The sequence below is a fragment of the Citrobacter sp. Cpo071 genome, assembly GCF_030332765.1.
Classification (GTDB): domain Bacteria; phylum Pseudomonadota; class Gammaproteobacteria; order Enterobacterales; family Enterobacteriaceae; genus Citrobacter; species Citrobacter portucalensis.
The window spans coordinates 389,369-446,791 of record NZ_JAOWHE010000087.1; the positions used below are offsets into that span (position 1 = coordinate 389,369).

General features: G+C 52.0%; 53 protein-coding genes and 7 tRNA genes (2 of these 60 only partly in view). 14 read left to right on the plus strand and 46 right to left on the minus strand.

Annotated elements, in window-relative coordinates; genetic code table 11:
* The 4 genes in view from citF to citC are tightly spaced (at most 9 nt apart) and all read right to left on the minus strand, a layout consistent with a single transcriptional unit that may run on beyond the window.
* Positions 1-1,014: the 5' portion of a citrate lyase subunit alpha gene (citF, locus tag OGY09_RS24655; RefSeq protein ID WP_008784078.1), read on the minus strand. 519 nt of this gene lie to the left of the window's left edge; 1,014 of the gene's 1,533 nt are visible here — the first part of the coding sequence; it begins with the start codon at positions 1,012-1,014; its stop codon lies beyond the left edge, outside the window.
* A 9-nt stretch (positions 1,015-1,023) separates the two neighbouring features.
* Positions 1,024-1,932 (minus strand): aldolase/citrate lyase family protein, encoded by a 909-nt coding sequence (locus OGY09_RS24660; RefSeq protein ID WP_003831275.1) that lies wholly within the window; start codon positions 1,930-1,932, stop codon positions 1,024-1,026.
* Positions 1,929-2,225, minus strand: a complete 297-nt coding sequence (gene citD, locus OGY09_RS24665; RefSeq protein WP_003831276.1) for a citrate lyase acyl carrier protein — start codon at positions 2,223-2,225, stop codon at positions 1,929-1,931. Before citD ends, OGY09_RS24660 begins: the two co-directional genes overlap by 4 nt.
* Entirely contained in the window at positions 2,222-3,298 is a 1,077-nt protein-coding gene (gene citC / locus OGY09_RS24670) for a [citrate (pro-3S)-lyase] ligase (RefSeq protein ID WP_003831277.1), read from the minus strand. Before citC ends, citD begins: the two co-directional genes overlap by 4 nt.
* Positions 3,299-3,689: 391 nt before the next feature.
* Between citC and dpiB the strand changes: the two genes are divergently transcribed.
* Entirely contained in the window at positions 3,690-5,351 is a 1,662-nt protein-coding gene (gene dpiB, locus OGY09_RS24675; protein ID WP_032942679.1) for a sensor histidine kinase DpiB, read from the plus strand.
* Positions 5,320-6,000 (plus strand): two-component response regulator DpiA, encoded by a 681-nt coding sequence (gene dpiA / locus OGY09_RS24680; RefSeq protein ID WP_003831279.1) that lies wholly within the window; start codon positions 5,320-5,322, stop codon positions 5,998-6,000. The genes dpiB and dpiA overlap by 32 nt, the downstream gene beginning before the upstream one ends.
* Positions 6,001-6,116: 116 nt before the next feature.
* On the opposite strand, the gene dcuC is transcribed toward dpiA, so the two are convergent.
* Entirely contained in the window at positions 6,117-7,502 is a 1,386-nt protein-coding gene (gene dcuC, locus OGY09_RS24685) for an anaerobic C4-dicarboxylate transporter DcuC (RefSeq protein ID WP_003022136.1), read from the minus strand.
* A gap of 462 nt (positions 7,503-7,964) precedes the next feature.
* Here dcuC and pagP point away from each other — a divergent pair, with 462 nt between their 5' ends.
* Both pagP and cspE read left to right on the plus strand, forming a co-directional pair.
* Positions 7,965-8,528: a lipid IV(A) palmitoyltransferase PagP gene (gene pagP, locus OGY09_RS24690; protein ID WP_003831280.1), complete on the plus strand. Its 564-nt coding sequence runs from the start codon at positions 7,965-7,967 to the stop codon at positions 8,526-8,528.
* Between the two features lie 188 nt (positions 8,529-8,716).
* Complete coding sequence (gene cspE / locus OGY09_RS24695; RefSeq protein ID WP_000034825.1) at positions 8,717-8,926, plus strand: transcription antiterminator/RNA stability regulator CspE; 210 nt, start codon at positions 8,717-8,719, stop codon at positions 8,924-8,926.
* Positions 8,927-8,978: 52 nt separating this feature from the next.
* Here cspE and crcB read toward each other — a convergent pair whose 3' ends face one another.
* Entirely contained in the window at positions 8,979-9,362 is a 384-nt protein-coding gene (gene crcB, locus OGY09_RS24700) for a fluoride efflux transporter CrcB (protein WP_003831281.1), read from the minus strand.
* 90 nt (positions 9,363-9,452) lie between these two features.
* Between crcB and OGY09_RS24705 the strand changes: the two genes are divergently transcribed.
* Together OGY09_RS24705 and tatE are read left to right on the plus strand one after the other, a co-directional pair.
* The gene (locus OGY09_RS24705) at positions 9,453-10,241 is read left to right on the plus strand and encodes a deaminated glutathione amidase (protein ID WP_032942681.1); all 789 of its coding nucleotides are present in this window, start codon (positions 9,453-9,455) and stop codon (positions 10,239-10,241) included.
* Between the two features lie 128 nt (positions 10,242-10,369).
* A complete protein-coding gene (tatE, locus tag OGY09_RS24710) occupies positions 10,370-10,573 on the plus strand; it encodes a twin-arginine translocase subunit TatE (protein WP_003022699.1) in 204 nt (67 codons plus the stop codon).
* A 98-nt stretch (positions 10,574-10,671) separates the two neighbouring features.
* Here tatE and lipA read toward each other — a convergent pair whose 3' ends face one another.
* The 10 genes from lipA to OGY09_RS24760 form a co-directional block, all read right to left on the minus strand.
* Positions 10,672-11,637 (minus strand): lipoyl synthase, encoded by a 966-nt coding sequence (gene lipA / locus OGY09_RS24715; protein ID WP_003022702.1) that lies wholly within the window; start codon positions 11,635-11,637, stop codon positions 10,672-10,674.
* Between the two features lie 206 nt (positions 11,638-11,843).
* Positions 11,844-12,485, minus strand: coding sequence for a lipoyl(octanoyl) transferase LipB (gene lipB / locus OGY09_RS24720; protein WP_032942682.1), 642 nt, complete (start codon positions 12,483-12,485; stop codon positions 11,844-11,846).
* A 114-nt stretch (positions 12,486-12,599) separates the two neighbouring features.
* Entirely contained in the window at positions 12,600-12,863 is a 264-nt protein-coding gene (ybeD, locus tag OGY09_RS24725) for a DUF493 family protein YbeD (RefSeq protein WP_003022706.1), read from the minus strand.
* A gap of 106 nt (positions 12,864-12,969) precedes the next feature.
* Positions 12,970-14,181: a D-alanyl-D-alanine carboxypeptidase DacA gene (dacA, locus tag OGY09_RS24730; protein WP_003022711.1), complete on the minus strand. Its 1,212-nt coding sequence runs from the start codon at positions 14,179-14,181 to the stop codon at positions 12,970-12,972.
* A 142-nt stretch (positions 14,182-14,323) separates the two neighbouring features.
* Positions 14,324-15,433 (minus strand): endolytic peptidoglycan transglycosylase RlpA, encoded by a 1,110-nt coding sequence (rlpA, locus tag OGY09_RS24735; RefSeq protein ID WP_032942683.1) that lies wholly within the window; start codon positions 15,431-15,433, stop codon positions 14,324-14,326.
* 10 nt (positions 15,434-15,443) lie between these two features.
* Positions 15,444-16,556, minus strand: a complete 1,113-nt coding sequence (gene mrdB / locus OGY09_RS24740; protein WP_003022718.1) for a peptidoglycan glycosyltransferase MrdB — start codon at positions 16,554-16,556, stop codon at positions 15,444-15,446.
* Positions 16,557-16,558: 2 nt separating this feature from the next.
* Complete coding sequence (gene mrdA, locus OGY09_RS24745) at positions 16,559-18,460, minus strand: peptidoglycan DD-transpeptidase MrdA (protein WP_003831292.1); 1,902 nt, start codon at positions 18,458-18,460, stop codon at positions 16,559-16,561.
* Between the two features lie 30 nt (positions 18,461-18,490).
* Entirely contained in the window at positions 18,491-18,958 is a 468-nt protein-coding gene (gene rlmH, locus OGY09_RS24750) for a 23S rRNA (pseudouridine(1915)-N(3))-methyltransferase RlmH (protein WP_003022725.1), read from the minus strand.
* A gap of 3 nt (positions 18,959-18,961) precedes the next feature.
* Entirely contained in the window at positions 18,962-19,279 is a 318-nt protein-coding gene (gene rsfS, locus OGY09_RS24755; RefSeq protein WP_003022728.1) for a ribosome silencing factor, read from the minus strand.
* Between the two features lie 254 nt (positions 19,280-19,533).
* On the minus strand, positions 19,534-20,145 hold the full coding sequence (locus OGY09_RS24760) for an adenosylcobalamin/alpha-ribazole phosphatase (RefSeq protein WP_032942684.1): 612 nt from the start codon (positions 20,143-20,145) through the stop codon (positions 19,534-19,536).
* 96 nt (positions 20,146-20,241) lie between these two features.
* On the opposite strand from OGY09_RS24760, the gene cobD reads away from it, so the two are divergent.
* Positions 20,242-21,336, plus strand: coding sequence for a threonine-phosphate decarboxylase CobD (gene cobD / locus OGY09_RS24765; RefSeq protein ID WP_032944338.1), 1,095 nt, complete (start codon positions 20,242-20,244; stop codon positions 21,334-21,336).
* Here the strand turns inward: cobD and nadD are convergent.
* Genes nadD through leuS form a run of 4 tightly spaced genes read right to left on the minus strand, consistent with a single transcriptional unit; the run spans position 21,311 to position 26,178 of the window.
* Complete coding sequence (gene nadD / locus OGY09_RS24770) at positions 21,311-21,952, minus strand: nicotinate-nucleotide adenylyltransferase (RefSeq protein ID WP_100247219.1); 642 nt, start codon at positions 21,950-21,952, stop codon at positions 21,311-21,313. The two genes, cobD and nadD, sit on opposite strands and share 26 nt — an antisense overlap.
* Before the next feature lies 1 nt (position 21,953).
* Entirely contained in the window at positions 21,954-22,985 is a 1,032-nt protein-coding gene (holA, locus tag OGY09_RS24775) for a DNA polymerase III subunit delta (protein ID WP_032942687.1), read from the minus strand.
* On the minus strand, positions 22,985-23,581 hold the full coding sequence (lptE, locus tag OGY09_RS24780) for an LPS assembly lipoprotein LptE (protein WP_032942688.1): 597 nt from the start codon (positions 23,579-23,581) through the stop codon (positions 22,985-22,987). Before lptE ends, holA begins: the two co-directional genes overlap by 1 nt.
* A gap of 14 nt (positions 23,582-23,595) precedes the next feature.
* Positions 23,596-26,178 carry a leucine--tRNA ligase gene (gene leuS, locus OGY09_RS24785; RefSeq protein WP_095533124.1) on the minus strand — a complete coding sequence of 861 codons (2,583 nt, stop codon included), beginning with the start codon at positions 26,176-26,178 and terminating at the stop codon, positions 23,596-23,598.
* A gap of 235 nt (positions 26,179-26,413) precedes the next feature.
* On the opposite strand from leuS, the gene OGY09_RS24790 reads away from it, so the two are divergent.
* Entirely contained in the window at positions 26,414-26,896 is a 483-nt protein-coding gene (locus OGY09_RS24790) for a zinc ribbon-containing protein (RefSeq protein WP_003022748.1), read from the plus strand.
* 96 nt (positions 26,897-26,992) lie between these two features.
* On the opposite strand, the gene rihA is transcribed toward OGY09_RS24790, so the two are convergent.
* From rihA to miaB, 10 genes are all read right to left on the minus strand, one after another.
* Positions 26,993-27,928, minus strand: a complete 936-nt coding sequence (gene rihA / locus OGY09_RS24795) for a pyrimidine-specific ribonucleoside hydrolase RihA (protein WP_032942691.1) — start codon at positions 27,926-27,928, stop codon at positions 26,993-26,995.
* A 116-nt stretch (positions 27,929-28,044) separates the two neighbouring features.
* Positions 28,045-28,770 (minus strand): glutamate/aspartate ABC transporter ATP-binding protein GltL, encoded by a 726-nt coding sequence (gene gltL / locus OGY09_RS24800; RefSeq protein ID WP_003022754.1) that lies wholly within the window; start codon positions 28,768-28,770, stop codon positions 28,045-28,047.
* Positions 28,770-29,444 carry a glutamate/aspartate ABC transporter permease GltK gene (gltK, locus tag OGY09_RS24805; protein WP_003831315.1) on the minus strand — a complete coding sequence of 225 codons (675 nt, stop codon included), beginning with the start codon at positions 29,442-29,444 and terminating at the stop codon, positions 28,770-28,772. Before gltK ends, gltL begins: the two co-directional genes overlap by 1 nt.
* Positions 29,444-30,184: a glutamate/aspartate ABC transporter permease GltJ gene (gltJ, locus tag OGY09_RS24810; RefSeq protein WP_003831316.1), complete on the minus strand. Its 741-nt coding sequence runs from the start codon at positions 30,182-30,184 to the stop codon at positions 29,444-29,446. The genes gltK and gltJ overlap by 1 nt, the downstream gene beginning before the upstream one ends.
* A gap of 159 nt (positions 30,185-30,343) precedes the next feature.
* A complete protein-coding gene (gltI, locus tag OGY09_RS24815; protein WP_003022762.1) occupies positions 30,344-31,252 on the minus strand; it encodes a glutamate/aspartate ABC transporter substrate-binding protein GltI in 909 nt (302 codons plus the stop codon).
* Between the two features lie 411 nt (positions 31,253-31,663).
* Complete coding sequence (lnt, locus tag OGY09_RS24820; RefSeq protein ID WP_032942693.1) at positions 31,664-33,202, minus strand: apolipoprotein N-acyltransferase; 1,539 nt, start codon at positions 33,200-33,202, stop codon at positions 31,664-31,666.
* 24 nt (positions 33,203-33,226) lie between these two features.
* The gene (gene corC / locus OGY09_RS24825) at positions 33,227-34,105 is read right to left on the minus strand and encodes a CNNM family magnesium/cobalt transport protein CorC (protein ID WP_003022770.1); all 879 of its coding nucleotides are present in this window, start codon (positions 34,103-34,105) and stop codon (positions 33,227-33,229) included.
* Between the two features lie 129 nt (positions 34,106-34,234).
* Complete coding sequence (gene ybeY, locus OGY09_RS24830; RefSeq protein WP_003831323.1) at positions 34,235-34,702, minus strand: rRNA maturation RNase YbeY; 468 nt, start codon at positions 34,700-34,702, stop codon at positions 34,235-34,237.
* A complete protein-coding gene (locus tag OGY09_RS24835; protein ID WP_003022776.1) occupies positions 34,699-35,745 on the minus strand; it encodes a PhoH family protein in 1,047 nt (348 codons plus the stop codon). Before OGY09_RS24835 ends, ybeY begins: the two co-directional genes overlap by 4 nt.
* A gap of 206 nt (positions 35,746-35,951) precedes the next feature.
* Positions 35,952-37,382, minus strand: coding sequence for a tRNA (N6-isopentenyl adenosine(37)-C2)-methylthiotransferase MiaB (gene miaB, locus OGY09_RS24840; RefSeq protein ID WP_003022779.1), 1,431 nt, complete (start codon positions 37,380-37,382; stop codon positions 35,952-35,954).
* Positions 37,383-37,527: 145 nt separating this feature from the next.
* On the opposite strand from miaB, the gene ubiF reads away from it, so the two are divergent.
* Positions 37,528-38,703, plus strand: coding sequence for a 3-demethoxyubiquinol 3-hydroxylase (gene ubiF, locus OGY09_RS24845; RefSeq protein ID WP_032942695.1), 1,176 nt, complete (start codon positions 37,528-37,530; stop codon positions 38,701-38,703).
* 119 nt (positions 38,704-38,822) lie between these two features.
* Here the strand turns inward: ubiF and OGY09_RS24850 are convergent.
* From OGY09_RS24850 to nagB, 12 genes are all read right to left on the minus strand, one after another.
* Positions 38,823-38,897 (minus strand) — tRNA-Gln (locus tag OGY09_RS24850).
* Between the two features lie 36 nt (positions 38,898-38,933).
* Positions 38,934-39,008, minus strand: a tRNA-Gln gene (locus OGY09_RS24855).
* Between the two features lie 43 nt (positions 39,009-39,051).
* Positions 39,052-39,128, minus strand: a tRNA-Met gene (locus OGY09_RS24860).
* Positions 39,129-39,149: 21 nt separating this feature from the next.
* Positions 39,150-39,224: transfer RNA gene (locus OGY09_RS24865), tRNA-Gln, on the minus strand.
* A gap of 37 nt (positions 39,225-39,261) precedes the next feature.
* A tRNA-Gln gene (locus OGY09_RS24870) sits at positions 39,262-39,336 on the minus strand.
* A 23-nt stretch (positions 39,337-39,359) separates the two neighbouring features.
* Positions 39,360-39,444, minus strand: a tRNA-Leu gene (locus tag OGY09_RS24875).
* Positions 39,445-39,452: 8 nt separating this feature from the next.
* Positions 39,453-39,529, minus strand: a tRNA-Met gene (locus OGY09_RS24880).
* Positions 39,530-39,752: 223 nt separating this feature from the next.
* Positions 39,753-41,417 carry an asparagine synthase B gene (gene asnB, locus OGY09_RS24885; protein ID WP_008784099.1) on the minus strand — a complete coding sequence of 555 codons (1,665 nt, stop codon included), beginning with the start codon at positions 41,415-41,417 and terminating at the stop codon, positions 39,753-39,755.
* 251 nt (positions 41,418-41,668) lie between these two features.
* Positions 41,669-42,421, minus strand: coding sequence for a ribonucleotide monophosphatase NagD (gene nagD / locus OGY09_RS24890; RefSeq protein ID WP_003022792.1), 753 nt, complete (start codon positions 42,419-42,421; stop codon positions 41,669-41,671).
* Positions 42,422-42,587: 166 nt separating this feature from the next.
* Positions 42,588-43,808, minus strand: coding sequence for a DNA-binding transcriptional regulator NagC (nagC, locus tag OGY09_RS24895; protein ID WP_003022796.1), 1,221 nt, complete (start codon positions 43,806-43,808; stop codon positions 42,588-42,590).
* 8 nt (positions 43,809-43,816) lie between these two features.
* A complete protein-coding gene (nagA, locus tag OGY09_RS24900) occupies positions 43,817-44,965 on the minus strand; it encodes an N-acetylglucosamine-6-phosphate deacetylase (protein WP_003831339.1) in 1,149 nt (382 codons plus the stop codon).
* 61 nt (positions 44,966-45,026) lie between these two features.
* A complete protein-coding gene (gene nagB, locus OGY09_RS24905; RefSeq protein ID WP_003022803.1) occupies positions 45,027-45,827 on the minus strand; it encodes a glucosamine-6-phosphate deaminase in 801 nt (266 codons plus the stop codon).
* A gap of 342 nt (positions 45,828-46,169) precedes the next feature.
* Between nagB and nagE the strand changes: the two genes are divergently transcribed.
* The 4 genes from nagE to OGY09_RS24925 all read left to right on the plus strand — a co-directional run bounded on the left by nagE (position 46,170) and on the right by OGY09_RS24925 (position 52,199).
* Positions 46,170-48,119, plus strand: coding sequence for a PTS N-acetyl glucosamine transporter subunit IIABC (gene nagE / locus OGY09_RS24910; protein ID WP_003831342.1), 1,950 nt, complete (start codon positions 46,170-46,172; stop codon positions 48,117-48,119).
* A gap of 187 nt (positions 48,120-48,306) precedes the next feature.
* Positions 48,307-49,974: a glutamine--tRNA ligase gene (gene glnS / locus OGY09_RS24915; protein ID WP_032942697.1), complete on the plus strand. Its 1,668-nt coding sequence runs from the start codon at positions 48,307-48,309 to the stop codon at positions 49,972-49,974.
* 436 nt (positions 49,975-50,410) lie between these two features.
* Entirely contained in the window at positions 50,411-51,817 is a 1,407-nt protein-coding gene (gene chiP / locus OGY09_RS24920) for a chitoporin ChiP (protein ID WP_008784105.1), read from the plus strand.
* A 49-nt stretch (positions 51,818-51,866) separates the two neighbouring features.
* On the plus strand, positions 51,867-52,199 hold the full coding sequence (locus OGY09_RS24925) for a ChiQ/YbfN family lipoprotein (RefSeq protein ID WP_032942698.1): 333 nt from the start codon (positions 51,867-51,869) through the stop codon (positions 52,197-52,199).
* Positions 52,200-52,249: 50 nt separating this feature from the next.
* Here OGY09_RS24925 and OGY09_RS24930 read toward each other — a convergent pair whose 3' ends face one another.
* The 4 genes from OGY09_RS24930 to tcuR form a co-directional block, all read right to left on the minus strand.
* Positions 52,250-53,545 (minus strand): MFS transporter, encoded by a 1,296-nt coding sequence (locus OGY09_RS24930; protein WP_008784107.1) that lies wholly within the window; start codon positions 53,543-53,545, stop codon positions 52,250-52,252.
* A gap of 53 nt (positions 53,546-53,598) precedes the next feature.
* Positions 53,599-54,738, minus strand: coding sequence for a tricarballylate utilization 4Fe-4S protein TcuB (gene tcuB / locus OGY09_RS24935; protein ID WP_032942700.1), 1,140 nt, complete (start codon positions 54,736-54,738; stop codon positions 53,599-53,601).
* A complete protein-coding gene (gene tcuA, locus OGY09_RS24940; protein WP_032942701.1) occupies positions 54,725-56,128 on the minus strand; it encodes an FAD-dependent tricarballylate dehydrogenase TcuA in 1,404 nt (467 codons plus the stop codon). The genes tcuB and tcuA overlap by 14 nt, the downstream gene beginning before the upstream one ends.
* Before the next feature lie 97 nt (positions 56,129-56,225).
* A complete protein-coding gene (tcuR, locus tag OGY09_RS24945; protein WP_032942702.1) occupies positions 56,226-57,152 on the minus strand; it encodes a tricarballylate utilization LysR family transcriptional regulator TcuR in 927 nt (308 codons plus the stop codon).
* Positions 57,153-57,355: 203 nt separating this feature from the next.
* On the opposite strand from tcuR, the gene OGY09_RS24950 reads away from it, so the two are divergent.
* On the plus strand, positions 57,356-57,423 hold part of the coding region annotated (locus tag OGY09_RS24950; protein ID WP_286591092.1) for a DUF6531 domain-containing protein (this coding region is incomplete at its 3' end). The annotated region continues 725 nt past the right edge of the window; 68 of 793 annotated nt are visible.

The window sequence follows — 57,423 nt, forward strand, 5'->3', positions numbered from 1 at the left end:
GGCCAGCGATTCCGCGGCGTTACGGTCAAAACTCTGAACGTCCAGCAGTTTGCGAATCAGGCCTTTTTCGTGCAGGTCAACGATGGTAGCGGTAATGCCGCCCAGCGCGAAGTCGGCACGGATATCGCGGCTGCGCATTTTGTCTTCCAGGAAACGCGTAACGGCCAGAGAAGCGCCGCCGGTTCCTGTCTGCAGTGAGAAGCCTTCGTTGAAGTAGCCGGAATTAGCAATGACCTCAGCCGCGCTACGGGCGATTAACAGTTCACGCGGGTTGGTGGTCATGCGGGTCGCATCGGCACCAATTTTGTCCGCATCGCCGACCTGATCGATCTGCACGATCAGATCTACCTGATCCTGCGTAATGCTGGCCGGGTTATGCGGATAGGTCAGCAGCTGTTCAGTCAGCAGGACAACCTGTTTCGCATTTTCGGCGTCTACGCGGGCATAGCCCAGTGAGCCGCAGCACGCTTTACCGGTATAACCGTTGGCGTTGCCAAACTGGTCGCAGGACGGCACGCCGAGGAACGCCACATCAATGCTGAGCTCGCCACTTTGCACCAGGTGCACACGGCCACCGTGGGAGTGAATTTGTACCGGTTCGGCTAGCAGGCCACGTGAGATTTCTTCCGCCAGCGGGCCACGCAGACCGGAGGTATAAATGCGGCTAACCACGCCCTGACGGATGTGCTCAACCAGTGGAGCATGGCAGTCGCTCAGAGAGCTGGAGGCCAGCGTCAGATTTTTAAAGCCCATATTGGCGATGGCGTCCATCACCAGGTTAATCGTCAGATCGCCACCGCGAAAAGCGTGATGGAAAGAGATGGTCATACCATCCTGTAAACCAGAACGACGAATGGCGTCTTCCAGGTTAGCGCACAGCTTTTTGTCGCGCGGTTTTTGCGCCTGCAATTCTACTTTTGCGGTGCTCTGATAAGCGGAAAGCTCACTTTCTGCATGACGGCTCCAGGTCGCCACGCGATCCTGGCGTTGAGACTGTTCGATTTTCTGCGTCATTTTTTTGCCTTATTCTTCGCGAATGCCGGAAAGTTCTGCACGGGAGATAACCAGAAGGGCGCGCTCGATAACCGGGCTGTCGACCATTTTGCCGTTCAGGGAAACTACGCCACGACCTTCGCGAGCAGCGGCTTCAGCGGCTTCCACAACCAGACGGGCGTGAGCCAGCTCTTTGCGCGTTGGGGCGTACAGGTTGTGCAGGAGTTCGATCTGGCGCGGGTTGATGAGCGATTTGCCGTCAAAACCCAGTTGCTTGATATGTGCGGCTTCGTGCAGGAAACCCGCTTCGTTGTTGGCATCGGAATACACGGTGTCGAATGCCTGAATACCGGCAGAACGTGCAGCCTGCAAAATAGAGCAGCGGGCAAACAGCAGTTCAGTACCTTCCGGTGAGCGCTCAGTGCGCAGGTTACGTACATAGTCTTCCGCACCCAGGGCAATACCGATCAGACGTTCGGAAGCATGGGCAATTTCTACCGCGCGGGTAATGCCTAACGGCGATTCGATGGCGGCTAACAGACCGGTGCTGCCTGGCTCACGGCCACAGGCGTTTTCGATACGCAGAATTTCGCTTTCGATGTCGATGACATCCTGCGCGGTATCGGTCTTCGGTAAACGTACAATGTCAGCACCGCCACGTACCACGGCTTCAAGGTCGTTGATACCCCATTCGGAGTCGAGGGCGTTTACACGCACGATGGTTTCAACATCGTGATACAGCGGGTGCTGCAGCGCGTGGTACACCATGCGGCGAGCGGTATCTTTTTCACGCAACGCGACGGAGTCTTCCAGGTCGAACATCAGTGCATCTGCCGGGTAGATGAACGAGTTGCTGACCATGGCGGCATTGGCGCCCGGTACGAACAACATGCTGCGGCGAGTACGAGTTTTACGTTGTTGCAAAGATTCGGAAATCACTGGCAATCCTCCCATGGCAGTGCCGGAATACCGCCAGCGCGGGCCAGTAGTGCTTCCAGTCGCGCACGTAAAATGCAGTCCAGTGCGCCTTTATCATCAACATTCAATTGCACGCCGCGTACGTTGTAGCGGGACAGAACGTCCAGAATGGTGGCCCGGATGGCATCACCGAACTGCTTTTCGACGCTACTGTTAACCTGCAGGTCAATATCCTGCGAATCGAGTGGGGCGATGCGAATCATCACATCACCGGACTCGAGTGTGCCTGCGACGGCTGCCTGGTTTATTTTCATTTTTCACCTGTTGCTAATGCGGGGGTATTTTGGCGGACTGCCGCACCCGATGAGGCTCGTTCAACCATGCTTTGCAGATACTGCAGCGTGGCGTCAGGGACCAGGGATGCGATAGCCGTGAGATCTTTTTTAACCAGCAGCTTGCGCACCCAGGAGGCGGAAATCGGCATCTCCTGGAAACACAGCCGCTCAATTTCCACCAGTTCAATCGGTGGGGCGGGAAGCGTTGGGGTCTCCAGCCAGTAACGCATGTCGTTGTTATACTGGGAGGTGACGGTGCAATACGGCTCAGTACCGACGAAGCGGTGCGTGACGCCGAGAGCCGGAGCCAGATACTGGCGGAAGATTTTCAGGTCTATTTCGGTGTAGCAGTGGTTAATAACGCTCTGCTCTTTGATGAAGTAACACGGGAACGTGGCGCGGGAAATGATGTACTCCGAACCGCGATGCACGGTTAAACGTGGAATGTCTTTTGTTCCTTTAAGCACCAGATCCAGGCGGTCTTCATACGGAAAACGTGAGGTATCTTCTTTCACCAAAAACAGATGCAGCCAGTCACATTGCGCGGCCGCCTGTTGGATCAGAAAACGGTGTCCGTTGGTGAAGGGATTGGCGTTCATGACGATACAGCCAATTTTTTTCCCATCATGACGCTGTTTTGCCAGTGATTCGGCGTAGCGTTTCAGACGTGTGGTGCTGTTTTCCATCAATACCATAATGCCGGGAACGCTGGTGAGCGTAGAAAAACCGCACTGTTTAAACAGCGATTCGTACTCGGTTTTGGTATAGATGAAGAGGTGCGTACAATGACGTTCATAGGCAAGGTTGATTAACTCGGTCGCCAGCGTCAGCGCTAAACCCTCGCCGCGGACAGATTCACAGATTGCGACACACTTAATAATATTCCCAGCGATACCACCGCAGGCAATCAGACGGTCGTCACGGGTGACGGTGATAAATACTTCGACGGTCGTATCTACGCTCAAATCATTCTCTTTCAGAAATTGCGCGATAGCCGCCATTTTTTTATTTTCTGAGCGTTTAACTTGCGTGAATATATTATTACCGAACATAGTGAATAGAGCCCCGATGCTATATTTGTTACTGGGTTTCTGTTTTTGTTGCTCTGTTTAGCAACCTGATAACGTTTTGTTTGCAATTGAAGGGAATGGTTTTTTATTACGGAGTATTTCTTTTTTTCCCTGCTGCATACATCGTAAGGGGTATTTTGGAGGTAATTTTTGATTTATTTCACAATAAGTTAGAAGGTTTTAATGTGTTTTATGGTTTTAAGTTTTTTAATTAATTTAACCCTAAAATAAGGTGTGGTTTTAATTTGTTTAATTGATTTAAGGTGGGGAATCTGCAACGATCTTGTTTTATACCATAACGTGTAAATAGAACATTTTAATTACAACTACAATGAGAAATTAGTTTTAGTTAACGTCGGTGAGGAAAAATGTGATGGCAGAACAGAAAAATAAAACACGGTTTCCTATTTTCCGCAGTCTGGCGTTTCCTTTACGTATCTTTCTGCTCATTCTGGTCGTTTCTGTTTTTATCATCGCCGCCCTGGCACAATACTTCACCGCCAGCTTTGAAGATTATCTGGCAACGCATGTCCGCGATATGGCAATGAATCAGGCCAAAATCATCGCCTCTAACGACAGTATCATCACGGCGGTTAAGCATCGTGATTACAAGCGGTTGGCGACGATTGCCGACAAACTGCAGAGCGGAACTGACTTCGACTATGTGGTTATCGGGGATACCAACTCCATTCGTCTATATCATCCGAACCCGGAAAAGATTGGCTATCCGATGCAGTTCACCAAACCCGGTGCGCTGGAAAAAGGCGAGAGCTACTTTATTACCGGTAAAGGCTCCATTGGGATGGCAATGCGCGCTAAAACGCCCATCTTTGATGACGATGGCAAAATCATTGGCGTGGTCTCAATTGGTTATCTGATCAGCAAAATCGATAGCTGGCGATCGGACTTTTTACTTCCGATGGCCGGCGTGTTTATCCTGCTGTTGCTGGTACTTATGCTGCTCTCCTGGTTTTTCGCTGCCCATATTCGTCGGCAGATGTTGGGTATGGAACCGAAACAAATTGCGCGGGTGGTACGTCAGCAGGAAGCGTTGTTTAGCTCGGTATATGAAGGATTGATTGCCGTGGATCCTGATGGATATATCACCGCAATAAATCGCAGTGCGAGGAAAATGCTGGGGCTGTCTTCACCTGGGAGAAAGTGGCTTGGAAAACCGGTGAGTGAGGTGGTTCAGCCAGCGGACTTTTTCACCCAACAGATTGCGGAAAAACGACAGGACGCGATGGTCAACTTTAATGGACTGAGCGTTATCGCCAACCGTGAGGCGATTCGCTCCGGTGACGAACTGCTTGGGGCAATCATCAGTTTTCGTAGTAAAGATGAAATTGCTACTCTTAATGCGCAGTTAACGCAGATCAAACAGTATGTAGAGAGCCTGAGAACGCTGCGTCATGAGCATCTGAACTGGATGTCGACTATCAATGGTCTGCTGCAAATGAAAGAGTATGACAAGGTTCTGGCCATGGTGCAGGGAGAATCCCAGGCGCAACAGCAACTGATTGACAGCCTGCGCGGCGCGTTTGCCGATCGTCAGGTAGCCGGTCTGTTGTTTGGCAAGGTGCAGCGCGCGCGGGAACTGGGTCTCACCATGGCTATTGTTCCAGGAAGCCAACTGCATCAACTCCCCGAGGGGCTGGATAGCACAGAGTTTGCAGCAATTGTTGGCAATCTGCTTGATAATGCATTTGAAGCGAGCTTGCGCACCCAGCAAGGCAACAAGGTCGTCGAACTCTATTTAAGCGATGAAGGGGATGACGTGATCATCGAAGTTGCCGATCAGGGATGCGGTGTGCCGGAAGCATTGCGTGAAAAAATCTTTGAACAGGGTGTGAGCACCCGTACCGATGAACCAGGTGAACATGGCATCGGTTTGTATCTTATTGCAAGTTATGTGAGGCGCTGTGACGGGGTGATTACGCTTGAAGATAACTCCCCCTGCGGCACCTTATTTTCTTTATTTCTTCCGAAAGTGAAAAAAAACAATGACGGAACCATTAACGCTATTGATCGTTGAGGATGAAACGCTACTGGCGGAAATGCATGCTGAATATATCCGCCATATACCCGGCTTCAGCCAGATTTGGCTGGCGGGTAATCTTGCGCAGGCGAGGATGATGATTGAGCGTTTTAAGCCCGGTTTGATTCTGCTCGATAACTACTTGCCGGACGGCAAGGGAATTACGTTATTGCATGAGCTAACCCAGGCACGTTATCCGGGCGGTGTGGTGTTTACCACGGCGGCCAGCGACATGGAAACAGTCTCCGAAGCTGTGCGCAGCGGCGCGTTTGATTACCTGGTCAAACCCATTGCCTACGAGCGGCTGGGGCAGACCCTGACGCGTTATCAACAGCGTCGACGCATGTTGGCCGGTAATGATAGCGCCAGTCAAAAGCAGATTGATGAGATGTTTAATGCCTACGCGCGGGGCGAGCCGAAAGGGGATTTACCGACTGGGATTGATGCGTTAACACTGAATGCAGTGTTGAAATTATTTGCCGATCCGACGGTACACCATACAGCAGAAACGATCGCCCAAGCGCTCACCATCAGCCGAACGACTTCCAGACGCTACCTGGAGTACTGTGCCAGCCGTCATTTGATTATTGCGGAGATTATTCACGGTAAGGTGGGTAGGCCGCAGCGTATCTATCACGGCGGCTAAATGCTGATTTCTGACGTAGGCCGGATAAGATGCTTTAGCATCGACATCCGGCAACGTTGCAGTCGAAATGCCGGATGCGGCGTGAATGCCTCATCCGGCCTACATTTCTCTGAGTATCAGCCGCCAACGACGGCTGAAGAAGAACCTGGTACCATCACTTCAGTTGCGATAATCACAACCAACAACCCAACCAGAACCGGAACCGAGGTACGTTTCACCACTTCGAACGGAGAAATCTTCGCCATACCAGCAACAGCAACCACCACGCCGGAGACCGGGGAGATTGTGCGTCCAAGGTTTGACGCCTGCAGCATCGGGATAACAAGGTAAGCTGGGTTAATGCCGGAGGAATGCGCCAGCTTAGGGATCATCTCAACGAAGGCATAGAACGGGGCGTTACCGGAACCCGTAGTCATTGCCGCCAGCATAGTCAGGATCACCAGCACCATCATCAGAATAATGCTCGCCGAACCAAACGAGGTAGCGATAGAAATCAGACTCTGAATAAAGCCGATTGTGCTCAGGCCCTGGGCAAAAACACCCGCAGCGACTAACAACATCACCACGTTAGCAAAGGCATCCGCCATGCCACGGTAAGCGACTTCCAGACCAGAGAAAACCTTTTGGGTGTTGAACCCACGTACGAACTCCAGAATAGCCGCGATGAGCATGCACAGAACCAGAATCGTAATGATATGCAGCTGTGGACCCCATTTACCATCAAAAATCAGGACGCCAACAATCGGGGTAAACGGCAGAATGGCGTAAAATGACGGAGCAGTCGTGGTGATTTCAGCCACATCTAACATTTCATGAGAAATGTTCTCTTTTTTATCCAGAAAACGCTGCCAGAAAAAGTGGGCAATCGCCATAGCAATGATGGCGGCAATGGAAATTGGCAGCGTGGTTTTAAAGGCGAAATCGATCAGCGGCATTTCCGCAGCTTTTGCCGCCAGCACCACATCACCGGATGTTGGTGAAAGAATAATTGCAGCAGGGGAGGCACAAATGGCCGCTGCGGCACCACGGCTGATCCCAACGTTAACCATGACCGGGAACAGTGTTGCCATCAGCAATACGCCCAGACCGGTTGCTGACGAAACCGCCAGTGACATCAGGCAGGCGACAAAATAGGCGGCAATCATTAGCAGGTAAGGAGAGTTGATGTATTGCAGAGGCTTGGAGGCCAGCTTAACGACCATATCGTTCGCGCCAATGTGGGTCATATAAGCGGCAAAACCACACAGCATCATGATCATCATGCCGAGATCGCCACCACGGCTCATCAGCAAAATTTTAATATATTCAACAATGTCTGTTGCCGTATAGCCCGTCGATGCCGCGCTGGACGGCAAAACTTTATGCCCCATCAGCGCACTGATAATCAGCAAAACCAGACCGCCAACAAACAGTACGCCTGTCGCGGAATAACCTTTAATGATGTAGCGCGCTACACCCACAATAACCACAACTCCAATAAGGAGTTCAATAAATGTCAACATCGTTTCCCCTGTCGCATTGCTGCCCAGAAAGTAAAAAAACTAAAAAAAGTAAAAAGTGGTGACAGAATGTGCCTAATAAACCGATAACTCTTGCTGATTAAAATCAATAAAAATACGGATTCAAGCGATGGTTAAGCCGTTTTTTCAGCATCGTGGTTAAAAAAAGAATCTCACAATAAGAAACTGTGAAGCGCAGCGCTGATGTGTGTGTTTTGTGGCGATGATGAATATCAATTGTTAATTTATTGTGATGCTATTTAACTTTTTTCGCAGGAAAGAACAATTTATTGGCAATAAAGAGAAAATAGTTCCTATTAGATGGCTCAATAAACTCATGGATAATTATCTTAAAAATTATAGGCTGAGGATTATTCTGATTTTTTAGCTGCGCATTTTTGTTAAGCTAACATTAAGGTTGGGTTTGCTACAATTAATAATAAATCCCAGGATGGTAATTAAGTTGTGATTGTCGCTAAACGATATTTTCTCATTTTTTCATTTCTTTTTATTCAGTTAGCTTTCATTCCCCAGGGCGCTGCTGAAGATAAAGGTTGGTTCGCTACTTTTAAAGACAATGTCAGTGAAACCTGGCAGCAGCCAGAACATTATGATCTGTACGTGCCGGCTATTACCTGGCATGCTCGTTTTGCTTATGATAAAGAAAAAACGGATCGCTACAATGAACGCCCATGGGGGGCGGGCTTTGGTCAATCCCGTTGGGATGATAAAGGTAACTGGCACGGGCTTTATATAATGGCCTTTAAGGATTCCTACAATAAATGGGAACCCATTGGTGGTTATGGCTGGGAAAAAACCTGGCGACCGCTGGCAGATGAAAATTTTCATACAGGTCTCGGTTTTACCGCTGGTTTTACCGCGCGCGATAACTGGAACTACATTCCGGTTCCCGTGCTGTTACCGCTGGCATCGATAGGGTATGGTCCGGCAACGTTCCAGATGACCTACATTCCGGGAACGTACAACAACGGTAACGTCTACTTTGCATGGATGCGTTTCCAGTTTTGATGGACTACCTGTATTGTCAGGTGGATTATTAAAAAGTCTTTTAAAACAGTGTCATATTAACTTTAACTGAAAAATAACGCGACATTTATCACTTTTTGATAAAGTTCGACTGGACAAAGTCCACCACAATTGTTGTACTGATACCCGACACAGCATTTGTGTCTATTTTTCATGTAAAGGTAATTTTGATGTCTAAGATTAAAGGTAACGTTAAGTGGTTTAATGAGTCCAAAGGATTCGGTTTCATTACTCCGGAAGATGGCAGCAAAGACGTGTTCGTACACTTCTCTGCAATCCAGACCAATGGTTTTAAAACTCTGGCTGAAGGTCAGCGTGTAGAGTTCGAAATCACTAACGGTGCCAAAGGCCCTTCTGCTGCAAACGTAATCGCTCTGTAAGCATACGACAGCAAGCATTCAAAACCCGCTTAATTGCGGGTTTTTTTTCGCTTCAGTGCGCGGGAGAGGCCGAAACCAGCCAGAATGCCAGGGCGGTCATCGCAAATGATCCCAACAGATTAACCAGTACATTCACCATAGCCCAACCAAAGCGTCCTTCCTGTAGCAAAAACACCACCTCAGCTGAGAAAGTGGAAAACGTTGTTAGTCCCCCGCAAAAGCCAGTGGTAATCAGTACCTTCCACATTGGATCAATGTTAGTCATGCGATTAAACCACGCCAGACCCATACCAATGATAAATGCGCCAAGTAAGTTTGCAGCCAGCGTACCGAATGGGATGGCCTGATGTAGCGGGTTAAACCTCATGCTCAACATCCATCTTGCTACACTACCTGTACCACCACCGATAAAAACCGCTAAAAGGAGTTGTAACACTGCATAATCCTGCTATTTGATTGTATATAGGATGAGTGTAACGCTGAATAATCGTGGTTGGCGAGCCTAACAACGTTTTCTGGAGGGAATATGTTCGTTGCAGCAGGGCAATTTGCCGTGGGACCTTCATGGGAAAAAAATGCAGAAACCTGCGTCTTTTTGATGTCTCAGGCTGCAGGAGAGGGGGCGTCGCTGCTGGTATTACCGGAGGCGCTTCTGGCCCGTGACGATCTGGACCCAGACCTGTCAGTGAAATCAGCTCAACTGCTGGAGGGCGGATTTTTGACGCGCTTACTGCGAGAAAGCGCGCAAAACGAGATGACGACAATCCTGACGATTCATGTTCCTTCTGTGCCAGGCCGGGCGTTTAACATGCTGGTGGCGCTACGGGCAGGTCAGGTCGTGGCCCATTACGCTAAATTACATCTCTATGATGCCTTTTCGATTCAGGAGTCACGAAATGTGGATGCAGGGGACGCCATAGCGCCGCTGCTGGACGTAGACGGGTTAAAAGTAGGGTTAATGACCTGTTATGATCTGCGCTTTCCTGAGTTGGCGCTGGCGCACGCATTGCAGGGAGCGGAAATTCTTGTCTTACCCGCAGCCTGGGTTCGGGGATCGCTTAAAGAACATCACTGGGCTACGCTTTTGGCGGCAAGAGCGTTAGATGCGACGTGTTACTTGATTGCGGCGGGAGAGTGCGGTAACAAGAATATCGGCCAAAGCAGGGTCATCGACCCCTTTGGTGTGACCATTGCTGCTGCGGCAGAAACGCCCACGCTAATTATGGCCGAGGTTTCCGCCGAGCGGGTGAGGCAGGTTAGGGCACAACTCCCGGTGTTAAGTAACCGACGCTTTGCGCCACCGCAATTATTATGACGTTTTTTTAAACAAGGCTTGATTCACCTTGTTACAGATTGCTATTGTGTGCGCGCGTCGAAAGGCCGTTAATATTCTCAGGTTAATATGGCGCTTTATGCAGCCTGGTTTAAGTCAAGAAGGTATCTATGGGTGAGATTAGTATTACCAAACTGCTGGTGGTTGCCGCACTGGTTGTTCTGCTGTTTGGTACCAAGAAGTTACGTACACTGGGTGGAGACCTGGGAACGGCAATCAAGGGCTTCAAGAAAGCAATGAACGACGATAATGCCGATGCTAAGAAAGATGCTGATGGTAGCGTTCAGGCTGAGAAGCTTTCTCATAAAGAGTAATGTCAGGAGCATGATGCTCTTACTGCATACTCTGCATGAAAAAAAACCGGCAATTTGCCGGTTTTTTTATTGCTGATATGTAAGTGAGTATTACACGATTACTTCACTTCCAGCCCTTTGGCCTGCATGTCAGCATGGTATGAAGAGCGAACGAATGGACCGCAGGCTGCATGGGTAAAGCCCATTGCCATAGCTTCGGCTTTCATCTCATCGAACTCATCCGGGCTCACATAGCGTTGAACCGGCAGGTGATGGCGGCTTGGCTGTAAATACTGCCCCAGCGTCAACATGGTTACACCATGACTGCGCAGGTCACGCATGACCTCAATGATTTCCGCATTGGTTTCGCCCAGACCGACCATCAGACCTGATTTGGTCGGAATCTCCGGGTGCGCTTCCTTGAAACGTTCCAGAAGCTTCAGTGACCAGTTGTAGTCAGCACCTGGACGAACATTGCGATAAATACGTGGTACGTTTTCGAGGTTGTGGTTAAACACATCCGGCGGGGTGGCCGTGAGGATATCCAGCGCACGATCCATACGACCACGGAAGTCAGGCACCAGCGTTTCGATTTTAATCGACGGGCTTTTCTCACGAATAGCGGTGATGCAGTCAGCAAAGTGCTGAGCGCCGCCGTCACGCAGATCGTCGCGGTCAACGGAGGTAATGACGACATAGCGCAGCGCCATGTCAGCAATCGTCTGAGCAAGTTTTAACGGCTCGTTAGCATCAGGAGCAACCGGACGGCCATGGGCAACGTCACAGAATGGGCAACGGCGGGTACAGATTGCGCCGAGGATCATAAAGGTTGCAGTTCCGTGATTGAAACATTCAGCCAGGTTAGGGCAGGAAGCTTCTTCGCAGACAGAGTGCAGGCCATTTTTGCGCATTGCCGCTTTGATGCCCTGGATGCGAGTGGAGTCCGCTGGCAGTTTTATTTTCATCCATTCCGGTTTACGCAGCAGGGCTTCACGCTCTGTTGCCACATTTTTTACCGGGATAAGAGCCATCTTATCGGCATCGCGGTATTTAACACCGCGTTCCATCACAATGGGTTTACTCATAGCTTGCGTGTTCCAGTTGCGAATTACGAAGGAAAGCGTTTCAATTCAAGGGAATGTTGCATTTATCAACTATTTTTGAATTAGTGATACGCAGTATATCATTGAAACGGGCCAGAAAGCAGCCTGACAGGCTGGCAAAATGTAAAATAGTTGTTGTTTTGTGCCATTTGCCACAACATATGCCGTGGCAAAGTATGCGCGTATTTTCAGTCCGCAATGTACTCGTGCGGTGGGTTACCCAACAGCGCCAGAATGTTGGCCAGCAGCCGGGGGCGAACGCTCTCGGTCGTGGCGGTGCTATCCCACTGCGATACCTTCGCCATTTCCATTCCGGCATAACCACAAGGATTGATACGCAGGAAAGGCGACAAGTCCATATCCACATTGAGCGCTAAGCCGTGAAATGAACAACCTTTACGAATACGTAACCCCAAAGAGCAGATTTTCTTCTCTCCAACGTATACGCCAGGCGCATCGGCTCGCGGGTGGGCGTCAATACCGATTTCCGCAAGGGTATTCACAACGGTTTGCTCCAGCAGCGTAACCAGTTCGCGAACGCCAAGTTTACGACGCTTCAGGTTCAACAGCACATACATGACCTGCTGGCCCGGCCCGTGATAAGTCACCTGACCGCCACGATCGCTCTGGATCACCGGAATATCTCCTGGCATCAGTACGTGCTCTGCTTTACCTGCCTGACCCTGGGTAAAAACAGGATAATGCTCTACCAGCCAGATTTCGTCATAACTGTTTTCATCGCGGGTATCGGTGAATTCGTGCATGGCCAGAGAAACTGGCTCGTAAGGTTGAAGACCGAGCTGGCGGACAAGAATTTTATCCTGATACAAAACGGCATCTCCGTAGATACTCACATAGAGTAGAGAATATAAAAGAGGGGGAAAAGTATATCACAGGAGGGAGGGGTTACCCGAGCGGGGATGCAGCGGGTAACCAACAGGTTTTTACAGTACCATGCGTACGATATCGATATTGCCTAATTCTTCGTACAGCGTTTCAACCTGCTCAATGTGTGTAGCAGTAATAGTGATTGAGACCGAGTGGTAGTTGCCTTTGCTGCTCGGTTTTACCGTCGGAGAGTAATCACCTGGCGCATGGCGCTGTACCACTTCAACCACCTGATCAACCAGCTCAGGCAACGCCTGCCCCATTACTTTGTAAGTAAATGGAGTAGGGAATTCAAGCAGTTCGTTAAGTTTGGTTTTCATGTCAGCTCCGGCGTTACATCAATAAATAATAACTCCCACAGCGCGTGGGAGTTATCTGGATACCTAGTATATGGGGACGTAAATCACACTTTCAAGTGTTCAATTTTTAGCCAAACCAGTGATGGAACATTAATTTAATGTAATCAATGATTTTCCCAAAGAAGTTGCCTTCAGGGATTTCCTGCAGGACTACCAGCGGGCGCTGCTCAATGGTTTTGCCATCCAGCTGGAAGTTGATGGTGCCGACAACCTGGTTTTTCTGCAGCGGTGCGTGCAGTTCTGTGGTGTTCAGCACATAGCTTGCTTTCAGATCTTTCATGCGGCCGCGCGGAATAGTCAGGTAGACATCTTTATCTACGCCTAACGATGCACGATCGGTATTACCAAACCAGGCGGGCTCTGAAGCAAACTCTTTACCGACTTTCAGTGGGTTCACGGTTTCAAAGAAACGGAAGCCCCAGGTCAGCAATTTTTTACTTTCGGTTTCACGACCTTTATAGGTGCGGCCACCCATGACGGCGGAGATCAGACGCATCTGACCTTCGGTTGCGGATGCAACGAGGTTATAGCCAGCCTTGTCGGTATGACCGGTTTTGATACCGTCGACATTCAGGCTGTTATCCCACAGCAGGCCGTTACGGTTTAACTGACGGATGCCGTTAAAGGTGAACTCTTTTTCTTTATAGATAGAGTATTCGTTAGGCACGTCGCGAATCAGCGCCTGACCAATCATCGCCATGTCGCGAGCCGAGCTGTATTGACCGTCAGCATCGAGACCATGAACGGTCTGGAAGTGGGTGTTTTTCAGGCCCAGCGCGTTCACATAGCTGTTCATCAGACCGACGAAAGCATCCTGGCTACCGGCGGCGAAGTCCGCCATTGCCACGCACGCGTCATTCCCGGATTGCAGGTTGATACCACGGATAAGCTGAGAAACAGGAACCTGCATTCCTGGCTTCAGGAACATCAACGATGAACCTTTAAAGACCGGGTTACCTGTAGCCCAGGCGTCATTGCCGACGGTGACCAGATCGGTTTCTTTGAATTTCCCGGCTTTCATCGCCTGGCCGATGACGTAGCTGGTCATCATTTTGGTCAGACTGGCGGGGTCGCGGCGAGTGTCAGCGTTCTGTTCTGCCAGAACTTTGCCTGAATTGTAATCAATCAGGATATATGACTCCGCATCGATCTGCGGAACACCCGGGATCATGGTTTTAATATTCAGGTCATCGGCATGGGCAGCAGAGAGAGAAGCTGCGCAGAGAGCCGCGGTGAGCGCCATACGCTGCACGAAACGAGCGGAAAAAGTGGTCTTCATGGTCTGAACTACGACGTCCGTGATGAAATTAAAAAAAGTGCCCTACTATAGCAAATGCAAAACGGGCAGGCATCTGACTTTCCGCGTGACTTTGTTAATGTCATTTACAGAAACTGACAGTTCAGATACCTGATTTACGTTATTACACGCCGGTGATGAAGGACTGTAATTGCGCCTCGGCTTGAAGACGCTGCTGCAATGTGGAGGCTTCAGCTTTGCTGGCGAACGGCCCCATCTGGATACGCCAGACTGCGCCGTTTTGTACCACCCGACCTGGGACGCCAAATTGCTGGCTTAAACGTTTTTGATACTGCTGCGCACGCGACTGCTCGCTGACTGCGCCAACCTGAACCACGTAGCGTCCGTTGGCTACTGCCGCTGGCGCAGGTGCAGCGACGGCGGCTGGTGTTGCTGCTGGCGCGGTTGGCGTTACCGGTGCGGTGGTGGTCGGTTGCGGAGCCGGAGTCGGCTCGCTACCTTCCAGCACGCCTGCAGCGAGTGTGGTCGGCGCACCGAGGAATCCACTGCTGTTCACTGGCGCACCGGTTGTATCATCGCTTTTCAACGTGGAATTGCTGATCGGACGAATATCGCCTTGCGGCTGACCCGCATCCGATGGCGCAGGCATGCTGCCCATATTGCCACCGCCGCTTAAATCAGGACGCGCGGGCAGGGCATAGGTTTGTTTCGCTACCGTGGTACAAGCCATTCCCGGCCCGGACAAGGAACCATCCTGGGCGACGATGATCGGGTCGATACGTACTTTGGTATTGTTGGAGGTATTCAGACGGTCGGCTGCTGCACGTGAAAGTGAAATCACGCGATCGTTGCCATAAGGGCCGCGATCGTTAATGCGCACGACAATCATCCTGCCATTAGCCAGGTTAGTTATTCTGGCATAGCTTGGGACTGGCAGCGTCGGATGCGCTGCGGTTAACTGCATCGGGTCGAACGCTTCACCAGATGCGGTTAAGTTGCTTCCGGGTTCCGCATCATAGATAGCGGCAAGCCCTGCCTGGCTAAAGCGGGAAGGGTCCTGGACGATTTTGTAGCTCTTACCATCACGCTGATAGTCCTGATTCGCCGTCGGGTTCAGGGGTTCAAAGCGCGGATCGGCCCCGCTGATTTCAACAATCGGACCATTACACACCGCAGGCTGCGGCGCGACAGCACCCTGTTGCTGACCATCATCACTCGAACACGCCGCGAGCATTCCTGCTGCGATGCAGATACCAAGCCACTGCTTACGCATTGCGTACCCCTTACACGCTTTTCGACAACATTTTTCTATGGGTATGGATCGACATAACAATCCCGAACCCAGCCATCAGCACGATAAGTGCCGAGCCCCCGTAACTAACCAGTGGGAGAGGAACGCCAACCACGGGCAGAATACCGCTCACCATACCAATATTTACGAAGACATAAACGAATAATATCAACATTAAACCACCCGCCATGACGCGACCAAAGGTGGTTTGCGCGTGGGCAGCGATCCATAATCCGCGCATAATCAGCAAAATGTACAGCGCTAGCAGAATTAAGATCCCTACCAGACCCAGTTCTTCCGCTAATACCGCGAAGATAAAATCTGTATGACGTTCGGGTAAAAACTCAAGCTGCGACTGCGTACCGTGTAGCCAGCCTTTACCACGTAGACCGCCGGAGCCAATAGCAATTTTAGACTGAATGATGTGATAACCCGCACCCAGCGGATCGGTTTCCGGATCGAGTAACATCATGACGCGCTGACGTTGATAATCATGCATCAGGAAGAACCACAGTATTGGGATAAACGCCGCAACCAGGACCACCGCAACACCGATTAAACGCCAGCTCAAACCAGAAAGGAACAGAACAAACAGGCCGGAAAGGGCGACCAGAATTGAAGTCCCGAGGTCTGGCTGGGCGGCCACCAGCAGGGTGGGCATAAATATCAGCACCAACGCAATGGCGGTATTTTTTAGCGATGGCGGGCAAACATCACGGTTGATGAAGCGCGCGACCATCAGCGGCACGGCAATCTTGGCGATTTCGGAGGGCTGAAAACGCACAATCCCCAAATCCAGCCAGCGCTGCGCACCTTTGGAGATTGCGCCGAAGGCATCTACCGCCACCAACAAAATGATGCAAAAGATGTAGAGATAGGGAGCCCAGCCTTCATAAACTCGGGGCGGGATTTGCGCCATCACCACCATGATGACCAGGCCCATTGCGATCTGACCGACCTTGCGCTCCATCATGCCAATATCCTGGCCGCTGGCGCTCCAGATGACCAGCGAGCTGTAAACCAGCAGCGCCAGCAAAATAAGCAACATCGTGGGATCGATGTGGATTTTGTCCCAGAATGTTTTTTTGTTCGGATTATCCGTCACGATTATTGGTCCTCCGCTGCTGCAACCGCGGGGTTTTCTGCAGGCAGATTGGTGTTATTGTCGCCCAACATAATGTGGTCAAGGATCTGGCGCATAATGGTACCCACAGCCGGGCCCGCGCCACCGTTTTCAAGGATTATGGCGACAGCAACCTGGGGCTTATCATAGGGTGCGAAGGCCGTCATCAGCTTGTGGTCACGTAAGCGCTCGGCGATCTTATGTGCGTTATAGGTTTCATTGGCTTTCAGGCCAAAGACCTGTGCAGTACCGGATTTCGCCGCAATTTTGTAAGGTGCGCCAGCGAAATATTTGTGTGCAGTACCGTTAGGACGGTTGGCTACACCGTACATGCCGTCTTTTGCGATTTCCCAATAACCGGAATGAATGTCACCAACGGGTGGTTCGTGTGGCTGTATCCACGGCACTTGCTTGCCGTTTTCTGCCGTACTCATCAGCAGATGCGGGACTTTTACCAAACCGTCGTTGATAAGGATCATCAGCGCTTTACTCATCTGGATAGGGGTTGCCGTCCAGTAACCCTGACCGATGCCGACCGGAATGGTATCACCCTGGTACCATGGCTTTTTAAACCGTTTTTGCTTCCACTCGCGGGTTGGCATGTTTCCGGCGCGCTCTTCGGCAAGATCGATACCCGTATATTGGCCGTAGCCAAACTTGCTCATCCATTCTGAAAGGCGGTCTATCCCCATATCATAGGCGATTTGATAGAAAAACGTATCCGCGGACTCTTCCAGAGAACGGGTAATGTTCAGATGACCGTGTCCCCACTTTTTCCAGTCGCGGTAGCGTTTCTCAGAGCCGGGTAACTGCCACCAGCCCGGATCGAACAGACCAGTATTGCGGGTGATGACGCCTGCACTTAATGCAGAAACCGCGACGTAAGGTTTAACCGTCGAAGCAGGAGGGTAGACACCCTGAGTCGCGCGGTTAACCAACGGGGTATTCGGGTCATTGAGCAACCCGGAGTAATCTTTACTCGAGATACCATCGACAAACAGGTTCGGGTCGTAGCTCGGCATGGACACCAGTGCGAGAACGCCACCGGTACGCGGGTCGGTGACTACCACCGCGGCACGACTGCCCGCCAGCAGCGTTTCGATGTACTGCTGGAGTTTCAGGTCAAGGGTGAGATAGATATCGTGCCCGGCCTGCGGCGCCACTTCTTTCAGTTGGCGAATGACGCGGCCACGGTTGTTCACTTCAACTTCTTCATAACCCGTCTGGCCGTGAAGTACGTCTTCATAATAGCGTTCAATACCCAATTTACCGATGTCGTGCGTCGCCGCGTAGTTGGCCAGCTTGCCGTCTTTGTCCAGGCGGTCCACGTCTTTATCGTTGATCTTCGATACGTAGCCAATGACGTGGGTCAGCGCAGAGCCGTAGGGGTAATAGCGGCGTTTATAGCCTTTAACTTCGACGCCGGGAAAGCGATATTGATTAACGGCGAACCGTGCCACCTGCACTTCACTGAGGTTAGTTTTTACCGGAATGGAGGTGAAGCGGTGTGAACGGGCGCGCTCTTTTTTAAAGGCGGCAATGTCGTCGTCCGTCAGGTCTACGACGTTACGCAGCGCGTCGAGGGTATCCTGAACGTTGTCGACCTTTTCCGGCATCATTTCTATCTGATAAATGGTGCGGTTAAGGGCGAGCGGAATTCCGTTACGGTCATAAATGATGCCGCGACTGGGGGCGATAGGCACCAGTTTGATGCGGTTTTCGTTCGAGCGGGTCTGATAATCAGTAAAGCGAACGATTTGCAGATTATAAAGGTTGGCGATCAGCACGCCGGTGAGCAGCAAAATCCCCAAAAAAGCGACCAGCGCCCGGCGCACAAACAGCGCGGACTCAGCCGAATAGTCGCGAAAAGAATTCTGTAGTTTCATCCGCTGCTTAATCTACTCAAGAATCAATGATCACTCACGGTGATAAGGATGGTTGGTGGTGATGCTCCACGCCCTGTACAGACTCTCCGCGACCAGAACCCGAACAAGAGGGTGAGGAAGGGTTAACGCAGAGAGTGACCAGCTTTGTTCCGCTGCCGCTTTACAGGCAGGAGAGAGACCTTCCGGCCCGCCAATCAACAGACTGACGTCACGACCGTCCAGTTTCCAGCGTTCCAGTTCAGTCGCCAGCTGCGGCGTGTCCCAGGGTTTACCAGGGATATCAAGGGTGACGATGCGGTTTTTGCCTGCGGCAGCCAGCATCTGCTCACCCTCTTTGTCGAGAATGCGTTTAATATCCGCGTTCTTGCCGCGTTTTCCTGCCGGGATTTCGATCAGCTCAAAGGGCATATCTTTCGGAAACCGACGGAGATACTCCGTAAACCCGGTTTGCACCCAGTCAGGCATTTTCGTACCCACAGCGACAAGTTGCAGCTTCACGCATTAACTCCAGAGTTTTTCCAGTTCATACAGGCGACGGCTTTCTTCCTGCATCACGTGGACAATCACATCACCGAGGTCAACGACGATCCAGTCTGCAACGTTCTCGCCTTCTACGCCGAGCGGCAGCAGACCAGCAGTGCGGGACTCCTGAACAACGTGGTCTGCGATAGACATTACATGGCGGCTGGACGTGCCGGTGCAGATAATCATGCAATCAGTGATGCTGGATTTGCCCTGAACGTCTAAGGCGATGATGTCTTGACCTTTCAGGTCATCAATTTTGTCGATTACAAAATCCTGAAGTGCTTTACCCTGCAAGTGTTCCCCCTGGGTGAAAAGAGTTAAAAACGTCTGTTAGTATACCTGAACCAGAGGCGATATCGGGACAAATGTCTCCGAAAGCGCTTTTGAAGTGCGCTATCATCCCACCCCACGCCGCAGAATGCATCGCCATTTTTGTAAAACAATTTCTGCAAAGCTCTGAAGGGCGGGAAAAGTCAGGTTGCGGAGAATAACAGCCTGTCATGGGGTGTCAATGGGAGAGAAGCCCTTCGGCAGAAAAAACAGTGCGTTCACTCCCCGTCGTGCCATACAGCCCGGCTGTTGAGCACTTTCAGAACCGCAAAATTGTCGCAAAAATCAATTGCGCTCCAGCAACCTTGTTCGACGCGAAAATGCCACATTGCTGCAGCCGGCATGGACAGCAGACGGGCGATCAACACGCTCAGAACACCCTGATGGCTCACCACCAGCAGGTTTTGGCACGTTTTGTAATCAGCGAGCTGAGCAATAAAGCGTTCCACGCGCTGGGAAAACGCCTGAAAGCCTTCACCATTGGTTGGCGTCGCATTCTGCCAGTCGTTACACCACACGGCGTAGTTTTCGGCGTCTTCTCGCGCCAGATCGCGATGATGGCGCATTTCCCAGTCACCAAAAAACATCTCATTGAGCTCAGGCATGTTGCGCACAGGGACCTCACGATCGCCTAAGATCAACTGCGTTGTATGGCGGGCACGTTCCAACTCGCTGCACAGAACGTTGTCGACAGGCACATGGCGTAACAGCGTACCCAGTGTTTGCGCCTGAGCGATACCCCGTTCCGTTAGCGGTGTGGGGGCGTGGCCGCTGTATAAACCAGCAACATTGGCTTCAGTTTCTCCATGACGTACTAACCAGAGTCTCATTTTTTCCTCTTGAGGTTATTCGCACAAAACATGATGTTTGCCCTGATTGCGCAGAGATTTTTCACTAAAATACCTTTTTTTGCGTGGAGCGGCACGATGTCTTTATTGAAGAGCGCGCATGGTGGCAATACCCGAGAAGCCGCCGAACTGTTGGGCATCTCGCCTGAACAATTGTTGGATTTTAGCGCGAATATTAATCCGCTGGGTATGCCGGCAAGTTTAAAACGCGCGATCGTCGACAACCTGGACTGCGCGGAGCGTTACCCGGATGTTGATTACGCTAAATTGCATGCGGCGCTGGCGGAGCATCATCAGATTCCTGCCTCATGGATACTTGCCGGAAACGGCGAGACTGAGTCGATTTTCACTTTGGTGCAAGGACTTAAACCACGTCATGCGATGATCGTGACGCCCGGGTTTGCTGAATATCGTCGGGCGCTGCAATGGGGAGACTGTACGATCCATGAGTTTGCGCTGCGCGAAGACGATGGCTGGCAGCTTACCGATGTAATCCTCGATGCGTTAACCTCAGAGCTGGACTGCCTGTTTCTCTGTACGCCCAACAATCCCACTGGCTTGCTGCCCGATAACCGCCTGCTGCGCGAAATAGCCGCGCGTTGTGAGTTGCTTGGGATCAATCTGATCCTTGATGAAGCGTTTATCGATTTTATTGCCGGGGAGCAGGGGTTTATTCCGCTGCTTCGGGATAACCCGCATATTTGGGTGCTGCGCTCGCTAACCAAGTTCTATGCGATACCGGGGCTGCGGTTAGGGTATCTGGTCAACAGTAATGAACAGGCTGTGGCACAGATGCGCCGTCGACAAATGCCGTGGTCAATTAACGCATTTGCTGCACTGGCAGGCGAGATTATTTTACACGACAGCGCATATCAGCAGGCAACATGGAAGTGGCTGGAGCAAGAGGGCGCGAGGTTTGATCGGCAGTTGAAAGAACTGCCCGGCCTGACGGTGTATCCTGGCAGGGCAAATTATCGCTTATTGCGCTGCGAGCGGGCGGATTTTGATCTGCAACGCGCAATGCTGGAACAACATGTTTTGATTCGCAGTTGTGCTAATTATCCGGGGCTGGATGCGCGCTATTATCGGGTAGCCGTTCGCAGCCAGGAAGAGAATAACCGCCTGTTAGCGGCTCTACGCAAGGTGCTTAGCGGTACAACCCCTGCTGATTGATATAGTCAAGCACTGCAGCTGGCATCAGGTCGTCGCACGGCTCGCCTTTTTCCAGACGCTCACGGATGAGCGTGGCGGAGATGTTAAACCACGGCGTTTCAGCCAGATAAATTTTCCCGCAAGGCAAGTTGTGCAGGTCATCTGGCGAATGGGTCAGATGATCCTCCAGCCACTGCTGGTGCTTTTCCTGCGCCATTTCGAGCGGATAGCCCGGACGTCGGCAGACAATGAGGTGGGTGTTACCCAGAATCGTGTCGTAGTCATGCCAGGACGGAAAGGTAAGCAGTGAGTCCTGGCCAATAATAAACGCTAATGGCACGTCCGGTCCTTGCTCCTCGCGCCACTCTTTGAGCGTTTGCGCGGTGTAGGAGGCGGTATCGCGTTTCAGTTCGCGTTCATCAAGGGAGAACAGCGGCTTATCGGCAATGGCCAGTTCAACCATGCGTTGACGTTGTTCGCCGGACGCTTCGGGTTGCGCACGATGCGGCGGCACGTTATTGGGCATGATAATGACCCGGGAAAGGCCAATCAGATTCGCCAGAATTTCAACCGGTTTAAGATGACCATAATGCACCGGATCAAAGGTGCCACCGAACAGAGCCTGCAATGATTTCATATCAACCATCAATAAAAACATCGGCCAGCGATTTATGGCAGAGCAACAGGGAAAGCCCCTCAAGTTCCGCCCACACTGACTGACCATAGTCTTGTTTAAGCGTAATTTCAGTACGCGTTAACAGCGTTACAGCCTGACGCAACTGCGCAGGATTCAGCCGGTTTAGCGCGTCTCCCATCATACCCCGGCGATTTTGCCACACCCGGTGTTTATCAAACAACGTGCGCAAAGGCGTATGGGCTGACTGCCGTTTTAAGTTGACCAACAGCAGTAATTCGCGCTGTATCGTACGCAACAAAATAACTGGCTCACTGCCTTCCAGGCGTAACTGTTGCAGAATGTGCAGCGCGCGTTTGCTTTTGCCCATCAGCAGCGCATCCACCCAATGGAACGGGGTAAAGTGCGCGGCATCGTTAACGGCTTTCTCCACGCGAGGCAGCGTTAGTTTGCCATCAGGCCAAAGCAATGCTAGCCGTTCCAGCGCTTGCGCCAGCGCTAACAGATTACCTTCATAGCAATAGCACAACAGCTGATTGGCTGCGTCATCCAGTTGTAGATTGTTAAGCTTCGCTCTGGCGGCGACCCAACGAGGAAGCTGTGCTTGCTCCGGCGTCTGGCAGCTTACCTGTACCGCATTATTGGCAAGTCCGGTATACCATGCGGCGTTTTCCTGCGCTTTAGTCAGTTTGTTGCCGCGAACGATCAGCAGCAGGTCGTCATGTAGCAGTGTGACGAGTGAAGCGAGCTGTTCGTTAATGGCGGCATTGGGGCCATTTTCAGGCAACTGCAAAAGTAGGGTTTGACGGCTGGCAAACAGGCTCATTGCCTGGCAGAGTGAAAAAATCTCTCCCCAGTCGGTGCTATTGTCCAGGGTGAAAGCGTGGTGTTCTTCGAACCCTTGTGTGGCGGCAGCCTGACGGATAGCGTCCTGGCTTTCCTGCAACAAGAGAGGATCGTTACCTAAGAGCAAATACGCCGCGCGCAGCCCTTCATTGAGCTGTGCGCGGAGTTGTTCAGGGTACAACTTGAGCATCAGTTACCCAGCGTGGTGGAAACACGCGCCGGAGATGACGCAGGCTCTGCGGCTTTTGTCGCCGCTGGCTTAGCATCATCAGCATTGGATGACAGAGTATCGGCCAGATGTACGCTTGGCAGCTTACGAATTAACTGTTCAGCCGCTTTGTCATACATCTCTTTGATGATCATCTCTTGCTCGTTATCCTTCGCCAGTGCAGCCTGTGGGTTGTCAAAGAACGAACGATAAACTTTGGCGCTGATTGGATAAATATCATGACCTGGAATCAGCACAGTAGCACTTACGGACATCACCATCTGGTATTCAGCCGTTTGACCGTTCTGGAATACCGACGCCGTATCCTGCGAAATGCTGACTGCGCCAAGACGTAAGGACGTCACATCTTTACGCATTGTACCGTCTTCAAGCAGCGTAACGCCGTTCAGGCGCAGCTGATTACGAACCGCGCGGCTTAATGGGCCGTTCGGATCACCAGAGTTCAGGATCATGGTTTTCATTGAGGGTGGAACCTGCGTAGTATTACGCAGATGCCAGCCACACCCGGCGGTGACAAGCACCGCCAGAGATAACAACAATGTTGTCAGAAGTCGCACGCTTCCTCCCGCGCTTAGCCAACGACCAGATTGAGGAGTTTACCTGGTACATAAATCACTTTACGTACGGTAACGCCATCAAGATATTTTGCCACCAGGTGCTCCTGGCCAGCACGTTCACGAACCTGTTCTTCTGTCGCATTTACCGGAACGGTAATTTTGCCACGGACCTTACCGTTCACCTGAACAACAACCAGCGTCGAGTCTTCAACCATTGCGGCTTCGTCCGCCACCGGCCACGGTGCGTTGTCGATATCGCCTTCGCCTTTCAGTGCTTCCCACATCGTGAAGCAAACGTGTGGGGTGAACGGATTCAGCATGCGAACGACGGCCAGTAACGCTTCCTGCATCAGGGCTCTGTCTTGTTCGTCTTCCTGCGGTGCTTTCGCCAGCTTGTTCATCAGCTCCATAATCGCCGCAATTGCGGTGTTAAAGGTCTGACGACGACCGATATCATCGGTAACTTTAGCAATGGTTTTATGTACGTCGCGACGCAGCGCTTTTTGGTCTTCGCTCAACGCATCAACGTTCAGGGCAGCAACATCGCCTTTGGAAGTATGTTCGTAAACCAGCTTCCATACACGTTTCAGGAAGCGGTTCGCCCCTTCAACGCCGGATTCCTGCCATTCCAGCGTCATATCAGCCGGAGAAGCGAACATCATGAACAGACGTACCGTGTCAGCGCCGTAACGTTCAACCATGACCTGCGGGTCGATACCGTTATTTTTCGACTTGGACATTTTGCTCATGCCGGTATAGACCAGTTCATGGCCTTCTGCGTCCTGAGCTTTGACGATACGACCTTTTTCGTCGCGCTCAACGATGGCATCAACCGGAGAAACCCAGTTACGCTCGCCGTTTGCACCAACGTAATAGAACGCATCAGCCAACACCATACCCTGGCACAGCAGCTGTTTGGCCGGTTCGTCAGAGTTGACCATGCCCGCATCGCGCATCAGCTTGTGGAAGAAGCGGAAGTAGAGCAGGTGCATGATGGCGTGTTCAATACCACCAATGTAGATATCAACTGGCAGCCAGTAGTTTGCAGCTTCTGGATCCAGCATCCCTTCGTTGTACTGCGGGCAGGTGTAGCGCGCGTAGTACCAGGAGGATTCCATAAAGGTATCGAAGGTGTCGGTTTCGCGCAGCGCAGGCATGCCGTTAACGGTGGTTTTTGCCCACTCCGGATCGGCTTTGATTGGGCTGGTGATGCCGTCCATGACCACGTCTTCCGGCAGAATAACCGGCAGCTGATCTTCTGGCGTCGGCAGAACGGTACCGTCTTCCAACGTCACCATCGGAATTGGCGCACCCCAGTAACGCTGACGGGAAACACCCCAGTCACGCAGACGGTAGTTCACTTTACGCTCACCCACGCCTTTGGCTACCAGCTTGTCAGCAATGGCGTTGAAGGCAGCTTCGAAGTCGAGGCCGTCAAACTCGCCGGAGTTAAACAGCACGCCTTTTTCGGTCAGAGCTTGTTCGGACAGATCCGGCTCTGCGCCTTCAGCGGTCAGAATTACTGGTTTGATGGTCAGGCCATATTTTGTCGCAAACTCGTAATCGCGCTGATCGTGGCCCGGAACGGCCATGACTGCGCCCGTACCGTATTCCATCAGGACGAAGTTTGCTGCCCAAACGGGGATTTCTTCGCCAGTCAGCGGGTGAACGGCTTTAAAGCCCGTGTCGACGCCTTTCTTCTCCATGGTTGCCATTTCGGCTTCAGCAACCTTGGTATTGCGGCATTCGTCAATGAAGGCGGCCAGTTCTGGGTTATTTGCAGCAGCTTTCTGCGCCAGCGGGTGACCTGCGGCAACGGCCAGATAGGTCGCACCCATAAAGGTGTCCGGGCGGGTGGTGTAAACGGTCAGCGTGTTGTCGTAACCGTTCACATCGAAGGTGATTTCCACGCCTTCAGAACGGCCAATCCAGTTGCGCTGCATCGTTTTCACGGTGTCAGGCCAGTGATCCAGGTTATCCAGGTCACGCAGCAGTTCGTCAGCGTAAGCGGTAATTTTGATGAACCACTGTGGGATCTCTTTACGCTCGACTTTGGTATCGCAACGCCAGCAGCAGCCGTCGATAACCTGTTCGTTCGCCAGTACGGTCTGGTCGTTCGGGCACCAGTTGACCGCAGACGTTTTCTTGTACACCAGGCCTTTTTTGTACAGCTCGGTGAAGAATTTCTGTTCCCAACGGTAGTATTCCGGGGTGCAGGTCGCCAGCTCACGGCTCCAGTCGTAACCGAAACCCAGCATTTTGAGCTGGTTTTTCATGTATGCGATGTTGTCGTACGTCCACGGTGCTGGTGCGGTATTGTTTTTAACCGCAGCGCCTTCTGCAGGCAGACCGAACGCATCCCAGCCAATTGGCTGCAGTACGTTTTTGCCCAGCATGCGCTGGTAGCGGGCGATCACGTCACCGATGGTGTAGTTACGTACGTGGCCCATGTGTAGTCGACCAGAAGGATAGGGAAGCATAGACAGGCAGTAATACTTCTCTTTGCTCTCGTCTTCGGTAACTTCAAATGTGCGCTTCTCATCCCAGTGAAGCTGTACTTTGGATTCTATCTCTTCCGGGCGGTATTGCTCTTGCATGGCAGCCAGTGGTCCTGTTTTCAATACAGCTACAAACGTAGCTCTAGATGTGGTGTTTCAGATCCGCATAGCATAGCCCAAACGCCCGCGCCAAAACAGCCTTTCGCGCATTCAGCGTTGAATTCCCGCAAGGATAATTCTTGCACGAATTTACACACTCTGTGGACAGTCTTGCAAAGCGTAGCGTAAATAACGTCTATTATTATAGACAGTTAACGACCCAGGAGGCGAAGCGATGAACAAGGTTGCTCAATATTACCGTGAACTGGTGGCTTCACTGAGCGAACGTCTGCGTAATGGCGAACGCGATATTGATGCGTTGGTGGAGCAGGCGCGTCAACGAGTTATGCAGACCGGGGAGTTAACGCGAACCGAGGTAGAAGAGCTCACCCGGGCCGTCAGACGTGACCTGGAAGAGTTTGCTCTGAGCTATGAAGAAAGTCTCGATGAGGAGACAGACAGCGTCTTTATGCGGGTTATCAAGGAGAGTATCTGGCAGGAACTGGCCGATATTACAGATAAAACCCAGCTCGAATGGCGCGAGGTGTTCCAGGACCTCAGTCATCACGGGGTTTATCACAGCGGTGAGGTGGTCGGATTAGGTAATCTGGTCTGCGAGAAGTGCCACTTCCATTTAGCGGTTTACACCCCGGATGTGCTGCCGCTGTGTCCGAAATGCGGACACGATCAGTTTCAGCGGCGACCGTTTGAGCCGTGATCGCTTATTGCCGGATGGCGACGCAAAGCGTCTTATCCGGTCTACAAATTGCACGATTTTGTAGGCCGGATAAGCGTTAGCGCCATCCGGCGTGTATTAGGCGTAAAACTTCAGCCGTTCTGCCAGCAAATCGACAAACCCTTCGCGATCCACGTCTACCATTACGGTGGCGTTTGGCTTATTGCCGCTCAGGAAGTAGTAATCCACCACGGTCATTCCCTGGGTATATTTACCCTGAGTTTCCACGCCGACCCAGCGTTCAACGGTGGTAAACAGTTCAGGTTTCAGCAGCCAGGCAATGGTGCATGGATCATGCAGCGGTGCGCCGATGAATCCCCATTTTTCATCTTTGTGATATTCAAAGAAGAAGTCGAGTAGTTCTGCCACGATCGTCGAAATGGGATTGCCGATAGCGCGGAACCGTCCGGTATCTTCGCGATGTATTTGCGCTTTATGCGTGACGTCCAGACCAGCCATCACCACTGGAATGCCAGACTGGAATACGATTTCAGCGGCTTCAGGATCCACGAAAATATTGAACTCGGCGGCGGGCGTCCAGTTTCCGAGGCCCATCGCACCACCCATAATTACGATACGGGCGATTTTGGCGTGCAGCTCAGGATGGCTATTCAGGAGCAATGCGACGTTAGTTTGCGGCCCGGTGGAGACAATGGTCATCAGTTCCGGGCTTTCACGCAGGGTTTTCGCCATCAGTTCCACGGCGGTACAGTCTTGTGGCGCAAAAGCGGGTTCCGGCAGCGCCGGGCCATCCAGCCCACTCTCGCCGTGAACGTTATCGGCGATAATCAGATCGCGCATTAGTGGTTTCACTGCGCCACCAGCTACTGGTATATCCGTACGGTTGAGCAACGTTAACATGCGCAACACGTTACGCAGCGTTTTGTCTGGTGTCTGGTTACCGGCTGATGAGGTTATCGCTTTCACATCCAGTTCTGGTGAGGCGAGGGCGAGCACAATTGCGATAGCGTCGTCATGACCCGGATCGCAATCAAACAGGATAGGAAGTGCCATTGTTGCTCCTTGTAAGTGGGACTTTGTGACAAGGTTAACGCTGGGCTGTATGTGTTTCGAGAGGCGAAGGGATAAAGCGTGAGGTGGCGCGCACATGGAGGTGCGCGCCAGCAAGATTAGTGCAGTATTTTCGCGAGGAAGTCTTTGGCACGGTCCGATTTCGGATTAGCGAAAAACTCTTCTTTCGGTGAGTCTTCAACAATTTTCCCTTCATCCATGAAGATCACCCGGTTCGCCACTTTACGCGCAAAGCCCATTTCGTGGGTTACCACCATCATGGTCATCCCTTCATTGGCCAGTTCAACCATAACATCCAGTACTTCGTTGATCATTTCAGGATCAAGCGCCGACGTCGGTTCGTCAAACAGCATGGCGATAGGATCCATGCACAGCGCCCGGGCGATAGCGACACGCTGTTGCTGGCCCCCTGAGAGCTGAGCTGGAAACTTCTCCGCATGTGCTGACAGACCAACGCGTTCCAGTAACTTTTGCGCTTTGTCACGGGCCGGTTTTTTATCGCGCTTGAGCACTTTTACCTGCGCCAGAGTCAGGTTCTCAATGATCGACAGGTGAGGGAACAGTTCAAAGTGCTGGAACACCATACCAACGCGAGAGCGCAGTTTGGCCAGATCGGTTTTTTTATCATTCACCACGGTACCATCAACGGTGATGACGCCTTGTTGTACCGGCTCCAGCCCGTTCACCGTTTTGATAAGCGTTGATTTACCTGAACCTGACGGGCCGCAGACCACAACCACTTCCCCTTTTTTCACTTCCGTGGAGCAGTCGGTCAGCACCTGAAAGTGACCATACCATTTAGAAACATTTTTCAGGGTAATCATTAAACTGTCCTTTTCTTCAAATAGCTGACCAACAACGATGCGCTCAGACTGAATACAAAATAAACGGCGCCAGCAAACAGGATCATTTCAACCTGTGTGCCGTCACGCTCGCCAATGGTAGAGGCGGTACGGAAGAAGTCTGCCAGACTTAATACGTAGACCAGCGAGGTATCCTGGAAGAGTACGATGCCCTGGGTTAGCAGCAGCGGTACCATCGCGCGGAATGCCTGCGGCAGAATAATGAGCTTCATCGACTGCCAGTGGGTCATCCCCAGAGCCAGCGCGGCGCTGGATTGCCCACGAGAAATACTCTGGATACCGGCACGGATAATCTCGGAATAGTACGCGGCTTCAAACATCGAAAACGCGACCATTGCTGAGATCAGGCGAATATCGGTTTTTGGCGACAGACCCAGTACGTTTTGCAGGAAGCCGGGCACAATCAGGTAGAACCACAGCAGCACCATGACCAGCGGAATAGAACGAAATACGTTGACGTAGCCTTTCGCAAACCAGGCAATCGGCGCGAAGCTGGACAGACGCATTACTGCAAGGATGGTTCCCCAGACAATACCAATGACTACCGCCGTAACGGTGATTTTCAGCGTGATGATTAACCCATCCAGCAGATACGGCAGGGAAGGGATGATAGAACTCCAGTCAAATTCGTACATTATTTGCCTCCCAAATTGCCAGGCAGGCGGATTTTACGTTCAACAAGATTCATCACCAGCATGATGACGGCGTTAATCAGGACGTAGGCCAGAGTGATGGCGGTAAATGATTCCCATGCGTGGGCGGAGTAATCCAGCAGTTTGCCGGCCTGTGCCGCCATATCGACCAGGCCGATGGTGGAGGCGATCGCGGAGTTCTTCACCAGGTTCATCATCTCTGAGGTCATTGGCGGAACAATCACGCGGTAAGCGTTTGGCAGCAGCACATAGCGGTAGGCCTGCGGTAGCGTCAGCCCCATCGCTAGTGCGGCGTTTTTCTGCCCACGAGGCAGAGACTGAATTGCGGCGCGAACCTGTTCGCAGACGCGCGCGGCGGTAAACAGCCCCAGACAAAGCATTGATGAGAGGAAGAACTGGATGTTGGGATCCAACTCAGCCTTGAACCACATCCCAATGTTTTCCGGCAGCAGTTCCGGAATAACCAGATACCAGGTAAAAAACTGGACGATGAGCGGAACGTTACGAAATAGCTCAACGTACAGCGTGCCGATCCCAGAAAGGAAACGATTTGGAACGGTACGTAAGATGCCGAATAAAGAGCCTATGAGGAAAGCGATAATCCAGGCGGTGATGGATAACGCGACAGTGACCTGGAAACCACTCCAGAGCCAGCCGAGATAGGTGGTGTTGCCGAACGGGGCTTGTTGTAAAAAAATACCCCAGTTCCAGTCTATAGACATAAATCTACTCCAGAAAAAAAAGGGTAGCAGCGCTACCCTCGAAGATTGTTATTCGGCGTTTTGCGGTTTTCAGGCCTGATGGGGAACGACCATCAGGCTTATAGTCTGTCCGTGCCGAGTAACAATCGAGAGGGAGGGGAAGCCTCCCATTTATTTTAGTTAGTTAAGCGCTTTATCATTTGGTTCTTTGAACAGAGCTTTCATCTCGTCTGACAGTTCGAAATTCATGTTCAGGTTCTTCGGCGGAATTGGATTTTTAAACCACTTATCAAACCATTTCTCAGCTTCGCCTGAGGTTTGCGCCTTGGCGATAGTGTCGTCCATCAGCTTTTTGAACTCAGGATCATCTTTGCGCAACATACAGCCGTAGGCTTCCTGAGACTGTGGCTTGCCGACGATCTCCCAGTTGTCTGGTTTCTTCGCTTTCGCGCGCTCACCAGCCAGCAGGGCGTCATCCATCATAAAGGCAACGGCGCGACCGCTTTCCAGAGTACGGAAAGAGTCACCGTGGTCTTTCGCGCTGATGATGCGCATATCCATTTTTTGTTCTTCATTCAGCTTGTGCAGCAGAACTTCGGAGGTGGTACCTGAAGTCACGACTACGGCTTTACCTTTCAGATCGGCGAAATCTTTAACGTCGCCGCCTTTTTTCGCCAGCAGACGGGTGCCGACAACGAAAATGGTGTCAGAGAAAGCGGCTTGTTTTTGGCGCTCGACGTTGTTGGTGGTGGATCCACATTCAAAATCGAAGGTGCCGTTTTGCAGCAGCGGGATACGGTTTTGTGAAGTAATCGGGATCAGTTTCACCTGCAGATCTGGCTTGTTCAGCTTTTTCTTCACGGCTTCAACGATCGCGTTGGAGTAATCCTGTGAATAACCGACCACTTTTTGCTGATTATCGTAGTAAGAAAACGGTACTGATGATTCACGGTGGCCGACAACGATCACGCCATTTTTGGCGATCTTATCCAGCGTGCTGCCTGCCGCTGGTGCTGCGTCTTCTGCGTGCGCCAGACCGGCGGACATTCCCATGACCAGCATGGCAGTGGCGAGCTTACGTAATTGCATATCCAACTCCTTTATCGTCTGCGCCAGGGACGCATTGATACCCATTGTGATGTTGTTATTGTTTGCTACTAAAACGTGCAGTCTTGTATGTGTTTGTTAACATTTAGTTTGGATGAATGTAAAGAATTTGCTGTGTTATTGTTTATTTTTGCGAAGTGCGCCGCACCATTTGGGGGCAAAAATATCTTGTTGCACTTTTCAGGTGCTACCGGCGCTCAACTTTGGTGCGACCAGGTTGCACATTCAGCCAAAACAGCGTTTGCCTTGTAGAACAAAGCAATAGACGTGCCAGAATGGTCTTTTGGAGGGGGGAGTAGGCCTGATAAGCGTAGCGCCATCAGGCACGATGCTGCACAACTGCCGGATGGCGGCGTACCGCCTTATCCGGCCTGCATTTGATGGGGCACTGTTTTACTTACGACGTTGACGCAGACTCATTACCACTGCGCCAAAGCCAAACAGCGCGGTTAGCAGCCAGAGCGGCCAGTTTCCGGTACGGGCATAAGGGGTTAAGCCCGTCGTTGGCGTCACGCTGGTGGTCAGCACCTGACGGGTAAACTGCGGGATCATCGCCTGAACTTCGCCCTGTGGACCAATCACCGCCGTAATACCGTTGTTGGTGCTACGCAGCAGAGGTCGCGCCAGCTCCAGGGAACGCATACGCGCCATCTGGAAGTGCTGCCACGGGCCAATAGATTTACCAAACCATGCATCGTTGGAGATAGTCAGCAGGTAGTCCGTATCCGGGCGGAAGTTATCCCGTACCTGTTCGCCAAGAATGATTTCGTAGCAGATGGCAGCGGTCAGCTTAAAGCCGTGTGCATGCAACTGTGGCTGTACATAAGGACCGCGGCTGAACGAAGACATTGGCAGGTCAAAGAATGGCGCTAGCGGGCGCAGGATAGATTCCAGCGGGACAAACTCGCCAAACGGTACCAGATGGTTTTTGTTATAGCGGTTGCTGGAGTCGTAGCTGTATGGGCTGTCTTTACCCAGTGTGATGATGGTGTTGTAGGTGTCGTAACGATTCTGCTTGTTCAGACGCGCGTCTACAATACCGGTAATCAGCGTGCTGTTTTTCGATTTCAGCAGGTCATCCATCATGCTCAGAAAACGCTGCTGGTTAATTTCCAGGTCCGGAATAGCGGATTCTGGCCAGATGATGAGCTGTGATTTGCCCATCTCAGGCTGGGTGGCGTCGAGATAAATCTTCAGGGTGTTGAGTAACTGGCCTTCATCCCATTTGAGCGACTGCGGGATGTCACCCTGCACCATCGAGACCTGGGTGGTTTTTTCCGGCTCCAGCGTGTACCACTGAATATAACGTAGCGGGAAGGGCAGAGCGAAAAGCACCACGGCGGCAGCCAGCAGCTTCCAGTTACGCGTTACCAGTGCAAGTGCCAGCAGGCCGCTAACCATCATCAGCAGGAAGTTTATCGCCTCAACGCCCATTACCGGCGCCAGCCCTTTTAACGGACCGTCGATCTGGCTGTAGCCGAACTGCAGCCACGGAAAACCGGTCAGTACCCAGCCGCGTAGAAATTCAGTGATTTGCCAGACTACCGGCGCGGCAATCGCTACACGTATCCAGGTAGTTTTCGGCCACAGACGCGCCAAAACGCCGGCAAACAGGCCAGTGTAGAGGGAAAGGTAAGCAGCAAGCAGAACCACGAGGAAGACGTTAACGGGGCCCGGCATACCGCCAAACTGCGCGATACTGACGTAAACCCAGTTGATGCCTGAGCCAAACAGTCCCAGTCCCCAGAAGTAGCCGATAGCGGCAGACTGGAGCGGACGGCGGTTGAAGGTGAGAGCCTGCAGACCCATCAGCGAAACAATCGCAGCGGGCCAGATGTCATACGGTGAGAAAGCCAGTGTCCCGCAGGCACCGAATAATAACGCCAGCAGCAGGCGAATGCGCTGGCGTTCAATTAAAGGGGCAAATGCCATGTAGTCTTAGATCCAGTTTCGGGTTTATTCGTCCAGTTTGGGCTGGGGTGAGTCGTCCGGAATTCTGACATGAACCTGAATAATACGACGGCTGTCGGCCATTGCCACTTTGAACTGGTAACCATCAATGTCGATGGTCTCTCCACGCGCGGGCAGATGACCGAAGGCCTGCATGACCAACCCGCCAATGGTATCCACTTCTTCATCGCTGAAATGCGTGCCGAAAGCTTCGTTGAAGTCTTCAATTGGCGCCAGCGCGCGAATAGTCCAGGTGTGGCGACTGAGCTGACGGAAATCAATATCGTCTTCTTCGTCGTACTCATCTTCAATTTCACCGACAATCAGTTCAAGGATGTCCTCAATAGTCACCAGACCTGAGACACCGCCAAACTCGTCGATGACGATAGCCATATGATAACGCTGGGAGCGGAACTCTTTCAGCATGCGGTCAACCCGCTTGCTTTCAGGGACGACAACCGCCTGGCGTAACACTTTCTCCATGCTGAAGGCTTCGGCATCGCTACGCATAAATGGCAGCAGATCTTTGGCCATCAGAATCCCTTCAATGTGATCCTTGTCTTCGCTAATTACCGGGAAACGCGAGTGGGCAGACTCGATAATGACATCGAGGCATTCGTCCAGAGTTTGGTTGCGTTTCAGGGTAATCATCTGGGAGCGAGGGATCATGATGTCGCGAACGCGTTGGTCCGCAATATCCATTACCCCTTCGAGCATATCGCGCGTATCTTCATCGATAAGGTCGTTTTGCCCGGAATCACGGATCAGCTCCAACAGTTCGTCGCGGTTTTTCGGTTCACCGTGGAAAAGTTGGCTCAGTAACAGGGAAAAAAATCCCTTTTTGCTGTTTAAGGTGTCACTACTGTGTGAATTGTCGTCGCTCATGGCGTCGTATGGGTTCTCATGTTAGTTAATACAAAGCGCGTCATGCGTTTACTCAGCTGTTGACGGCATATCTCTTCATTGTACTTCAAACCTTGTAGGCCTTATCAGGCCTACAAGATGTCGAAATGCTTACTCTTTCTCGGCAATGTACGGATCCTCATAGCCCAGAGCAAGCATAATCTCTGTTTCGAGGGATTCCATCTCTTCCGCTTCATCGTCTTCAATATGGTCGTAGCCGAGTAAATGCAGGCTACCGTGCACCACCATGTGCGCCCAGTGGGCCTCAAGCGGTTTGCCTTGCTCCTGCGCTTCTTTCTCAACCACCTGACGGCAGATGATCAAATCGCCCAGCAGCGGCATCTCAATGCCCGGCGGAGCCTCAAACGGGAAAGAGAGCACGTTGGTGGATTTATCTTTCCCGCGATAGGTCAGGTTCAGGTCGTGGCTTTCCGCGTCATCGACCAGACGAATCGTCACTTCAGACTCTTCCTGAAACTGCGGGATCACCGCATCCAGCCAGCCCTGAAACTGACTTTCTGTTGGCAGACCGGATTCGTCTTCACATGCCAGCTGTAAATCGAGGATAACCTGACTCATTTTTGTTCCTGCTCCTGAGCTTCGCGCTTGCGTTCTGCAGCCTGCTCGGCTTTGCGTTTCTGTTCTGCTTCTTCCCAGGCTTCATACGCCGTGACGATACGGGCAACCACCGGGTGGCGCACCACGTCTTCGCTATGGAAGAAATTAAAACTAATTTCGTCGACTTCAGCCAACACTTCAATGGCATGACGCAGACCGGATTTGGTGCTACGCGGCAGGTCAATCTGGGTGATATCGCCAGTGATGACCGCTTTGGAGTTAAAGCCGATACGGGTCAGGAACATTTTCATCTGTTCGATGGTGGTGTTCTGGCTTTCATCAAGAATGATGAACGCATCGTTCAACGTACGACCGCGCATATAGGCCAGTGGCGCAACTTCAATGACGTTACGCTCAATCAGCTTTTCAACCTTTTCAAAGCCGAGCATTTCGAAAAGCGCGTCATACAGCGGTCGTAAATACGGATCGACTTTCTGGCTGAGATCTCCTGGCAGGAATCCCAGTTTTTCGCCCGCTTCCACTGCCGGACGGGTCAGCAGAATGCGACGGATCTCCTGACGCTCAAGCGCATCAACCGCAGCGGCAACCGCGAGATACGTTTTACCCGTACCCGCAGGGCCAACGCCAAATGTGATGTCGTGGTCGAGGATATTCGCAATGTACTGTGCCTGGTTCGGCGTGCGCGGCTTAATTACTCCACGCTTGGTTTTGATGTTCACCGCTTTGCCAAATTCAGGCACGCTGTCTGCGCTTTGCTCAAGCACTCGCGCTTCTTTGATCGCCAGATGAATTTGTTCAGGCTCGATGTCCTGCGTCTGACCGCGCATTGGGGCGGTATCGACGTACAGGCTACGTAAAATATCTGCCGCAGCGGTGACGCAAATTGGACGACCGGTCAGTTTAAAGTGGTTATCACGGCGGTTAATTTCGATGCCGAGGCGACGTTCCAGCTGTTTGATGTTGTCATCAAATGGGCCGCAAAGGCTCAACAGGCGGGCGTTGTCTGCGGGTTCAAGGGTGATTTCGCGAGTGTCTATGTTCAAACTGTTCCTCTTATGCATGTCTCGCCGGACGCTGAACATTTACCGGCATCTAAGGAAATTATTCACGCCATGGGGGAAAGGCGCAAGCATTGCAGCAAATATGGGGATGATAGGGCAGATTACAAGACCCGCCGGGACAGCGAGCCCAGGATTGTAGGCCCGATAAGTGTAGCGGTATCGGGCCTTTTTTACGTTTTTCAGCAGGATTAAGGCTGATAAATACCGACGCCCAGATCGTTTTCTTTGCGGGTACGCGCAATGACCGATTCAGGGGATTCTGCGATACGCAGACCCATTTCGTCCTCGGTACGCACCACTTTACCGCGCAGGGAGTTAGTCCAGACATCGGTAATTTCTACGTCCACGAACTTACCGACCATATCCGGGGTGCCTTCAAAGTTCACCACACGGTTATTTTCGGTACGGCCTGACAGTTCCATTATGCTCTTACGTGATGTGCCTTCAACCAGAATGCGCTGGGTCGTGCCGACCATACGGCGGCTCCAGGCCATAGCTTGCTGGTTGATACGCTCCTGTAGAATGTACAGACGCTGTTTCTTCTCTTCTTCCGGTACGTCGTCAACCATATCGGCGGCAGGGGTGCCAGGACGCGCAGAGAAAATAAAGCTGTAGCTCATGTCAAAATTGACGTCAGCAATCAGCTTCATGGTCTGCTCGAAATCCTGCGTGGTTTCACCCGGGAAGCCAACGATGAAGTCGGAGCTAATCTGGATATCCGGACGCGCAGCGCGCAGTTTGCGGATGATCGCTTTGTATTCCAGCGCGGTATGGGTACGCCCCATCAGGTTCAGTACGCGGTCTGAACCGCTCTGTACCGGCAGATGCAGGAAGCTCACCAACTCTGGCGTATCGCGATAAACTTCAACGATATCATCGGTGAATTCAATCGGATGGCTGGTGGTGAAGCGGATACGATCAATACCGTCGATCGCTGCGACCAGACGTAACAGATCGGCAAAAGACCCGATCGTGCCGTCGTAGTTCTCACCACGCCAGGCGTTCACGTTTTGCCCCAGCAGGTTCACTTCACGCACGCCTTGGGCTGCAAGCTGGGCGATTTCAAACAGAATATCATCCGCCGGACGGCTGACTTCCTCACCGCGGGTGTAGGGCACCACGCAGTAAGTACAATATTTATTACAACCTTCCATGATGGACACAAACGCGCTTGGACCTTCAGCACGCGGTTCCGGCAGTCGGTCGAACTTTTCGATCTCCGGGAAACTGATATCAACCACCGGGCTACGGGTCGTGCTTCCACGCACTTTGTTGATCATTTCCGGCAGGCGGTGCAGAGTTTGCGGCCCAAAAATAATATCGACGTAATGCGCGCGCTGGCGAATATGATCGCCTTCCTGAGACGCAACACAGCCACCGACCCCAATGATGAGCTTGGGGTTTTTCTCTTTTAACAGTTTCCAGCGGCCCAGTTGATGGAACACTTTTTCCTGAGCCTTCTCACGGATTGAGCAGGTATTCAGCAGCAGCACATCCGCTTCTTCCGCCACGTCAGTCAGTTGATACCCATGAGTGGCATCCAGCAGATCGGCCATCTTCGATGAATCGTATTCGTTCATCTGACAGCCCCAGGTTTTAATATGGAGTTTTTTGGTCATCGACTTGCTCTTGCGAAATTGTGGCTGAAATGCAGGGCGCATAGTGTACTGCTTTGGCGCGGTTGTGACCAGTATGACGGATGTCAGCCTCAAGGGGTAAAAAATCCTGTAAACTTACACAATACATGTAACTGGATAATTGACCATGACAAATCAACCAACGGAAATTGCCATTGTCGGCGGGGGGATGGTCGGCGGCGCGCTGGCGCTTGGACTGGCGCAGCATGGATTTACGGTAACGGTCATTGAGCATGCCGTTCCCGCGCCGTTTGTGGCTGACGGACAGCCTGATGTCAGAATTTCTGCCATTAGTTCCGCATCGGTGTCGTTGCTAAAAGGGCTGGGCGTCTGGGATTCGGTGCAGGGGATGCGCAGCCATCCTTATCGTCGACTGGAAACGTGGGAGTGGGAAAATGCCTATGTGATGTTTGATGCCGCCGAGCTTAAGCTGCCTCTGTTGGGCTATATGGTGGAAAACACGGTCCTGCAACAGGCGCTCTGGCAGGCGCTGGAAGCCCACCCTAAAGTCACGCTGCGCGTACCGGCGTCCCTGATTTCTTTGCATCAACATAACGATCGACATGAGCTTGAGCTGGCAGGCGGCGAAACCATCAGCGCGAAGCTGGTCATCGGCGCCGATGGTGCCAACTCTCAGGTGCGAAAAATGGCCGGGATTGGTATCCATGCCTGGCAGTACGCGCAGTCCTGTATGTTGATAACCGTGCAATGCGAAAATTCACCGGGAGACAGCACCTGGCAGCAATTTACGCCTGACGGCCCGCGCGCGTTTTTACCGCTGTTTGATAACTGGGCCTCGTTGGTGTGGTACGACTCACCGGCTCGCATCCGCCAATTGCAAGCGCTGAATATGCCGCAATTGCAGACGGAGATTGCTAAACATTTTCCATCGCGACTCGGTAAGGTGATGCCAGTGGCTGCGGGGGCGTTCCCGCTTACGCGTCGTCATGCGCTGCAATATGTGCAACCGGGGCTGGCGCTGGTAGGTGATGCCGCGCATACCATTCATCCGCTGGCGGGGCAGGGCGTTAATCTGGGCTTTCGTGATGTCGATGCGTTGATTGATGTGCTGGTGAACGCGCGCAGCTACGGTGAATCCTGGGCCAGTCAGCCGGTGCTCAAGCGCTATCAGAATCGCCGTATGACTGACAATTTCATCATGCAAAGCGGTATGGATCTGTTCTATGCCGGATTCAGCAATAACCTGCAGCCGCTGCGCATCATGCGTAATCTCGGGCTCATGGCCGCAGAGCGCGCTGGCGTACTGAAACGTCAGGCACTGAAGTATGCGTTAGGGTTGTAGCTCGAGTGGTGCCTGATGGCGCTACGTTTATCAGGCCTACAAGTCATGTAGGCCGGGTAAGGCTTGCCATCACCCAACGTTAGAAAAGCAAAAAGCTCGCCGAAGCGAGCTTTTTAATATGGCTGGGGTACGAGGATTCGAACCTCGGAATGCTGGTATCAGAAACCAGAGCCTTACCGCTTGGCGATACCCCAACGGGTGCACCCACAGAGTGGACGACTTTTTGAAATTGGCTGGGGTACGAGGATTCGAACCTCGGAATGCTGGTATCAGAAACCAGAGCCTTACCGCTTGGCGATACCCCAACAATTTTTTGGATTTACCGAACGAGTCGATACGTCCTTAATATGGTGGCTACGACGGGATTCGAACCTGTGACCCCATCATTATGAGTGATGTGCTCTAACCAGCTGAGCTACGTAGCCAAATACTAACATTTTCTTCGATGGCTGGGGTACCTGGATTCGAACCAGGGAATGCCGGTATCAAAAACCGGTGCCTTACCGCTTGGCGATACCCCAATGACCGTTGCGGTGAACCGCTATATCGAAGAAAAAATGGCTGGGGTACCTGGATTCGAACCAGGGAATGCCGGTATCAAAAACCGGTGCCTTACCGCTTGGCGATACCCCATCCGTGCAACGCTTACGGGTGAATGGTGCGGGAGGCGAGACTTGAACTCGCACACCTTGCGGCGCCAGAACCTAAATCTGGTGCGTCTACCAATTTCGCCACTCCCGCAAAAAAGATGGTGGCTACGACGGGATTCGAACCTGTGACCCCATCATTATGAGTGATGTGCTCTAACCAGCTGAGCTACGTAGCCATCTTTTTTTCGCGTAACCTTATCGGCGTTGCGGGGCGCATTATGCGTATTGAGCCTTGAGGCGTCAACCCCTTTTTCATTGAAAATAGCTGGAATGTGACTGTTTGGTTAGGTTGCGAACAGCATGACGCAATATTCGGCAATTATTAGTTATTAATTGTTTTTTTGCACAGAAAACAAACATAAAAAAAGAGCCCCGCAGGGCTCTTATCTAAGGATTAACTTATTTATAAGCGGACTGGTGTACGCCAACGGCACGGCCAGACGGATCGTTCATGGTTTTAAACGCCTCATCCCATTCGATCGCCTTGGCAGAAGAACAGGCAACCGACGGCCCGCCAGGCACGCATTCGGCAGCGCTTGCTACCGGGAACAACTCTTCGAAAATCTCACGGTACAAATACGCTTCTTTTGACGATGGCGTGTTGTACGGGAAACGGAAGCTGGCGGTTTCCAGTTGTTGGTCAGAAACTTGTTCTGCAGCCACCTCTTTCAGGGTGTCAATCCAGCTGTAGCCGACACCGTCAGAGAACTGCTCTTTCTGACGCCATGCGACGCTTGCCGGCAGGTAGGACTCAAAACATTCGCGCAGAACGTGTTTTTCCATTTTGCCGTTGCCGCACATTTTGTCCTGCGGGTTGATGCGCATCGCCACATCAAGGAATTTCTTATCCAGGAAGGGCACGCGAGCTTCTACACCCCAGGCCGACATGGCTTTGTTGGCACGGGCGCAGTCGAACATATGCAGCGCTTGCAGCTTGCGCACGGTTTCTTCGTGCAGTTCTTTTGCATCTGGCGCTTTGTGGAAATAGAGATAGCCGCCAAACACTTCGTCCGAACCTTCACCCGACAACACCATTTTAATGCCCATCGCTTTAATTTTACGCGACATTAAGTACATTGGCGTCGAGGCGCGAATCGTCGTGACATCGTAAGTTTCGATGTGGTAAATCACGTCGCGGATCGCATCCAGACCTTCCTGCACGGTGAAGTGGATCTCATGGTGCACGGTCCCCAGATGGTTCGCCACCTCTTGCGCAGCTTTCAGATCCGGAGCGCCTTCCAGGCCGACGGCGAAGGAGTGCAGCTGTGGCCACCAGGCTTCGCTACGTTCCTGATCTTCAACACGGCGTGCCGCGTATTTTTTAGTTATCGCGGAAATTACGGATGAATCCAGACCACCGGACAACAGAACTCCATAAGGAACATCTGACATCAGGTGACTTTTCACCGCATCTTCCAGCGCCTGGCGCAGCTCGTTTTTATCGGTAACGTTGTCTTTGACGGCATCGTATTCAAACCAGTCGCGCTGGTAGTACTGACGAATTTCACCGTCTTTACTCCACAAATAGCTACCGGCCGGGAATTCTTTGATTGTGCGGCAGACGGGAACCAGCGCTTTCATCTCAGACGCAACGTAGAAGTTACCGTGCTCGTCGTAACCCATATACAGCGGGATGATCCCGATATGATCGCGACCGATCAGGTAGGCGTCCTGCTCGCTGTCGTACAGGGCAAAAGCAAACATGCCTTGCAGGTCATCGAGGAACGCGGGTCCTTTTTCCTGATACAGCGCGAGGATAACTTCGCAGTCGGAACCGGTCTGGAACTGGTAGCGATCGCCGTATTCAGCACGCAGCGTCTGGTGGTTATAAATTTCACCGTTAACCGCCAGGATATGTGTCTTCTTCACGTTGTACAGCGGCTGAGCACCGGCATTGACGTCGACGATGGACAGACGTTCGTGCGCCAGAATGGCGTTATCACAGGCGTAAATACCTGACCAGTCCGGGCCGCGGTGGCGCATCAGACGAGACAGTTCCAGGGCTTTTTTACGCAGTTCAACTGCGTCAGTTTTAATATCGAATACGCCAAAAATAGAACACATAACCTTCTCCGTTAACCTGTTGCGTGATGCTTTTTAAGTTTGCTTGATAAAGAAAATGCCGCAAAGCTGGAGAGGGCGCAAGCGAATTACGGGTCAGAAAATAAAAAACGCAATGGTCATTGTGGATTGATGAAAAAAGAATATGTAATGAGCGCTATTATTGATGAATCAGCAGTGAAATGGTGATTTTATTGAATGGATGTATTTTTCAGACCGGATAACTTGCAGATGTTGTTATCCGGCTAAAGAGATTAAATGACGTCTATTTCAGCAACGGACGGGTAAATCCAGCTTGGTCTGAACGGCATGTTGTCAATATCATCAAGCTTGGAAACGCCAGACAGTACCAGGATAGTTTCCAGACCCGCCTGAAAACCTGCCAGAATATCGGTACGCAGGTTGTCACCAACGATAACGGTTTCTTCCGAGTGCGCCTGCATTTTGTTGAGCGCCGCGCGAATAATCCACGGGCTGGGTTTGCCGACATAAAACGGTTTACGGCCTGAGATCTTCTCAATACCGGCACAGAGTGCTCCACAGGCGGGATAAAAGCCGCGACCGTGGGTATCCGGGTTAGTGGCGATAAAACGAGCGCCGTTGGCGACAAAATACGCCGCTTTATGCATCATGTCCCAGTTATAGGAACGTGTCTCGCCAACAATCACAAAATCGGGGTTCACGTCGGTAATGGTAAATCCAGCTTTATACAGTTCGTGTATTAACGCGCCTTCACCCACCACGTAGGCCTTTTTTCCTTCCTGGCGACGAAGAAAATCAGCGGTAGCCATCGCGGAAGTATAAAAGACGCTATCAGGGACATTCACACCCGCGGTGGCGAAGCGGTTTGCCAGATCTTGCCCGGTCTGCGAAGGGTAGTTAGTCAGCAGGACTAACGGCAGGCCTTTTTCCAGGATCCCAGTCAGAAATTCTGCCGCACCCGGTACAGCAACATTGTCGTGCATCAGCACGCCGTCGATATCACAAATTACATTCTTAATGGCCATGGACAATCCGACATTAAAAAAAGAAGGCATTACTATACACAAAATACACTACATCATTCGAGTTGCATCAAGGCGGCAAGTCTGCGAACCCCTGGAGCTTACTGAAGTAAGTGACCGGGGTGAGCAGATGCAGCTAACGCAGAGGCAGCTCGAAGGATGACGTGTATTAGCTTTCCAGCAAACGTTGCAGCAATGTCCCGTTGAGCATTGCGCGCTTCACCAGCGCAAAGGCGCCAATGGCGGAGCGGTGATCCAGCGTGGACCGAACCACCGGTAAATTATGGCGAAACGCCTTCAACGCCTGCGTGTTGATACAGCTTTCTATTGCAGGCAGCAGCACCTTATCCGCCTCGGTAATTTCGCCCGCAATGACGATTTTTTGCGGGTTAAACAGGTTGATGGCAATGGCGATAGTTTTACCCAGATGGCGACCAACGTGCTCAATAACTTCTGCTGCCAGATTATCGCCTTTATTCGCGGCCTTACAGATGGCTTTGATGCTGCAATCATCCAGCGTGAGTCGACTTGGATAACCCTGCTTCAGTAAGTTCTGCACGCGATGTTCAATAGAAGCATTGGCGGCAATGGTTTCCAGGCAGCCGAAATTACCGCAGTGACAGCGCTCACCCAGCGGCTCTACCTGAATATGACCAATCTCGCCGACGTTGCCATTGCGACCGATGAAAATTCGGCCGTTGGAGATGATACCCGCGCCGGTTCCGCGGTGCACTCGCACCAAAATGGAGTCTTCGCAATCTTGGCTTGCCCCGAAATAGTGCTCAGCCAGCGCCAGGCTGCGAATATCATGACCAACAAAGCAGGTGACTTTGAAGCGTTTTTCGAGCGCTTCGACCAGTCCCCAGTTTTCGACCTGAATGTGTGGCATATAGCGGATGACGCCGCTTTCAGGATCGACAAGGCCTGGCAGGATGACAGAAATTGCGATCAGCTCACGGATTTTCCGCTGGCAGCTCTCAATAAAGATGGCAATGGTGTTGAGCAGCGCATATTCCAGCGTTTCCTGGGTGCGCTCCGGGAGGGGGTAATGCTCTTCGGCGACAACTTTACTGCTCATATCATAGAGCGTGAGCGTTGTGTCGTGGCGACCCAGTCGTACGCCAATGGCGTGGAAATTGCGAGTTTCTGTGACGATAGAGATAGCGCGGCGGCCCCCGGTGGAGGCCTGCTGATCGACTTCTTTGATCAGCCCGCGTTCGATCAACTGACGCGTAATTTTGGTTACGCTGGCGGGGGCAAGCTGGCTTTGCTCGGCAATTTGAATTCGCGAGATTGGCCCGTGTTGGTCAATCAGGCGATAAACCGCCGCGCTGTTAAGCTGTTTTACGAGATCAACATTACCTATTTGAGCTTGTCCGCCTGGTGTCATTCTTTCTCTTACTCAGTAACGACCTCGTTGCCATTAACGATGGTCTTGATGATTTTAAAGTCGTGCGTGAACGCAGTCAGGTTGGCTACTTTGCCTGGCGCGATGCTGCCGAGTTGTTTGTCGACGCCAATGGCGCGAGCAGGGTAGAGCGTTGCCATGCGTAAGACTTCGTCGAGAGCGATATTCGCATGTTCGACCAGATTGCGTACGCCTTCAATCATGGTTAATGATGAACCGCTCAACGTACCGTTCTCATCAACACACAGTCCATTGCGGTAGTATATTGTTTTACCAGCGAAAATGAACTGTTCAATGTTTGCACCTGCTGGCGCGGTCGCGTCAGTAACCAAGCACAGCTTGTCGCCTTTCAGGCGCTTAGCATTACGAATGTTAACGTAGTCAACGTGCAGGCCATCGGCGATGATACCGCAGTAGATATCGGCTTCATCCAAGATAGCGCCCGCCAGACCGGGTTCGCGGCCGGTAATGTACGGCATCGCGTTGAACAGATGCGTTGCAAAGGTAATACCTGCACGGAATCCGATTTTTGCTTCTTTTACCGTTGCATTGGAATGACCCGCAGAAACCACGATACCCGCATTCACCAATTTGGTGATGACCTCTACCGGGACCATTTCTGGTGCCAGTGTGACTTTGGTGATCACATCCGCATTATCGCACAGGAAATCAACCAGTGCAGCGTCCGGCTGACGGACAAATCCCGGATTATGGGTGCCTTTTTTCACCAGGTTCAGCCACGGGCCTTCAAGATGAAGTCCTAATGCCTGATTCGGGTGTTTCGCCAGGTATTCACGCATCACGCGAACACCTTGTTTCATCAGGTCATCGCTGGTGGTGATAAGCGTTGGCAAATAGTTGGTGCAGCCAGATTTTTCATTGGCTTTCTGCATGATTTCCAGCGTTTCAACGGTTACGGCTTCTGCCGTATCGTTAAACTGCACACCGCCGCAGCCGTTCAGCTGTACATCAATAAAACCGGGGGAAACAATGGCCCCATTCAGTGAGCGCTGTTCAATCCCTGACGGTAATTCAGCCAGTGGGCAAACGCTGTCGATCAGGCCATTGGCGACAACAATCGCATGGTCATCAAGAATTTCGTGACCGGTAAAGATCCGGCCCTGGGTTAAAGCATACATTCCGACCCCCGATTTCAAAAAAATGCCGCCCTGCAACTTATCGACAGGGCGGAGACATCAATTACAGACCTTTAATATTTTCCGCTTCTAACTCGTTGAAGTATTTCAGCGTCTTCACTTTCAGTTCCATGGTGGAAGGCTCATCGCAGACCACAACGGCTTTTGGATGCAACTGCAGGCAGCTGATGGTCCACATGTGGTTAACGTTGCCTTCAACGGCGGCTTGCAGCGCCTGTGCTTTCTGGTGGCCCAGAACCAGGATCATCACTTCTTCAGCATCCAGCAGGGTGCCCACGCCAACGGTCAGCGCATATTTAGGCACCTGGCTTACGTCGCCGTCAAAGAAGCGTGAGTTAGCAACACGTGTGTCGTGAGTCAGCGTTTTGATGCGGGTACGGGAAGCCAAAGAGGAAGCTGGCTCGTTGAACGCGATGTGACCATCGTTGCCTACACCGCCCATAAACAGGTGGATTTTACCGTAAGAACGGATTTTTTCTTCATACTGACGGCATTCTGCATCAATATCCGGCGCGTTACCATTGAGGAGGTTGATGTTTTCTGCTGGAATATCAACGTGATCAAAGAAATTGCGGTGCATAAAGCTGTGGTAGCTTTCCGGATGCTCTTTCGGCAGGCCAACATATTCGTCCATGTTGAACGTAACAACATGCTTGAAGCTCACCTGGCCCGCTTTGTGCATTTCAACCAATGCTTTATAAGCTGTCAGCGGAGTACCGCCAGTCGGCAGGCCCAGAACGAACGGACGATCTGCCGTTGGTTTGAACGCGTTAATACGGTTAACGATATGGCGAGCAGCCCATTTGCCGACTTGTTCAGCGGTATTCAGGGGGATCAGTCTCATTCTTCACCTCAAAAGTAAAAGTAAGCAGTTGGCGGATTGAGTCTCTGTGCAGTAATAAGCGTAACCTGGTTTTGCATCGGTAAGGATCAATCCGTTTCGATTTTTTGAATGATAAAATAAGTTTTCGTAGTTAGCCAGTGAAAGGGAGGGTTAATAACGATATTTGGTGACTGGAATCACAAAAAACACGCGTTTAATTTGCGATACGAATTAATTTTTCACACACTCTGAATGTAGATGAATGGTTAATATCGTTGTTCCAGAATCTTGCTGTCAGGAATGGTCGCACAATAAAAATATGGCTTCAAAGAAGCCTAATCGGGGTCTCGTAGGGGGAATAAAATGAATATTTTAGGTTTTTTCCAGCGGCTGGGTAGGGCGTTACAGCTCCCCATCGCTGTGCTGCCAGTCGCGGCACTGCTGCTGCGATTCGGCCAACCAGATTTACTTAACGTACCCTTCATCGCGCAAGCGGGTGGGGCCATCTTTGATAACCTCGCGTTAATTTTTGCGATCGGTGTTGCTTCCAGCTGGTCAAAAGACAGCGCAGGTGCAGCAGCGCTGGCAGGTGCGGTCGGTTATTTCATATTGACCAAAGCAATGGTTACCATTAACCCTGCAATCAATATGGGCGTGCTGGCTGGTATCATCACCGGTCTGGTCGGCGGTGCCGTGTATAACCGCTGGTCTGGTATCAAACTGCCTGACTTCCTGAGCTTCTTTGGCGGCAAACGCTTTGTGCCGATCGCCACTGGCTTCTTCTGTCTGGTGCTGGCTGCTATCTTCGGTTACGTATGGCCGCCGGTACAGAACGCCATCCATGCGGGTGGTGAGTGGATCGTGGGCGCTGGTGCGCTGGGTTCCGGTATCTTTGGTTTCATCAACCGTCTGCTGATCCCAACCGGTCTGCATCAGGTGCTGAACACCATCGCCTGGTTCCAGATTGGCGAATTTACTAACGCTGCAGGTACCGTATTCCACGGTGACATCAACCGCTTCTACGCGGGTGACGGCACTGCGGGTATGTTCATGTCTGGCTTCTTCCCAATCATGATGTTTGGTCTGCCGGGTGCGGCGCTGGCGATGTACTTCGCGGCTCCGAAAGCACGTCGTCCGATGGTTGGCGGTATGCTGCTGTCCGTTGCGATCACCGCGTTCCTGACCGGTGTTACCGAGCCGCTGGAATTCCTGTTTATGTTCCTGGCTCCACTGCTGTACCTCCTGCACGCACTGTTAACGGGTATCAGCCTGTTCGTTGCAACACTGCTGGGGATCCACGCAGGCTTCTCCTTCTCCGCAGGTGCTATCGACTACGTGTTGATGTACAACCTGCCGGCAGCAAGCCAGAACGTCTGGATGCTGGTGGTGATGGGGCTGGTGTTCTTCGTTATCTACTTTGTGCTGTTCAGCGCGGTTATTCGTATGTTTAACCTGAAAACGCCGGGCCGCGAAGATAAAGAAGACGATATCGTTACTGAAGAAGCCAACAGCAACACTGAAGAAGGTTTGGCTCAACTGGCAACCAACTACATTGCAGCGGTTGGCGGTACTGATAACCTGAAAGCGATTGATGCCTGTATCACTCGTCTGCGTCTGACCGTTGCCGACTCCGGTCGCGTAAACGATGCGATGTGTAAGCGTTTAGGCGCATCTGGGGTAGTTAAGCTGAACAAGCAAACTATCCAGGTCATCGTGGGTGCGAAAGCCGAATCCATCGGCGACGAAATGAAGAAAGTTGTCGCGCGTGGTCCGGTGGCAGCAGCATCTGGTGAAAGTGCGCCAGCAGCAGCGGCCCCAGTAGCAAAACCGCAGGCTGTAGCGAATGCAGTCACCGTTGAAGCGCTGGTTTCTCCGATTACTGGTGACGTAGTTGCGCTGGAGCAGGTTCCTGATGAAGCCTTCGCCAGCAAAGCAGTAGGCGACGGCGTTGCAGTGAAACCAACGGATAAAATCGTGGTTGCTCCGGCTGCGGGCACCATCGTGAAAATCTTCAACACTAACCATGCGTTCTGCCTGGAAACTGTTAAAGGCGCGGAAATCGTGGTCCATATGGGCATCGATACCGTCGCGCTGGAAGGCAAAGGCTTTAAGCGTCTGGTTGAAGAAGGTGCGGAAGTTACTGCAGGCCAACCGATTCTGGAAATGGATCTGGAGTTCCTGAACGCTAACGCACGTTCCATGATAAGCCCGGTTGTGTGCAGCAACAGCGATGATTTCGGCGCCTTGGTTATTAAAGCCGAAGGTCATGTGGTTGCCGGTCAAACACCACTGTATGAGATTAAAGGTAAATAACTGCTCCTGAGTAAAGTGAGTTAAGTGCCTTAAGCGGCGGGGGATATTCCTCCGCCGCTTTTTTTTGCAGCAAATGCCCTCATATATCCTGTTGAAACACCTTTTTTGTGCAACTAATAGTTGTCTCCTGACGTCGCTTATAAGATCATACTCCGTTATACGTTGTTTACGCTTTGAGGAATCCACGATGAGTGAGGCTGAAGCCCGCCCGAGTAACTTTATTCGTCAGATCATCGATGAAGATCTGGCCAGTGGTAAGCACACCACTATCCATACCCGTTTTCCGCCGGAGCCAAATGGCTATCTGCACATTGGCCACGCGAAATCCATTTGTCTGAACTTTGGCATTGCGCAAGATTACCAGGGCCAGTGCAACCTGCGTTTTGATGATACGAACCCGGTTAAAGAAGATATCGAGTACGTTGAGTCGATTAAAAACGACGTTGAATGGTTAGGTTTCCACTGGACTGGCGACATTCGCTACTCTTCGGATTACTTCGATCAGCTTCACGCCTATGCGGTAGAGCTTATTAATAAAGGCCTGGCGTACGTTGACGAACTGTCAGCGGACGAAATCCGCGAATACCGCGGCACGCTGACTCAGCCTGGCAAAAATAGCCCGTACCGCGATCGTAGCGTCGAAGAGAACCTGGCGCTGTTCGAAAAAATGCGTACCGGTGGCTTTGAAGAAGGTAAAGCCTGCCTGCGCGCGAAAATCGATATGGCGTCGCCGTTTATCGTGATGCGCGATCCGGTGCTGTACCGCATTAAGTTCGCCGAACACCACCAGACCGGCAACAAGTGGTGCATCTACCCGATGTACGATTTTACCCACTGCATCAGCGATGCGCTGGAAGGCATTACGCATTCCCTGTGTACGCTGGAGTTCCAGGATAACCGTCGTCTGTACGACTGGGTGCTGGACAACATCACCATTCCGGTTCATCCGCGTCAGTACGAATTCTCGCGCCTGAATCTGGAATATACCGTGATGTCCAAGCGCAAGCTGAACCTGCTGGTGACCGACAAGCACGTTGAAGGCTGGGACGATCCGCGTATGCCGACGATTTCTGGCCTGCGTCGTCGCGGTTACACCGCTGCCGCGATCCGTGAGTTCTGCAAACGCATTGGCGTGACCAAACAAGACAACACCATTGAGATCGCTTCTCTGGAATCCTGTATCCGCGAAGATCTGAACGAAAACGCCCCGCGCGCGATGGCGGTTATCGATCCGGTTAAACTGGTTATCGAAAACTATCCGCAGGGCGAAAGCGAATTGGTCACCATGCCTAACCATCCGAACAAACCGGAAATGGGCAGCCGCGAAGTGCCATTTAGCGGTGAAATTTGGATCGATCGCGCAGACTTCCGTGAAGAAGCGAACAAGCAGTACAAGCGTCTGGTGATGGGCAAAGAAGTACGTCTGCGTAATGCTTATGTGATCAAAGCCGAACGTGTTGAGAAAGATGCGGAAGGGAATATCACCACCATTTTCTGCACCTACGATGCCGACACCCTGAGCAAAGACCCGGCCGATGGTCGTAAAGTCAAAGGCGTTATTCACTGGGTGAGCGCGTCCCATGCGCTGCCGATTGAAATCCGCTTGTACGATCGTCTGTTTAGCGTGCCAAATCCAGGCGCGGCGGAAGACTTCCTGTCCGTTATTAACCCGGAATCGCTGGTCATTAAGCAGGGTTACGGTGAGCCGTCGCTGAAGGCAGCGGTTGCAGGTAAAGCGTTCCAGTTTGAGCGTGAAGGTTACTTCTGCCTGGACAGTCGTTATGCAACGGCTGACAAGCTGGTGTTTAACCGTACCGTTGGTCTACGTGACACGTGGGCTAAAGTGGGCGAATAAGCCGCAACACATCCTCTCTAAACGCCGCTTCATGCGGCGTTTTTTTTCGCAAAAAAACTGTGTTCCAGGCTCCGTTTGCGGAGCGAATTAATTACATGTCCGTAATAATGGACTGGGCGAATGTTTTTACGTTTAAATAACTTACCTCAATATGAAATGGGCTGAAACCGATTTCATCTCCATGGAAAACAAGCGATTTTTTCATTTCTTCAACGCTTTTTTATCTTCCGATGAAAATGTAACAGAAAGCAATCAAATATGTGCGGTTGCTCATACTATTACATACTCGTTACAGAAAGAGATTGATAATTCGCGTCGCGAAAAATAGTCTATTCATTGTAGTCACTGAGGTTTTCTTAGCGCTACTTTTTTATTTTTTGTTTTTTCGCTGTCCGCTTTTGTCGGCAGCATTTTATACGTCAAAGAGGATTAACATATGCGTACGTTTAGTGGCAAACGTAGTACGCTGGCGCTGGCTATCGCCGGTATTACAGCAATGTCGGGTTTTGTTGTCGCTCCGCAGGTACACGCCGAAGGATTTATTGATGACTCAACCTTAACCGGCGGCATCTATTACTGGCAGCGTGAGCGTGACCGTAAAGATGTGACCGATCACGACAAATATAAAACCAACCTTTCTCACTCCACCTGGAACGCTAACCTCGACTTCCAGTCCGGTTACGCGGCCGATATGTTTGGTATTGATATCGCGGCATTTACCGCTATTGAAATGAACGAAAGTAGCGAAAGCGGCCATCCAAACGAAATTGCATTCTCTTCCAAAAATAAAGGCTATGACGAGGATTACTCCGGCGATAAGAGCGGGATTAGCCTTTATAAAGCAGCAGCCAAATTTAAATACGGCCCAACCTGGGCGCGCGCCGGTTACATTCAACCAACCGGGCAGACTCTGCTGGCACCGCACTGGAGCTTTATGCCAGGTACCTATCAGGGAGCTGAAGCCGGTGCCAACTTCGATTACGGTGATGCTGGCGCACTGAGCTTCTCCTATATGTGGGCTAACGAATATAAAGCACCGTGGCACACCGAAGTCGATAAATTCTATCAGGCTGATAAAAAGACCAGTGTTGATTACCTGCACTCAATTGGCGCGAAATATGACTTCAAAAATAACCTGTTGCTGGAAGCGGCATTTGGTCAGTCTGAAGGTTATGTCGATCAGTACTTCGCAAAAGCCAGCTACAAATTCGATTTAGGCGGTAACCCATTTACCACCAGCTACCAGTTCTACGGTGCACGTGACAAGGTTGATGATCGTACCGTGAACGATATTTATGATGGCACTGCCTGGTTGCAGGCGTTGACCTTTGGCTACAAAGTGGCAGAAGTCGTTGACCTTCGTCTGGAAGGGACCTGGGTTAAAGCGGACGGCCAGCAGGGTTACTTCCTGCAGCGTATGACCCCAACCTACGCCTCTTCAAACGGTCGTCTGGATGTCTGGTGGGATAACCGTTCTGACTTCAACGCCAACGGTGAAAAGGCAGTCTTCTTCGGCGCAATGTATGACCTGAAGAACTGGAATCTGCCGGGCTGGGCGGTAGGCGCGTCCTACGTTTACGCATGGGATGCTAAGCCATCAACCTGGCAGCTCAACCCGGATGCGTACTACGACAAAAACCGGACTATCGAAGAATCTTCTTACAGCCTGGATGCGGTCTACACCCTGCAGGAAGGTCGTGCGAAGGGCACCATGTTTAAGCTGCACTTCACTCAGTACGACAACCATTCAGACATTCCGAGCTGGGGCGGTGGCTACGGCAACATGTTCCAGGATGAGCGCGACGTGAAGTTCATCGTTATTGCTCCGTTCACCATCTTCTAATGCCAACAGCGGCAGGCCGGGTGCCTGCCGCATCGTTGAGGAAAGTGCTATGAAAAAACTGATACTCATCGCCGTTATGGCATCAGGGCTGGTGGCGTGTGCGCAATCTCCTGCGCCGAAAGAGGACAGCCGTCTGAAAGAAGCCTACAGTGCGTGTATTAATACCGCGCAGGGATCGCCGGAGAAAATTGAAGCCTGCCAAAGCGTGTTGAATGTGCTGAAGAAAGAAAAACAGCACCAACAGTTTGCCAATGAAGAAAGCGTACGCGTGCTGGATTATCAGCAGTGTATCCAGGCCACGCACACGGGTAACGGTCAGTCCGTCAATGCTGATTGTGACAAGGTCTGGCAGGAAATACGCAGTAAGAATACTGCACAGTAAATCGAAAAATGAAAATACAACGGGCGGAGAATTCTCCGCCCGTTTGCATGTCAGAGTTTCTGTTCGGCCGGTTGATAATGACGACTCAGGCGGACAAACAACATTGCCGTGGCGGCGAGTCCGCAAAGTGCCGCGCACATCAGCCACCATCCCGGCGAGCTTTTATCTCCGGTTAGCTGGACCAGCGCCGTGGATATGACGGGTGTCAGACCGCCAAAAATCGCCGTAGCCAGACTGAAGGCCAGTGAAAAACCCACCGTACGGACATAGACAGGCATCACCTCGGTGAGTGCCGCGACCATTGCCCCATTGTACATACCAAAAAAGAACGAGAACCAAAGCAGAACCAACGTCATGCGCATAAAATCTGGCGCGGCGGTGAGCCAGTGCATGACCGGCCAGGTGGTGAGCAGTGCGAGTACGGTAATCCCCATCAACACCGGGCGGCGACCAATTCGGTCAGAAATCGCTCCGCCAATCGGCAGCCAGATAAAGTTAGAAATACCGACCAGCATGGTGACGACCAGGCTATCGCGCGCGCTCAGGTGGAGTACAGCCCTGCCATAGGTCGGGGTATAGACGGTAATAAAGTAAAACGTCGTTGTGGTCATCGCCACCAGCAGTGTACCCGCTGAGATCAGACGCCAGTTTTTGATGATAGTGGTGAAAATTTCCCTGGTGTCGGGACGGTGTGTACGTTGTAAAAATGCGTCCGTTTCCTGAAGCGAGCGGCGCAGGACGAAGATCAACGGAATAATCATACAACCAATAAAGAACGGAATGCGCCAGCCCCATTCAGAGATTTCATCGTGCCCCAGCGTGGCATTCAGGCCGTAGCCAATCAGCGCTGCCACCACAATGGCAACCTGTTGGCTGGCAGACTGCCAGCTGGTGTAGAAACCTTTATTGCCAGGCGTGGCGATTTCAGAAAGATAAACCGAAACGCCGCCCAACTCTACGCCCGCAGAGAAGCCCTGCAATAATCGACCGACTAATACCAGCACAGGAGCCAGCAGGCCAATACTTTGATAACCGGGAACCAGGGCAATCAACAGGGTCCCGCAGCCCATGATCGCCAGCGTCACCATCAGTCCTTTGCGGCGACCAATTCTGTCGATATAAGCACCCAGCACGATTGCGCCAACGGGCCGCATTAAAAAACCCGAACCGAAAACCGCAAAGGTCAACATGAGCCCGGCAAACTCACTCTCCGCGGGGAAGAAAGTCTTTGCGATATAGGTGGCGTAAAACCCGAACAGAAAAAAGTCGAACTGTTCGAGAAAATTACCGCTGGTTACCCGCAGTATTGCGCCGAAAGTTCCGGTGCGCGATGGTTGTTGTGTCATTGGGTTTGCTCCACTGTCTTATCATAATATTTATAGAGGTAAGAGTTTGCGGGTTAGTCGCCTGAGACTCCCGCCTGTTTGCCGCGCCGTTTCTCAATCGCCCACTTGAGTAAGGCTGCGCAGCGGTAAAATCCGTGGGCAAATTTTCCGTAAGGAATGGTCAGAAAAAGCGCCATGACCACACCGAGATGAATGGCCAGTAAAATAGCCATCCATGAGGTATCTCTTCCCGCCAGCAGCGCCAGACCGGTCAGACTGGTCAGCAGCAGCAGCAAAATAAAACCGCGATCCATCGGTTTTTGCCGGGCGTCGCCGTGTAGCGGTGAGCGCCTGAGATTAAGCCATAGCAAGCCAGCCGGGCCGACAACCAGGCCAATACCACCCAACGTGCCCAGCATGACCGGAACGCTGAAGAACGGGTAGGGTGCTTCTATGCCTGCAAAGTAGTGATAGCCCGTTGCCACCACGGTGGCGGCAAAGCAGAGCATAAAACCATAGAAGGTAAGGTGGTGGAAACGGCGACGCATCAGGGTGAAAGCATCATCCGCTTCGTTACAACCTTTGCCATGGCCTCCATCGAGATACTTCAGAGTCAGCGCATTGTGCGAGGCTTCAGCAATCTCGGCGGAACGCGGCATGTCCGGAGAAATCTCGCGCCAGAAGCGGATAACGCCTGCCATCAGCAAACCGATCGCCAGAACAAAGACCGAACCAAACATCCAGGCCAGCAGGTTATGCGGGAAAATTTGATAGAAATCCCCGGCCAGCGGAGGATGGAATAGTGAACCTTTCAAGCCTATAGCGAGGAGTAAAAACAGGATCAGACCGAATACCAGCGCCAGCGTCACGGTTACGCCTGCGCGACGATATAGCGCTCCAAAAGCGGCGGGCTGCGCGTAATGCTGATAGGTTTCGAGCCGGACTTCCGCCATCGCCTTCGGCACGTTTATGGCAAATTCATGAGGCGGGGCATACTGACACGCGTGCAGGCAAGCGCCGCAGTTATGGCACAAGTTTGCCAGATAATTGATATCCGCTTTACCGAATTCCAGACGCTGAGCCATGGCCGGGAACACGGCGCAAAAGCCTTCGCAATAGCGGCAGGCGTTACACACCTGCATCACGCGTTCAACTTCTGCTTCCGGTTCGGTGATAATTTGCGCTTCGATGATCAGTTTCTCAAGCTGCTTCATGACGTGTCTCCTTACGTGCGGCCAGCGCGGCTTCTTTTCCGGCAATGCGGCCAAAGGTCGTGCCGATCGACATCCCCACGCCTGCGGTGTAACCCTTGCCCAGCACGTTGCCCGCCATCATCTCTCCGGCGACGAACAGGTTACGGCTTGGAAGCCCTGCAAAATGCACAGCGGCGCGTTCGTTCACTTTTAACCCAAGATAAGTGAAGGTGATTCCTGGCCGAAGGGCGTAGCCGTAGTAAGGCGGTTGATCCAGCGGTCGCGCCCAATGCGTTTTCGCGGGTAGCAAATCTTTAGTGGCGCAGTTATCCAGAACGGTATGGTCGAACTGACCTGGCTGGCAGGCGTTGTTGTACTCTGTCACGGTGTGGGTAAAGCGTTCGGCATCCAGTCCTAACTGAAAGGCCAGTTCAGCCAGCGTATCGGCCTGCGTGCCAGGAAAGACCGGAGGCATGAAGTGTCCGATAGCTTTACTGTCGATGATGGAGTAGCCAATCTGTCCTGGCTGTTGAGCGACCAGACGTCCCCAGATGGCGTAGCGTTTGGGCCAGAAATCTTCACCTTCATCATAAAAACGCTCAGCATCCCGGTTCACCACAATACCGAGCGAAACGCAGTCCACGCGTGTGCAAATCCCGCCGTCATATAATGGCGCTCTGGCATCAATTGCCACACAGTGTGACTGGGAGGGCTCGCCGATAATGTCTGCGCCAGCATCCATCATAAATTTAAGCAGTACGCCCTGATTAAAACGCGTGCCGCGAATCAGGAAGTTATCCGCTGGCCACTCGCCGCGCTCGTTCTCTCCCCAGGCTTCTCGCAGCCACTCCCGGTTAGATTCGAATCCGCCAGCGGCAAGCACGCAGGATTTAGCTGTGATACGCTCGTTGCCTGACAGCGCCGCCACGAACTCGCCGTTGTGCAGTTCAAGCGCCTGAACGGGAGTGTCATAGCGGATTTGCACGCCCAACTTTTCGGCACTGCGGTAATAGGCATTCACCAGGGCTTTTCCGCCCCCCATAAAAAAGGCGTTGGTCCGCGCCACGTGCAAAGCGCCAGAGAGAGGAGGCTGAAAGTTAACGCCGTGCTGGCGCATCCAGTCGCGGCATTGGGAAGAGGTACGGATCACCAGACGCGCCAGGGCTTCGTTGGTATTTCCTTCCGTGACGCGGCGCAGATCCTGCCAGAACTCCTCTTCCGGATAGCTTTCCACCAGCACATCCTGCGGCGCATCATGCATACAGCGCAGATTACGCGTGTGTTGGGAGTTTCCCCCTCGCCATTCCCGGGGAGCCGCTTCGAGCAGAAGTACCGAAGCTCCTTGCTCCCGGGCGGACAAGGCAGCGCATAACGCGGCATTGCCACCACCAATCACCAGAACATCAACCATCGTATACTCCATTACCATTTAACCATTTGTTAAATTTGTAATTGAAATGTATACGCACAGCTTGTGCGGGCGCTATGACGTGGTGCTAAACGGTACTTTAGTTATTGTAAAGGATGGCGCCAGGCCAGCTTCCTGCTTCCACCAGTTGATGCATCACTTTCGTCAGCACCACGCGGGCCGCGAGGCCTGCCGGGGTGAGTTCATCGTCTGAGAGACTCACCAGAAAGTTGGGGCGGCTAAGTATTGGATTGTGAACGCCGATCACTCTTAGCGTCTCTTTATCTAGATGGGAAATTGCCGCGCCGGGCTGGAGAGTGGCACCAATGCCACTGCGCACGGCGCGCATGAGTAGCGCCAGACCATCAATTTCCGTGGCGATCTCAATGTTCAGCGCGTGTTCCTGACAAATCGCTTCCAGCCGGCCGCGCAGACCGTGGCCCGGGCTTGGCATTATCAATGGGATACTTGCCAGCTGGGCTGGAGCAATATTGTCATCGGCAATATCAGCCAGTAAGGCATGAGTCCCAATCAAAAACAGCCGCTCTTCGAGAATCGGTATGGCGCTCCAGCGCAGGATCTTTTCTTTCTGAAACACGACAGCCAGATCAATCTGGCGGGTATTAATCATCCGCTCCAGATTGCCAGAGAGGCTTTCCACCACATGCAGACGGACATCACTGTAGCTTTCCCGCATGGCGTTGATAAACGGCATTCCGAGAACGGAAGCGGTACTGGGAGCCATACCGACGCTGACGTGCCCGGAAAGCCGGGACTCGCGTGCGGCGAGGATCGCGTCGTCTGCGTGACGAAGCGCCAGTTGCGCCTGGGAGTAAAAAGCCAGCCCGGCGCTGGTGGGCGTCACGCCTCGCGAGGTGCGCTGCAGCAGGCGAATAGCGAGTTCGTTTTCCAGACGCGACATTTGCTGGCTGAGTGCCGAAACCCCGATATTGAGATCGAGTGCCGCGCTACCCATGTTGCCGGTTTCTACAATGCGCACAAAATAGCGTAGCTGGCGAAGTTCCATTTCGACTCTCCGGAAGGGGCAATTGATTTTTACATTAAAGCAACACAGGAGCGGAGGGAAGGGGAAAGGGGGTGAAAGGTTTCATTAGTGTATCTTGATCTAAACGTTTTCCTAATTTTATTCATATCCTGTTTATCCTGCTACTTCATGTCGCCAGACAGGCGTAAGTTACAAATCCTGATGTTTTACAAAAGGATTTGGCAATGAGCGGTGGCAAACCGGCGGCCCGGACGGGTGACATGACAAAATTCGGCGGCCCGATTGTCCAGGG

What these genes read in the sequence shown, in the direction of transcription:
- OGY09_RS24925 (WP_032942698.1), top strand. Translation starts at nt 51,867, where the DNA reads ATGAAAAAACTGATACTCATCGCCGTTATGGCATCAGGGCTGGTGGCG.
- ybeY (WP_003831323.1), bottom strand. Translation starts at nt 34,702, where the DNA reads ATGAGTCAGGTTATCCTCGATTTACAGCTGGCATGTGAAGACGAATCC.
- lnt (WP_032942693.1), bottom strand. Translation starts at nt 33,202, where the DNA reads ATGGCATTTGCCCCTTTAATTGAACGCCAGCGCATTCGCCTGCTGCTG.
- mrdA (WP_003831292.1), bottom strand. Translation starts at nt 18,460, where the DNA reads ATGAAACTACAGAATTCTTTTCGCGACTATTCGGCTGAGTCCGCGCTG.
- nagB (WP_003022803.1), bottom strand. Translation starts at nt 45,827, where the DNA reads ATGAGACTGATCCCCCTGAATACCGCTGAACAAGTCGGCAAATGGGCT.
- OGY09_RS24705 (WP_032942681.1), top strand. Translation starts at nt 9,453, where the DNA reads ATGTTCGTTGCAGCAGGGCAATTTGCCGTGGGACCTTCATGGGAAAAA.
- corC (WP_003022770.1), bottom strand. Translation starts at nt 34,105, where the DNA reads ATGAGCGACGACAATTCACACAGTAGTGACACCTTAAACAGCAAAAAG.
- miaB (WP_003022779.1), bottom strand. Translation starts at nt 37,382, where the DNA reads ATGACCAAAAAACTCCATATTAAAACCTGGGGCTGTCAGATGAACGAA.
- tcuB (WP_032942700.1), bottom strand. Translation starts at nt 54,738, where the DNA reads ATGAAGCAGCTTGAGAAACTGATCATCGAAGCGCAAATTATCACCGAA.
- rihA (WP_032942691.1), bottom strand. Translation starts at nt 27,928, where the DNA reads ATGGCACTTCCTATCCTGTTTGATTGCGATCCGGGTCATGACGACGCT.
- glnS (WP_032942697.1), top strand. Translation starts at nt 48,307, where the DNA reads ATGAGTGAGGCTGAAGCCCGCCCGAGTAACTTTATTCGTCAGATCATC.
- holA (WP_032942687.1), bottom strand. Translation starts at nt 22,985, where the DNA reads ATGCTCAAGTTGTACCCTGAACAACTCCGCGCACAGCTCAATGAAGGG.
- asnB (WP_008784099.1), bottom strand. Translation starts at nt 41,417, where the DNA reads ATGTGTTCTATTTTTGGCGTATTCGATATTAAAACTGACGCAGTTGAA.
- nagE (WP_003831342.1), top strand. Translation starts at nt 46,170, where the DNA reads ATGAATATTTTAGGTTTTTTCCAGCGGCTGGGTAGGGCGTTACAGCTC.
- gltL (WP_003022754.1), bottom strand. Translation starts at nt 28,770, where the DNA reads ATGATTACCCTGAAAAATGTTTCTAAATGGTATGGTCACTTTCAGGTG.
- cspE (WP_000034825.1), top strand. Translation starts at nt 8,717, where the DNA reads ATGTCTAAGATTAAAGGTAACGTTAAGTGGTTTAATGAGTCCAAAGGA.
- chiP (WP_008784105.1), top strand. Translation starts at nt 50,411, where the DNA reads ATGCGTACGTTTAGTGGCAAACGTAGTACGCTGGCGCTGGCTATCGCC.
- gltK (WP_003831315.1), bottom strand. Translation starts at nt 29,444, where the DNA reads ATGTACGAATTTGACTGGAGTTCTATCATCCCTTCCCTGCCGTATCTG.
- OGY09_RS24790 (WP_003022748.1), top strand. Translation starts at nt 26,414, where the DNA reads ATGAACAAGGTTGCTCAATATTACCGTGAACTGGTGGCTTCACTGAGC.
- dpiB (WP_032942679.1), top strand. Translation starts at nt 3,690, where the DNA reads ATGGCAGAACAGAAAAATAAAACACGGTTTCCTATTTTCCGCAGTCTG.
- tcuA (WP_032942701.1), bottom strand. Translation starts at nt 56,128, where the DNA reads ATGGTTGATGTTCTGGTGATTGGTGGTGGCAATGCCGCGTTATGCGCT.
- gltI (WP_003022762.1), bottom strand. Translation starts at nt 31,252, where the DNA reads ATGCAATTACGTAAGCTCGCCACTGCCATGCTGGTCATGGGAATGTCC.
- dcuC (WP_003022136.1), bottom strand. Translation starts at nt 7,502, where the DNA reads ATGTTGACATTTATTGAACTCCTTATTGGAGTTGTGGTTATTGTGGGT.
- nadD (WP_100247219.1), bottom strand. Translation starts at nt 21,952, where the DNA reads ATGAAATCATTGCAGGCTCTGTTCGGTGGCACCTTTGATCCGGTGCAT.
- citC (WP_003831277.1), bottom strand. Translation starts at nt 3,298, where the DNA reads ATGTTCGGTAATAATATATTCACGCAAGTTAAACGCTCAGAAAATAAA.
- OGY09_RS24760 (WP_032942684.1), bottom strand. Translation starts at nt 20,145, where the DNA reads ATGAGACTCTGGTTAGTACGTCATGGAGAAACTGAAGCCAATGTTGCT.
- OGY09_RS24930 (WP_008784107.1), bottom strand. Translation starts at nt 53,545, where the DNA reads ATGACACAACAACCATCGCGCACCGGAACTTTCGGCGCAATACTGCGG.
- ubiF (WP_032942695.1), top strand. Translation starts at nt 37,528, where the DNA reads ATGACAAATCAACCAACGGAAATTGCCATTGTCGGCGGGGGGATGGTC.
- nagA (WP_003831339.1), bottom strand. Translation starts at nt 44,965, where the DNA reads ATGTATGCTTTAACCCAGGGCCGGATCTTTACCGGTCACGAAATTCTT.
- dpiA (WP_003831279.1), top strand. Translation starts at nt 5,320, where the DNA reads ATGACGGAACCATTAACGCTATTGATCGTTGAGGATGAAACGCTACTG.
- leuS (WP_095533124.1), bottom strand. Translation starts at nt 26,178, where the DNA reads ATGCAAGAGCAATACCGCCCGGAAGAGATAGAATCCAAAGTACAGCTT.
- gltJ (WP_003831316.1), bottom strand. Translation starts at nt 30,184, where the DNA reads ATGTCTATAGACTGGAACTGGGGTATTTTTTTACAACAAGCCCCGTTC.
- nagC (WP_003022796.1), bottom strand. Translation starts at nt 43,808, where the DNA reads ATGACACCAGGCGGACAAGCTCAAATAGGTAATGTTGATCTCGTAAAA.
- rlpA (WP_032942683.1), bottom strand. Translation starts at nt 15,433, where the DNA reads ATGCGTAAGCAGTGGCTTGGTATCTGCATCGCAGCAGGAATGCTCGCG.
- tcuR (WP_032942702.1), bottom strand. Translation starts at nt 57,152, where the DNA reads ATGGAACTTCGCCAGCTACGCTATTTTGTGCGCATTGTAGAAACCGGC.
- dacA (WP_003022711.1), bottom strand. Translation starts at nt 14,181, where the DNA reads ATGAAGACCACTTTTTCCGCTCGTTTCGTGCAGCGTATGGCGCTCACC.
- nagD (WP_003022792.1), bottom strand. Translation starts at nt 42,421, where the DNA reads ATGGCCATTAAGAATGTAATTTGTGATATCGACGGCGTGCTGATGCAC.
- citD (WP_003831276.1), bottom strand. Translation starts at nt 2,225, where the DNA reads ATGAAAATAAACCAGGCAGCCGTCGCAGGCACACTCGAGTCCGGTGAT.
- ybeD (WP_003022706.1), bottom strand. Translation starts at nt 12,863, where the DNA reads ATGAAAACCAAACTTAACGAACTGCTTGAATTCCCTACTCCATTTACT.
- tatE (WP_003022699.1), top strand. Translation starts at nt 10,370, where the DNA reads ATGGGTGAGATTAGTATTACCAAACTGCTGGTGGTTGCCGCACTGGTT.
- lipA (WP_003022702.1), bottom strand. Translation starts at nt 11,637, where the DNA reads ATGAGTAAACCCATTGTGATGGAACGCGGTGTTAAATACCGCGATGCC.
- cobD (WP_032944338.1), top strand. Translation starts at nt 20,242, where the DNA reads ATGTCTTTATTGAAGAGCGCGCATGGTGGCAATACCCGAGAAGCCGCC.